Here is a 55,715-nt window from a genome sequence, read left to right on the forward strand (position 1 = left end):
GGCCTGGCCGAGCGTCCGGTCCGCCCCGAATACCTCGAACAGGTTGAACTCGAGGTCCCGCACATTGCTCTTGTAGTGGGTCATGCTCGCTGGCCCCGCTTCCGGACAGGTGTTACCGATCAGTAACTCCAGACTGTATTACTCGCCGGTAGGCAACGACAAGCGGATCTCGGAAGTGACAGCGATTACACACTTCCCGTTCATCCGTCGGCGGCGCCGACCTCCCAGCTCGGAACCGGGGCGGCGGTGGCGCTGCGCGGGCCGACGTACTCCATCAGGACCAGCGCGATGTCGTCGTCGAGCCGGCCGTGCACCCACTCGACAAGGGCGGTCTCCAGCGAGGCCAGCCCGTCGGCGACGGTGCCGTGACCGAGCAGCCGCCAGGCGCGGTCGGCGGTGGGGAAGAATTCGCCGTCCCGGCGCGCCTCGCCCAGCCCGTCGGTGAACAGCAGCAGCCGGTCACCCGGCTCCAGCCGCTCCACCCGGGGCCGGACCACGGGCATGAAGCCGAGCGGCGGCGCGGGCGCGGGCGGCTCCAGCGGGATCACCGCGCCCCGGCGCAGCAGCAACGGTGACGGGTGCCCGCAGTTGACGATGGTGAGCGTGCCGCCGCGCTCCTCGACCAGGGCCGCGGTGACGAAGTCCTCGTCGCCGACGTTGCGGGCCACCGCCCGGTCCAGGTCGGTGACCACCGCACGCAGGTCGGCCCGCTCGTACGCGACGTGCCGGTAGGAGCCGAGCACGATGCTGGCCAGGCGAACGGCGTCCAGCCCTTTGCCCCGTACGTCACCGATGATCATGCGGACGCCGTACGGGGTGTCCATCACCTCGTACAGGTCCCCGCCGATCTCGGCCGTAGCGGTGGAGGAGATGTACCGGGCGGCCACTGCCAGCGTGCCGACCTGCGGGCCGAGCGGTCGCAGCACCGCCTGCTGGGCGACCGAGGCGAGCCGGGACAGCTCGGCGATCCGGTCCACCTGACGCTGGCGCATCGCCGCCGTGGCCGCCGCGATCGCGGTGGCCACCCCGACCGCTGTCACGTTGACGACTGTCACCAGCGGGCTGCCCCGCTCCGCGACCGCGAAGCCGATGCCGAGGGCGATGGCCAGCCCGCCCACCGCGAGCACCACTCGCCAGGACGCCAGCGCCGCCGCGATGAACGGCGCGACCACCATCAGCGCGAGGTAGTGCGCCGGACGGCCGTCGGCCAGTTCCACGGCGACCACGATCGCGAGCAGCGCAAGGGCCGCGCCGAGGCCGGCGCGGGATCCGGGACTCAGCGGGCCTCGGCCCGGCTGGAAGGGTTGCGTGCGTACATCGGACAGCATGCCTGATGGACGTGAGCGGGAGAATGAACCTGGCCCGTCGGTCGTGGAAGTTCTGCCCGAGTGGCCGGTCAGCCGAGCACCTCGTACCGGACGTCGACGTGACCGAGGCTCGTGGCGGCGATGGTCGCGAACGCGGCGCGGGACAGGTCCAGGCACCGGCCCTCGATGAACGGGCCACGGTCGTTGATCCGCACCACCACCGACTTGCCGTTGGCCGGGTTGGTCACCCGGACCTTCGTGTTGAACGGCAGCGTCTTGTGCGCGGCGGTCAGCGCGTTCGGGTTGAACGTCTCGCCGTTCGCCGTCATCTGACCCTCGGCGTAGAAGGAGGCGCCGCAGGAGCCGCTGTCCACGACCTTCGGGCTGCTCGTCTTCTTCGCCGTCGGCGACGGGGAGGCGGTCCGGGCCTTGCTCCGGGAGGCCGCCTGCGTACGGCTCGCCTTCGGGCTCGCGGTGGCCTTCGGCGACGGGCTGGGGCTCGCGCTGGGCGAGGCCGACGCGCTCGGCGAGGGCGAGGCCGACGTGGGGGCGGGCGTGCTGGGCAGCGCCTCGACCACGGCCGGCTCGGCGGGCGGCTCGGCGGAGGTGAGCCGCACGGCGCCGACGGTACCGCCGACCGCGAGCGCCACACCGACCGCCGCGGTCGCGGCGATGGCGGCGGGCGAGGAGAACTTGCGGGTACGAAGGTGCCTAGCAGCCACCGGCCCGGTCCTTTCGTCAACTGACAAACCGGCCCGGACCGTAACGAGAGAAGCACTTCCGAAGTCAACGTGATCATGGTGCTATGCCCGCATTTACCCTGGTACGTGTAGCCGATCACGCCACCGTCGATCGGCCGAACGGCCCACCGATCCGCCAGGATGGAGACCGTGCTGAACCGTCGCCTGGTCGAGCTGTTCCGGTGGGTCGACCCCGGGCCGGGCAGCACCCACCTGGTCAGTGACATCTCCGGGTGGTGGCGCGACCCCGACGTGCTGGCCCAGGTCGGGCCGGCGCTGGCCGGGCTGTTTCCGGACGCCCGCCCGACCGTCGTGATCGCACCCGAGGTGACCGGGCTGCTGCTCGGCCCGCTCGTCGCGGTCGCCGCCGGAGCCGGTTTCCTGCCCGCGTACAAGGACGGTGGCGAGCGACGCCGGGTCGGGCCGACGCGCTGGGCCGACACACCCTCCGACTACCGGGGACGGCAACTGCGGGTCGGCGTGGACGGCCGGCGGCTGGGCCCCGGCGACCGGGTGCTGCTGGTCGACGACTGGGTCGACACCGGCGCGCAACTGGACGCGCTGTGCCAGGTCGTGGCGGACGCCGGGGCCGAACTGATCGGCGCCGCCGCCCTCGTCGCGACCTGCCCGCCCGAGGTCGCCGGGCGGCTGAGGCTGCGTGCCCTGCTCACCGGCGACCAGTTGCCGTGAGACGCCGGCAAACCGGATGAGCCACGGCGGTACGGTGCCGTAGCGTCGACGGCATGTGGCCCCGCATCGGTGGATTGCGCGCACTCGCCCTCGGCACGCCCGGCGAGCTGCGCACCCGGCTCAACACCCTCGTGCTCTCCGGCGTGAAGACCGCCACCGCCGGCCTCGTGCAGGAATACGACGAGGACGGCGAGGAACTGGAGTACGTCGGCGAGCGGCAGGTGCTCGTCGACGACAACGACCAGTTCCTCGCCGTGATCGAGGTGACGGGCGTCGAGGTGGTGCGCTTCGCCGACGTGCCGTGGGACTTCGCCCGCGCCGAGGGCGAGGGCGACCGGTCGATCGAGGAGTGGCGCGAGGGCCACGGCGCCTACTGGGCCCGGCAGGGCACCCCGGTCACCGACGACACCCGGATCGTCTGCCTCCGCTTCCGGCTGGTCTCCACCGAGGGCAGCGTCGGCACCTAGCCGGCCCGGCGCAGCTCCGGCAGCAGCGCCGCCGCCTCCACCAGCACCGCCTCGTCGCCGGCGTACCAGCTGCTGGCCCGGGGCCAGTGCGTCACCACGTCGGTGAAGCCCAGCCGGGCCGCCCGGGCCACCTGCTCGGCGAGAAAGTCGGCACTGGTCAGCGAGAACACCGGAGCCGAGTCGAGCGACAGGTAGCGGTCGAGCGTCGCCGGGTCACGGCCGGCCTGCTCCAGCGTCCGCGTCATCCGGTCGGACAGCTCCGCCACAGTGCCCCACCAGGCCTCGATGTCGTCGCCGCCGAGCCCGGTGGTGACCCAGCCCTGCCCGAACCGGGCGACCAGCCGCATCGAGCGGGGCCCGTTCGCGGCCACCACGAACGGCACCCGGGGCTGCTGGACGCACCCCGGGTTGTTGCGGGCGTCCACAGCGGTGAACCACTCCCCGCGCCAGGTCGTGCCGTCCTCCCGCAGGATCGCGTCGAGCAGCTCGGTGAACTCGGCGAACCGGTCGACGCGCTGCCGGGGCGGCAGCGTCTCGCCGCCGAGCACCGCCGAGTCGAAGCCGATGCCGCCCGCGCCCAGGCCGAGCAGCACCCGACCGTCGGACACGTCATCCAGCGCCGTCACCTGCCGGGCGAACGCCGCCGGGTGCCGGAAGTTCGGCGACGCGACGAGCGTGCCGAGCTTCACCCGGGAGGTCACGCCGGCCGCCGCGGTCAACGTCGTCCACGAGTCGAACCACGGCCCGTCGACCAGGTCACGCCAGCCCAGGTGGTCGTAGGTCCAGGCGTGGTCGAAGCCCCACTCGTCCACCTGCGCCCACCGCCGACGCGCTTCCGACCAGCGCTGGTCGGGCAGGATCACGATGCCGATTCGCATGATCGCCAGGGTACGACCCGGGTCGGACATGCCGACCCGGGTCGCGGGGATCACGCCGCCAGGTCGGCGACCACGCAGGCGATGTTGTCCGGCGCGCCGGCCGCGTACGCCAGCTCGACCAGGCGCTCGACGGCGCTCTCCGGGTCGTCCGCCTCCGCCAGCGCGGCGTGCAGCGCGCCCGGGTCCACCACGGCGGAGAGACCGTCGGAGCAGAGCAGGTAGCGGTCGCCGGGCAGCGCGGTCCGCAGCGCCAGGTCGGCCTCCACCTCCGCACCCGCGCCGAGCGCCCGGGCCAGCAGCGCCCGCTGCGGATGCGCCCCGGCCTCGGCCGGGGTGAGCCGTCCCTGGTCGACGAGCGTCTGCACGTACGTGTGGTCCTGCGTGAGCCGGGACAGCTCGCCGCCGCGCAGCAGGTACGCCCGGCTGTCCCCGACGTGCACGAGCGCGAGCCGGGTGCCGCGCCGTACGAGCGCGGTGAGCGTGGTGGCGGGCTGGTCGGCGTCGGTGGCGTGCGCGCGTACCGCCCGGTCGGCCCGGGTCGCCGCGTCGGCCAGCGCGGCGAGCAGATCGGCCTGCGGCGCGTCGGCCTGCTCCAACGGGTGCAGCGCGTCCACCGCGGCGGTGCTCGCGGCGGCACCGGCCGGACCGCGTACGCCGTCGGCGACCGCGAGCAGCGTGGCGCTCGCGTACGCGGTGTCCTCGTTGGAATCGCGGACCGTGCCGGTCTCGCAGCGCGTCGCGTACCGGAAGGTGGTCTCGGACATGGTGGTGCCCCTCTCGCTGAGCGTGTCGACGAGGAGCGCGACGGCCCGGCCGCGTGCTGCCGTGTCCGCGCTGACCCGCCGCCACCAGACGTCGAGCGCCTCGGCGGCGGCAGCGGACGGCAGGCCGCAGACGGTACGGATCTCGGCCAGCGGCATCCCGGCCCGGCGCAGCCCGGCGATCAGCCGCGCCCGGTCCGCCTGCTCCGGCGCGTAGTAGCGGTAGCCCGAGTGCGGGTCCACCGCGGCCGGGGGCAGCAGCCCGCAGTCGTCGTAGATGCGCAGCGCCTTGGCGCTCAGGCCGGTCGCGCGGGCGAACGCGCCGATGGTCAGCAGTCGCACCGTGCCTCCCTCGCGCTCCTCGTGCCGGTCACCGCGACCGGCACCGATCACGCTGGGCCTTGCCGCAGGGGACGGGTCAAGGCGTCGCTGCCGCCAGTTTGGTCAGCATCCGGCCCAGGTGCGGCTCGATCCTGCCGGCCGGCGCCTCGGTCACCTCGGCCGGCGTCCACCAGCGGATGCCGGCGAACTCCACCGGATCGGGCGTGAACCGCTGGTCGCGGTGGGCGGACAGCACGTACCAGAGGCTCACGTCGGTGTGCCGCAGCTCCGGCGGGCCGACCGTCTCGGTGACGGTCAGGAACGCCGGGCGCTCGCCGAACGGCGGCGCGAAGACCGCCGCCACGCCCAGTTCCTCCCGCAGCTCGCGGCGCACCGTGCCGGCCGGGTGCTCGCCCGGCTCGACGTGACCGCCGCTGGGCAGCCACATCCCGGCGAGGCGGTGGTCGACCAGCAGCACCGCGCCGTCGGCCGGGTCGCGGAGCAGGAAGTACGCGACCAGGTGCGGCGACGGCGTACGCGGCTTGGCCCGGCGGAAGATGTCCTCCGTGCCGGCCAGCCAGGCCAGTGCGGCCTCCCGGTGCCGCGCCTCCAGATCGTCCCCCGGTGGCAGTTCCTCGACCAGTGCCCGGATCTCGTCCCGCATCTCGCCGATGCTGCCATCCGGGTACGACGGGATCACTCCTCCGGCAGCGGGTTGGCGTCGGCAGCCGCGCGGACGAACTCGCGTACCCGGGACGTGGTGTTCCCGGCCGGCCACACCGGACCGCGACAGATCGGCGGCGCGTCGTGGATCGGCACGTAGGCCACGTCGGGGCGGGCGTAGAACCGGCGGGTCTGCTCGCCGACCGGCAGCACCCCGCGCCCCAGCGCGACGAGCGCCAGCATCTCGGAGAAGCTGCCGCCCACCGGCCCCTTCGGCACCGGCCGGCCCGCGGGCGTGCGGTCCGGCGTGCGGTCCTGCTTGAACGCGGTCGACGTCACCGCCGGGTACTGCACCACCGGATCGTCGCCCAGCACCTCCAGGGACACCGACTCCTCGGCCGCGAGCGGATGGCCCGCGGCCACCGCAAGCACCCGGCGCTCGCGCAGCAGCACCGGGCCGTTCGCCATGCCGTCGAAGGGGTACGAGGCGATCAGCACGTCGATGGTGCCGTCCACCAGGCTCGACCGGGTGCTGGCCAGCGGCGCCTCGTGCACGTGCACCTCGCAGTCCGGGTGACGCGCGGTGAACAGGGCCACCGCGCGCAGCAGCGCCGGGGCTGCCGACTCACCGACGTACGCCACCCGCAGCTCGCCGGTGAGCCCGCGACCGGCGTCGACGGCCCGCTGGACCGCCGCCTCGATGCCGGCGACCAGCGGGCGCATCTCCTCGGCCAGGCGGGCGCCGATCGGGGTGAGCCGGACGACCCGGCTGGTGCGCTCGAACAGCGGCGCGCCGATCCGGCGTTCCAGCTTGCGCACCACGTGGCTGACCCGCCCGGTGCTCACCCGCAGCCGCTCGGCGGTCCGCCCGAAGTGCAGCTCCTCGGCCAGGGTCAGGAACGTCTCGACCTCGTACCGCTCCAGCACCGGGCGCCTCCGTCGTTGCCTGCGGGTCAACGATCGTAGTCCGGATCGGGCTTGGTCCGGCTCACCCGGCGGACCAGGGTTGACGGCATGCAGAACCATCTCGTGACGGTGACCGGGTTCGACCACCTCGTGCTTTCGGTGAGCGACGTCGAGCGCTCCCTCGACTTCTACTGCGGCACGCTCGGCCTGGCCCCGGTGCGGGTCGACAGGTGGCGGGCCGGCGAGGTGCCCTTCCCGTCCGTACGTGTCGACGCCGGCACCATCATCGACCTTCTACGCGGCGGCTCGGACCAGTCCAACGTGGATCACTTCTGCCTCGTGGTGGAGCCGGTCGACTGGCAGCGGGTGATCGACTCCGGGGTGTTCACCGTGCTGACCGGCCCGGTACCGCGCTTCGGGGCGCGCGGCACAGCCACCTCGATCTACGTCAGCGACCCGGACGGCAACACAATCGAACTGCGCTGCTACCCGGCCGGCGCCTAGCCTGAGCCGATGCCGCAGCTGGAACGACTCGCCGCCCACCACGCGCCCGCCGTACTGCGGTTCGAGCGGGAGAACCGGGCCTACTTCGCCCGGTACGTCCCCGACCGGGGCGACGACTTCTTCACCGGGTACGCCGCCCGGCACGCGGCCCTGCTGGACGAGCAGGAACGCGGCACCTGCCACTTCCACGTGCTGGTCGGCGACCACGGCACCGTGCTCGGCCGGTTCAACCTGGTCGACGTCGCAGACGGCAGCGCCGAGCTGGGCTACCGGGTGGCCGAACGCGCCGCCGGGCGCGGGCTCGCGAGTGAAGGCGTACGGCGCGTCTGCGAACTGGCCCGCACCGAGTACGGGCTGCGCCGGCTGGTCGCCTCGGCGGCGCTGGCGAACCCGGCCTCCCTGGCGGTGCTCCGGCGTGCCGGATTCGTACCCGACGGTCCGGTGGTGCTGGCCGCGGAGCCCGGCCTGCGGCACGTGCTCGACCTCCGCGCGCCCTACGCGGCCGCGTCCCCGTAGGTGGGCGCGCCGACCGGCTCGTACGTCAGTTGCAGCGTGCCGTGGGCGTGGGTGACCGACTCGGTGAGCCGCAGCGCGGTCGGCACCGTGCCGTCGCCGAACAGCCGCTTGCCGGTGCCGAGCACCACCGGGTACAGCCACAGGTTGAGCCGGTCCACGAGACCGGCGCGCAGCAGCGACTGCGCCAGGTCGAGGCTGCCGATCACGTGCACCTCGTCGTGTCGGCCCTTCATCTCGGTGACGTGCTCGGCGAGGTCACCGGACACCAGCGACGAGTTCGCCCAGGCCAGCGGCTCGGTGAGGGTACGGCTGACCACGTACTTCGGTACGCCGTTGAGCAGGCCGGTGAAGGGGATGTCCGCGGGCGCCTTCGGCCAGTAGCCGGCGAAGATGTCGTACGTCTTGCGGCCGAGCAGCAGCGCGTCCATGCTGCTCGCCTGCTGGAACATCACCGCGCCGGACGCGTCGTCGAGCAGTGGCATCTGCCATCCGCCGTGGCTGAAGCCGCCCTCGCGGTCCTCGTCCGGCTCGCCGGGCGCCTGCGCCACGCCGTCAACGGTCAGGAACTCGGTCACGATCAGCTTGCCCATGGGTCTGCTCCTCCGGTTTCCGCTCTTTCCCCGTCAGACCCGTCAACGACCCGCAACTCATCGCCGAGGTGTACGTGATGGATTTCGTGGAACTGGTCATCGACGGGCAGATCGACATCGATCGCGACGACCTCGAAGATGCCCTCAACGAGGCTCTCGTCGGGCGCGGCGAGGTGACCGGTGCCGGAACAAGCGAGCACGGCTCGCACCTCGACGTCGACGTCCTTGTGACGGCGGACCGACGAGCCGTCCTGGACGCCGTCTTCGGGGTGCTCGCCGCCTTGAACCTGGGCGACTCGGTGCGGGTCCGGCCCGCCGACGGCCAGACCTGGATCCGCCTGAGCCAGTGGACCCGTTCTACTCGTCCCGGAACAACCTGAAGGGCGCACCCTCGATCTCCGTCACGTAACCGATCACCGCCACCGGGTTCCTCAGTCCAGGATCGCGTGCGCCAGCCGGCGGATCCGGTCCATGGAGGTGCCAGGTCGTTTGGCGGCCGTCGCGAGCAGGGTTATCGCTTCCTGCACGTAGCGCCAGGCGGTGGCCACGCCAATCTCGAAGCCGGCCGCGAGTCGGGTGTGGGGGTAGCCGTTGCGCAGGTGGGCGAGAGCCAGTAGCGCCTGTCGACCGGGGCGAGGCGCCGCCACCGGAATCGGCGCTGCTTGCGGTGTCCGCGGATGCGGCCGGCGAGTGGTTCAGGGTGGCTGGATAACGGAATCGTGACGGGGTAGGACAGCATGGCGAGGCTCCCGGTCGGAGCTTCGAGTCTTGGTCGACAGCTGTCCTACCGGGAGCCTCGCACCCATCGATCACCGGGGTCAGCCCTACTCCCCCCGAGCTGCAAGATCAGTTGGCGGCCCGGCGCAAGCCGAGGCGGGCCGCCGAGGGTGGCCGACCGGCTGCAGAAGCGAGCTAGAGCTCGCAGGTCACGGCTCGGGGTGCTTCTAAAGCGTTCCTTAAGTCTGGGAGGCGATTGCCCTGGTGTGTCCGTTTCGGATGGTAATGGGCGGGTGCGATGAGGCGCTCCTGTCCGGTCGGCCCACTACAGTGCTCAGAGTCCGGAGCACGCGAGATTGCGACCCCAGGTCAAGCTCATCGCGTGGACCCAGTTCCAGGCCCCGGACAACGTGCAGGGTCAACCGACACCGGCACATACGAAAGGCGGGCACCCGGGCGGCTACCCGGGCGCCCGCCGAAGCGCAACACCAATCGCCATCCGTGCGGAAAGGGTCAACGCATGAGGAGCAGGGTACGTCATGCTGCTGCACAGTTGCAGCAGTCGGAGCCGCAGGTTACGCCACGGGAGCGCTCAATTCCGCTCCGCACTCTCGGCTTCCTGGGCATCTCGGCCGCCGTCGGGGTCAGCGCGCAGTACCTTCCCGAGATGGCCACGCCGGTGAGTCTGGCCTTGGCCACGTTTCTCACCTTGGACCGGGTGAACCGGCAGATCCTCTGAGCCAGGACGGCCCTCGCGCCAGTGTCGGTCCGGGGGCCGTCCTGCAGGCCGAACCCACCCGCCGGGGTCAGCGTCGAACCGGTCGGCCATGTCGCTCGGCCGCTCCCGCGACACAGGCCCTATGGCCCGCTTCGGCTCCCTGACAACGCGGAAGCCCTGGTTGGGACTCTCGTCCTGACCAGGGCTTCCATGCGTGGAGCGGGTGACGGGAATCGAACCCGCACTGTCAGCTTGGGAAGCTGATGTTCTGCCATTGAACTACACCCGCAGGCGGCACCACTCTACCTGAAGCCCCCCACCCCCGTGCAGTCAGGTGCCCGCGCGCCACCTCGGCGAGGTGGCGGCATCGGGGGGCGGTTGCCCCCACCGCCTCCCCGAACTGGAGTGGATCAAGCACGCTCCGGAGCCGGCAGGCGCGAAGTTGCACGTCGGAAACGTATGGGCGTTCTCAAATGCGTCGATGGGATGTAACGTCTGCCACACGTTTCCGCACCGGCGTGACACACCCCCTGCCACGCCGTCAGAAAGAGGTGGGCCCATGGGACTTCGTCCCAACCTGCTGACCCGGCGTACCGCCGGTGTCGCGACGTCGACCCTCGCGCTGCTGCTCAGCACCGCCGCCGTCGGCGTCGTCCCCGCTGCTTCGGCCTTCTCGGCCGCCCCGGCCGACGTGTGTGCCGAGCCTGCTGACGCCCACGCCGACGAGCACTCGAACGCGCGCGTCGCCAAGGGTGGCAACGCCAAGCTCGACCCCAACCACCTGACCGCCAAGCAGGTCCAGGACCGGGAGGCCGACCTCGCCGCCGCGCAGCGCGAGCGCGCCAACTTCCGGACCGGCGCCGTCACCCCGCTGGCCACCGTGACGATCCCGGTCGTCGTGCACGTCATCCAGGAGAACAGCACCCGGGCCGGCGGCAACATCACCGACTCGATGATCAACCAGCAGATCACCGTGCTGAACCAGGCGTACGCGGGCTCGACCGGCGGCGCCGCCACCGCCTTCGGGTTCCAGCTCACGAAGATCAACCGGGTGACGAACCCGTCGTGGTACCCGATCGTGCAGGGCTCCTCCGCCGAGCGTTCAATGAAGACGTCGCTGCGTGTGGGCGGCAAGAACACGCTGAACATCTACCTCGGCGAGCTGAGCGACAGCCTGCTGGGCTGGGCGACGTTCCCGAAGCGCACGCTGGACAAGATGGACGGCGTGGTGGTGCTGAACGAGTCGCTGCCCGGCGGCACCGCGACCAACTACAACCAGGGTGACACCGGCACCCACGAGGTCGGCCACTGGCTGAACCTCTACCACACCTTCCAGGGCGGCTGCTCCGGCTCGGGCGACAGCGTCTCCGACACCCCGGCCGAGGCGTCGCCGGCGTACCAGTGCCCGACCGGCCGCGACACCTGCTCGACCGCCGGCAAGGACCCGATCACCAACTTCATGGACTACACGTACGACTCCTGCATGTACCAGTTCACCGCCGGCCAGGCGAGCCGCATGCTCACCGCGTGGAACGCCTACCGCGCAGCCTGACCGTCGTACCGCGTACCGGTGCCGGCCCTGTCCTCGGACGGGCCGGCACCGTTCGTCGTGGGCCGGGTCAGGCGGCCGGGCGGCGGGTGTCGAAGCCGTGCCGGCCCCGCCGGCCCTCGGCGGCGAGCGGGTCGCGCCGGGCCGGCGCGTCGCCGCGCGGGTCGAGCCACACCCGGACCTGCGGCGGGGCGGCGCCGGGCTGGGCCACCGGGTCGCGCCGGGTCAGCATCGCCACCTCGACCGTGAACTCGAACAGCCGCCAGTCGCCCCGCGGCGACGCGCGGGCGATCCGGGCCAGCCGCGTCACCGTGGCCGGGTCGGTCACCGGCCGCGCGCGCCCCGCGATGTACGCCTCGTCGTCGCTCTCCTCCGGCGGGAACGAGTGCAGCGCGTAGCGACCGTCGCGTTCGAGGTCGCGGCGCTTCGGTGAGTCGATGACGAAGCACCAGAGCCCGTCGGCGGTGATCACCGGAGAGACCGGATGGACTCGGGGGCCGCCGTCGGCGCGGACCGTGGCGAGGTAGCCGAAGCCCGGCCCGTACTGCTGCATCAGGAGGCGGATCTCGTCGGCGAGGCGGGGCTCGTCGGCGGCGAATTCGGACCAGGAAGCCATGTGGACACTCTATCGAACACGTGTACGAAGATGTAGTGCGACACGCAGGTCACCCATACCGGTCGCTATGGTGTTCCGATGCTGCTCTCCGACCGCGACCTGGTCTCCGAGATCAAGGCCGGCACGCTCGCACTGGAGCCCTTCGAGCCCACGCTGGTGCAGCCGTCGAGCATCGACGTACGCCTGGACCGGCTGTTCCGGGTCTTCAACAACCACCTCTACACGCACATCGACCCGTCGATCCAGCAGGACGACCTGACTTCGATGGTGGAGGTGCCGGAGGGGCAGCCGTTCGTGCTGCACCCGGGCGAGTTCGTGCTCGCCTCCACCCTCGAGGTGATCTCGCTCGGTGACCAGCTCGCCGGCCGGCTGGAGGGCAAGTCGAGCCTGGGGCGGCTGGGGCTGCTGACGCACTCGACCGCCGGCTTCATCGACCCGGGCTTCTCCGGCCACGTCACGCTGGAGCTGTCGAACGTGGCGAACCTGCCGATCACGCTCTGGCCGGGCATGAAGATCGGCCAGCTCTGCATCTTCCGGCTCTCCTCGCCGGCCGAGCACCCGTACGGTTCGGCCGTCTACGGCTCGCGTTACCAGGGGCAGCGCGGACCGACGCCGAGCCGGTCCTGGCAGAACTGGCGTACCTGGCCGACGCGCTGACGGCGCCCGAAGTTGTTAATAAGGGCCCCCTCCTCTACCGGAGGCGTTAAGAGGGGGCCCTTCCTTACACGCGGCCGAAGCTGTTGATGTCGCCGTCGTCGACGCGCTTCATCGTGATGGGCTTGCCGGACTGGGAGGCGTGCACCACCCAGCCGTCACCCACGTACATCGCCACGTGGTGCAGGTCGCTGTAGTAGAAGACGAGGTCACCGGCGCGCAGCTCGGCGCGGCTGATCCGCTTTGTCATCCCGTGCTGCTGGCGTGCGTTGTGCGGCAGCGAGACGCCGCCCTTGGCCCAGGCTGCCATGGTCAAGCCGGAGCAGTCGAAGTGGTCGGGCCCGGCCGCGCCCCAGACGTAGATCTTGCCGATCTGGGCGCAGGCGAACTTGACCGCCGCTCCGGCCGCGCCACCGGGGTAGCCGGCCGGGCAGGGCGCCGGGCGCAGCGGACCGCCGCCGCCCTTGCCGTACACCTTGAGCCGCAGCTTCTGCAGCCGGGCGATCTCGGCGTCGATCTGCTTCTTCTTCGCCGCGAGCTGGGCCTCGGTACGGGCCAGCCCGGCGATCATCTCGTCCAGCGGCTTCTTCTTCGCCGCCAGTTCGTCGCGCAGCGCGGCGACGGAGCGCACCTGCTCGTGCTGGCGGTGCGCGAAGCGGTCGAGCAGTTCCAGGCCGTTCACCAGGTCACCCGGTGAGCGGCTGCCCAGCAGCGCGTTGACGGTGGAGAGGTTGTCGCCCTTGTAGGCGTCGGCGGCGAGCCCGCCGACCTGGCCGAGGGCGGCGTCCACCCGGGCCTGGAGGGGTGCGATCTGCCGGCCGAGGGCGTCGGCCTGCTTGCGCCGCGCGGCGAGCTGCTCGCGTACGGCGTTCACCTGTTCGATGACCGGTTCGAGCTTGTTCCAGTCGCGGTCGATCTGGGCCTCGATCTCGGCGACCGAGGGTTCGGCGTGTGCCGCAGTCGCGCCGCCGGTCAGAACGACGGCGGTGCCGACCAGCGCGGCGAGGGCGGTGGTGAAGCGGGACCAGCGGGAACGCGGCGCGACGCTGGACCGGTCGGTGGACCGGTTCGACGACGGCCGCGGGGCATGGAGTGCCACCGGGCGTCCGTACTCCTTCTTCCGTACCGCCTACCGGGTTAGCTGACGGATTCGGGCGGGAAGGGAGCCGCCCTACCGCATCGCTGCGGATTCACCCCAGGTACCTGGTTCCCCGGCTCGCCCGTGGGCGACTCGGCGGTGTCGGACCGTCACCGACCGGGTTGGACGGTGAGACGTGCGGCCGACGATTCACCAGAGTAGGGACCACCGTTATCGATCCGCAACTTCCAGCGCGGTGACACTCCGTACGCGATGACGGGCCGCATCCCGGGCAGAGGTGAAGTTTTCTTTCAAAGCTGATTACTCAGTGGAAAGGTATTGACCCCTGCGGGTGTACGGAGTGAGGGTGGAGACGCAGTGACCCCCATCCCTGTCCAGGAGGTTCGATGCTCCTCTCCGCCCCGCCGTCGGGCAGACGGATACTGCTCGCCGCCGCCGTGGCGACAGCCACCGCGCTGGCGACGACCGGCCCGGTGACAGCCGCGCCGGACACGTCCGCGCCCGCGAGCGACAGGCAACAACAATACGCCGCCGCCGCGGCCGAGTACGGCGTACCGCAGAACGTGCTGCTCGGTGTCTCCTATCTGGAATCCCGCTGGGACACCCACCCGGGGCAGCCGAGCACCAGCGGCGGCTACGGCCCGATGCACCTGACCGACGCCGCCCACATCCTCGCCACACCGGGCAGCGCCCACGTCGACGAGGACGAGGACCCGCGCGGCGACGACGCCCGCCCACTGAAGCTCGACCCGGCCACCGCGGCCGCGCCGAAGCGGGAGACCCCGCTGCCGAACGCCTCGCTCCAGACGCTCGACGCGGCAGCCGCGCTCACCGGGCTCGACGCGCGCACGCTGCGGACCGACCCGGCCGCGAACATCCGCGGTGGCGCGGCGCTGCTGGCGTCGTACCAGAAGGCTCTGGGTGGGCCGGTCGGTGCCGGCACCGACCCGGCGGCCTGGTACGGCGCGGTGGCCCGGTACTCCGGCGCGGACACCTCCGACGCCGCGGCGGCCTTCGCCGACGAGGTGTACGACCAGCTCGGCCAGGGCGCGAGCCGGACCACGGACGACGGCCAGCGGGTGACGCTCGCCGCCACCGCCGCGACGCCGGACCGCTCCCGGCTGGCGCGTCTCGGCCTGCGCAACGCCGAACGGCCGGACGGACTGGAGTGCCCGGTCCGGCTCGCCTGCGAGTGGATTCCGGCGCCCTACGAGCAACTCAGCGACGACCCGGGTGACTACGGCAACCACGACCTGGCCGACCGGCCGAAGCAGCAGAAGATCGAGTACATCGTCATCCACGACACCGAGGGCTACTTCGGCCCGAGCGTCGACCTGGTCAAGCGCGCCGACTACCTGGGCTGGCACTACACGCTGCGCTCGGTGGACGGCTACATCGCCCAGCACATCAAGACCAAGGACGTCGGCTGGCACGCCGGCAACTGGTACGTCAACGCCAAGTCCATCGGCCTGGAGCACGAGGGCTTCGCCGGTCAGGGCACCTGGTACACCGAGGCGATGTACCGCACCTCCGCCAAGCTGGTGCGTCACCTGGCGCTGAAGTTCGGCATCCCGATGGACCGGCAGCACATCATCGGCCACGACAACGTGCCCGGCATCACCGCCGCCAACGTGGGCGGCATGCACTGGGACCCGGGACCGTACTGGGACTGGTCGCACTACTTCGACCTGATGAAGGCGCCGTTCCGCAACACCGGCACGCCCCGTACCGGCCTGGTCACCATCGACCCGGACTTCGCCACCAACCGGCCGACGTTCACCGGCTGCAACCAGCAGCCGCCCGGCGTCCCGACGCCCCGGCCGCCGGCGCAGCCGTGCCCGTCGCGCGGTTCCTCGTCGGTGATCCTGCGGACTGCGCCGAGCCCGGACGCCCCGCTGGTCAACGACCTCGGGCTGCGCCCGGACGGCACGCCGGACACGATGTACATCTCCGACCACGGCGCCCGCGCCTCCGCCGGCCAGACGTACGCGCTCGCCGGCCGGCAGGGCGACTGGACGGCGATCTGGTACCTCGGCCAGAAGGCCTGGTTCCTCAACCCGGCCTCCGCGCCGACCGCCAAGTGGGCCACCGGCTTCGTGGTGACGCCGCGGCCCGGCAAGGCCACCATCCCGGTGTACGGGCGGGCCTACCCGGAGCAGGCCGCCTACCCGGACACCATCCCGTACCAGACCATCTCGCCGCTGCAGTACACGTTCGCCGCCGGCCAGCGGTACGCGGTGGGCGGGGTGCTGCCCGGCGAGTACTACCGGGCGGTCTCGTTCGACGGTTCGGCACCGGGTGACCGGACCGTGGTCCGCGGCAAGAACAAGTACGTGCAGGTCCAGTTCGGCCACCGGATCATGTTCGTGAACCTGGACGACGTGCTGGTGCTGCCGTCCCCGGTCGGCACGCCGCGCTGACCTTTCCACGAGAACGCGAAGGCCCCCGGTCCCTGCGGACCGGGGGCCTTTCGGTGTGACCGCTGTCAGCTGACCCGGACGAAACCGGCCAGTGGCTGGGTGTTGATGCTCGACACCTGGACCGGTTTACCGGTACGTGGCGCGTGCACCATCACCCCGTTGCCGAGATAGAGCCCGACGTGATGCAGGTCGGAGCCGAAGAACACCAGGTCACCGGGGCGTGCCTCGGAACGGGAGACCCTGCGGCCCTCGTTCCACTGGGCGCCGGTGAAGTGGGTCAGCGAGATGCCGGCCGCCTTGTACGCGTACTGGGTGAGGCCGGAGCAGTCGAACGAGTTCGGGCCGGTGGCGCCCCACACGTACGGGTCGCCGACCTGGGCGCACGCCGTCTTGATGGCGGTCCGCGCGGCGCTGCTCACCACGCCGTCGATCTTGGGGCAGCCCGCCGGGCGGATCGAGGTCACCGGGAGCATGGCGGTCAGCCGCTTGATCTCCGAGTCGATCTGCTTCTTCTTCGCCGCGAGGTCGTTCTGCTGCTTGATCTCCAGCGCGATCAGCGCGTCGAGCTTTTCCTTCTGCTTGTTGTACTCGTCGCGCACCTTGAGCACACCGGCGATCTGGCGGCGCTGGTCGTCGGCGATCCGGTCCAGCATGACCAGCTGCTCGGCCAGCGTGCCCGGCTTGGTGTTCACCAGCAGCGCGCCCAGCTCCTGCGACGGGCCCTGGATGTAGTACCGGGCCGCGATGTCGCCGACCTTGTTCATGGCGAGCGTGGAGGCCAGCTCCAGCGGCACCATCTTGTCCTTCAGCGCCTTGGACTTCTTCTGGTTGGCGCGGAGCTGCGAGCGGACCTTGTTGAACTGCTCGATGGTGGGTTCGAGCTGCTCCCACTGCTTGTCGATCTGCGCGTCGATCTCGTCCACCGACGGCGCCGCGTGCGCCGGGGCCGTCAGCATGCCGGCGCCGACCGCGGCGGCCGCGACCAGGGTGACCAGACGGCGTACCACCCGTTGGAACCCGGCCCGCCGGCCGGGTGGAGCGCTCGGGGCGTGACGTTGAGGGGGCGTGGTTGCCACCGGCACGGACTCCTTTGCAACCGACCGCCGGGCGCCTCGCGAGAGGGAAGGTCGAGGCAGACGACCCACAGCGGTCGGTGCCCCACATTAGGGAAGGCGCCCGATGGAATCAAGGCGACCGTTTGTTCAATCACGTATCCGCAATCGGTTGCACACCAAGGGTATTCAATTCATCTTCCGACGATGGCTGTCAATACGTCGTCGAGCGTCACCACACCCATCGGCCGGCGTCCGTCGCTGACCAGCACCATGTGGCGGCGTTCGCGGCGCATCGCGAGCAGCAGATCGGCGAGCGTACGGTCCGGTGGCACCACCGCCAGCGGCCGGTAGATGTCGGCCGGCACCGGTGCCCGGCGGCTCGCCCCGGCGTACCCGAGCACGTCCTTCACGTGCACGAAACCGAGCACCCGGCGGGTGGCCCGCTGCACCACCGGGAAGCGGGACCGGCCGGTACGGGTCGCCAGCACCTCCAGCGACGCCGGTGAGACGTCCTCGGCCACCGTGGTCACCGTGGACCAGGGCTGCAGCGCGTCCGCCGCGGTACGGCTGTGCAGGGCCAGCGCGCCGGTGATCCGGGCGTGCTCCTCGGCGTCCAGCAACCCCTCGGTACGCGCCTGCGACACCAGGCCGGCCAGTTCCTCGGCCGTGAACACGGTCTTCACCGCGTCGGTCGCCTCCACCCGCCACCACCGCAGCACCTGCCGGGACGCCCACTTCATCGTCAGCAGCAGCGGTTTGGTGGCCAGGCAGAACGCCAGCATGGCCGGGCCGAGCCAGAGCGCCGACGGCTCCGGACCGGCCAGGGTGATGTTCTTCGGCACCATCTCGCCGACCACGGTGTGCAGGAACACCACCACCGCCAGCGCGATGACGAACGACACCGGGTGCACCGCCGAGGCGGGCAGCGCGATAGCGGCGAACGCCGGCTCCAGCAGGTGGGCGAGTGCCGGCTCGGCGATCGCGCCGAGGCCGAGTGAGCACACGGTGATGCCGAGCTGCGCCCCGGCGATCATCAGCGGGATCTGGTTCATCGCCGCCAGCGCCAGCCGGGCCCGCTTCGACGTCGCCGCCAGCGGTTCGATCACCGTACGCCGGGAGGCGATCAGCGCGAACTCGCTGCCCACGAAGAAGGCGTTGCCGAGCAGCAGAACCACTGCCAGGAGGAGTTCAGGCACCGTCGTCGGGCTCCTCGGGGCGCACCACCCGCACCTGCTCGATCCGGTGCCGGTCGACCTCCACCACAGTGAACTCGTAGCCGGCCTCGTCGACCGTCTCGCCCGGCAGCGGGATGTGGCCGAGCCGCGCCATGAGGAACCCGCCGAGCGTCTCGTACGGCCCGTCGGGCAGCCGGAACCCGGTCTGCTCGACCAGCTCGTCGGCGCGCAGCACACCTTCGGTCAGGACCGTTCGCTCGCCGCCGGGCACTGTGAGCTCCGCCGGCCCGAAGCCGTCCACCGCGTCCGGGTCGAACTCGTCGGCGATCTCCCCGACCAGCTCCTCCACGAGGTCTTCCACAGTTACTACGCCGTCGGTGCCGCCGTACTCGTCCACCACAATCGCCAGGTCCGCCCCGGCGGCCTTCAGCGCGGCCAGCACCCCGTTCAGGTTCAGGCTCTCCGGGACGTACACCGGTTCCCGGGCCACCGAGGCGACTGTGGTGGCGGCCCGGTGGGCCAGCGGCACCCCCAGCGCGTCGGGTACCCCGGCGACGCCGGTGACGAGGTCGAGCGTCTCCTCGTAGACCGGGAACCGGGTCCGGCCGGTCAGCCGGGACGCCTCCAGCAACTCCGCCACGGTCGCGGTGGCGCGCAGCGCGGTGACGTCCACCCGGGGCGTCATCGCCTCGGCCGCCCGCTTGTCGCCGAAACGGATGGTGCGGCGCAGCAGCATCGCGGTGTCCGGCGGCAGCGCGCCGGCCCGGGCCGAGATGGCGGCGAGCAACCCCAGCTCCTCCGGGGAACGGGCGCTCGCCAGCTCCTCCTGCGGCTCCACGCCGAGGCGGCGCACCAGCCGGTTCGCGGATTCGTTCAGCAGCCGGATCAGCCAGCCGAACGTGCGGGAGAAGGCCCGCATCGGCGCGGCGGTGGCGAGCGCCGCGGGCATCGGGCGGGCCAGCGCCAGGTTCTTCGGCACCAGCTCGCCGAACAGCATCGAGATGAGCGTGGCGAGAGCCAGCGCGAGCAGGCCGGAGAAGCGTTCCGCGCCGCCGAGCGGGCGCAGCAGCGGCGCGAAGATCCGGGCCAGGGCGGGCTCGGCCAGGTAGCCGGTGAGCAACGCGGTGAGCGTGATGCCGAGCTGCGCGCCGGAGAGCTGGAAGGACAGTTCCCGCAGCGCGCGGCGGACCGTGACGGCCCGGCCGTCGCCTTCGTCGGCCCGCCTGTCGATCTCCGCCCGGTCGACGGTGACCAGGGCGAACTCGGCCGCGACGAAGAAGGCGTTGCCGGCGGTCAGCAGCACGAAACCGACCAGTGGCAACAGCGTCAGAAGCAGAAGGCCGTCGATGCGCGTGATTGTGGCACGCGCGCGCCGATGGCGGGCCCCCCGTAGCGTGGGACGCATGGACGGCCTGCTGCTCACCGACGAACTGGTCCTGCTCGCCTACGACGACGACGGCGCGAACCGGCTCGGCAGTCCGCACCTCGGCTACGGCCTCGCCGGGGCGGTGCTGCTGGAACTGGCCCTGGCCGGCCGGGTGGAGGTGGTGGACAAGCGGCTCGTGGTCACCGATCCCGCGCCGACCGGCGTACCGCTGCTGGACGAGGCGCTGGCGACTGTGGGGTCCGGCCGCCCCCGCAAGCCGAAGGACTGGATCGGCAAGCTCGCCAGGGGCCTACCGGACCGGGTGCTCGGCGGGCTCGTCGACGCCGGAATCCTGCGCCGGGAGTCCGACCGGGTGCTGCTGGTCTTCCCGCGTACCCGCTATCCCTCGCCGACCGGCGCGGAGCCGGCGGTGGAGACCGCGGCCCGGGAGCGGATGGCGACGGCGCTCACCACCGACGGCCCGGTCGACGCCCGGACCGCCGCGCTGCTCACGCTGACCCGCGCGGTCGGCCTCGACCGCAAGATCTTCCGCGAGATGCCGAAGGAGCGGGTCAAGGCGCGCATCGAGGAGATCGCCGCCGGTGACTGGGCGTCGGCCGCCACCAGGAAGGCGATCGAGGAGATGCAGGCCGCGCTGATGGTCGCGATGACGGCCGGGACGAGCGCCGCCATCATGACCACCACGACCAGCTGAAGCGACGGCGGCGGCACCGCTCGGGTGCCGCCGCCGTCGTGGTCCGGCTTCCGCCGGGTGTACGCCTCAGCTCGCGGTCGGCGCGACCTCCGGCTCACCGGCCGGGGCCTCGGGCTTGACCGAGCGCAGCAGCACGCTCGCCACGTCGACCACCTCGACGTCCTCGCCGGCGCCCTTGCCGTTCACGCCGTCGTTGAGCATCGTCGAGCAGAACGGGCAGCCGACCGCGATGGTCTTCGCGCCGGTGGCCATGGCCTCCTCGACCCGGTCCACGTTGATCCGCTTGCCGATCTTCTCCTCCATCCACATCCGGGCACCGCCGGCGCCGCAGCAGAAGGAGCGCTCGCTGTTGCGCGGCATCTCGGTCAGCTCGCCCTGGATCGAATCGCCGAGCACCTCACGCGGAGCGGCGAAGATCCGGTTGTGACGGCCCAGGTAGCACGGGTCGTGGTAGGTCACGCCGCCGTCGACCGGCTGGACCGGGGTGAGCTTGCCGGCGCTGACCAGGTGGGCCAGCAGCTGGGTGTGGTGGACCACCTCGAACTCGCCGCCGAGCTGGCCGTACTCGTTGCCCAGGGTGTTGAAGCAGTGCGGGCAGGTGGCGACGATCTTGCGCTTGCTCTTCTCCCGGCCCTCGAACGCCTCGTTGAGCGTCTCGACGTTCTGCTGGGCGAGCATCTGGAAGACGAACTCGTTGCCGATCCGCCGGGCCGGGTCACCGGAGCAGGTCTCGCCCTCACCGAGGATGGCGAACTTGACGCCCGCCTCGTTGAGCAGCGTGGCGACCGCGCGGGTGGTCTTCTTGGCCCGGTCCTCGAACGCGCCGGCGCAGCCGACCCAGAACAGGTACTCGAAGTCGTCGACCTCGCCGACGCGCGGCACCTCGAACCCGAGGCCCTTGGTCCAGTCCTCGCGGGTGTTCTGCGGGGCACCCCACGGGTTGCCCTTGTTCTCGAGGTTGCGGAGCATGACGCCGGCCTCGGACGGGAAGCTCGACTCGATCAGCACCTGGTAGCGGCGCATGTCGACGATGTGGTCCACGTGCTCGATGTCGACCGGGCACTGCTCGACGCAGGCGCCGCAGGTGGTGCAGGACCAGAGCACGTCCGGGTCGATGACACCGCCCTCCTCGGCGGTGCCGATCAGCGGCCGGTCCGCCTCGGCCAGGGCCAGCACGTCCATGTGGGCGAGCTGCGCCTCGGTGGCCTTCTCCTCGCCGGTGAGGTCCTTGCCGCCACCGGCCAGCAGGTACGGCGCCTTGGCGTACGCGTGGTCGCGCAGGCTCAGCACCAGCAGCTTCGGCGACAGCGGCTTGCCGGTGTTCCAGGCGGGGCACTGCGACTGGCAGCGGCCGCACTCGGTGCAGGTGCTGAAGTCGAGCAGGCCCTTCCAGCTGAACTGCTCGACCTGGGCGACACCGAACTGGTCCTTCTCCGGGTCGGCCTCCTCGAAGTCGAGCGGCTTGCCCTCGCTGGTCATCGGGCGCAGCGGGCCGAGACCGGAGCCGGCCGCCTTCTCCGGGTCGCGCTTGAAGAAGATGTTCGGGAAGGCCAGGAAGCGGTGCCAGGCCACGCCCATGGTGACGTTCAGCGAGATCACGATGAGCCAGGTCATCGAGATGCAGATCTTGATGAGGGCGGCCACACTGACGCCGGCCTCCCAGTTCGGGAGCACCGAACCGACCGCATGGCTGAGCGGGGCGGCCCAGACCGGGTACTCGAAGTGGTCGGTGGCGACCTTGAAGCCCCGGATCACGAACCCGAAGATCAGGACCAGCAGGACGACCCACTCGACGAAGTAGCCCTGCCACATGGTCGAGCCGGTGAACCGGGACCGGTTCTCCGCGCGGCCCGGCCGGTTGCGCAGCCGGATCGCCATCAGCACCAGAATCCCGACCAGGCCGAGGATGCCGATCCACTCGGTGACCAGACCAAAGATCGTCCAGTGCCCGATGATCGGCAGGCCGCCGCCGGTGGAGACCACTTCGAAGTAGGCCTCCAGCACCAGCAGCGACAGCACGATGAAGCCGACCATCACGAACCAGTGGGCCGCGCCGACCACGCTCCACTTGAGCATGCGGGTGTGACCGGCGGTCTCCACCAGCATCTTCTTCGTACGCGCGCCCTTGTCGCCGAACCGTTCCGGCGCAGGTTGGCCGAGCCGGATGACGGCGGTCATCTGCATGACCGCGCGTACCGCGAGCCACACCGCAACGGCGGTGATGGCGGCCGCGAGGATCGTGGTGACGATCTGGACGCTGCCCATCGAGTTGGCCTCCCGGTCTGCTGCTTGTCCGTGCAGCCTACGCGCAAGGTTACCCAGCAGTAACGTGAGTCTTCTCGCACCAGGCCACGCCGCCCTGCGCACACCTTAGGTGGAGCGGCGTCGAAGCGCCGGGCAGGGGCGGCGTGGCGTGACCTACGCCGGGGTGGGGCAGCGCCGGATCAGCGCCAGCGGGAGAGCAGGATCAGCGACGAGACCATCGCGCCGAAGCCCACGGCGAGGTTCCAGTAACCCCAACTGGCGACCGGATACGCCTGCTCGGACAGGTAGTAGACCACCAGCCAGCCGATGCCCACCACGATCAACGAGACCGCCGTGAACGGCAGCCAGATCGGGCTAGGCTTGCGCGTCGACGCCGTCGCCGTCGGACGTACGTCCGTCGGCGGGGTGTACACCTTCTTCTTGCGGACCTGAGACTTGGGCACGACGCTCTCCAGAGGGGGGTACGACCTCGTCCGGCCTGACAACCGGGCGCGAGGGCGACGGTCCATGGCCAATAATGTTCGACAGCTAGCGTAGTCCCGACGGACCGTCCAGGCCATGAATGGGGCCAGGACGGTGCACTCAGTAACCGGAAAGAGCGGACTTTCCGGGTCGAGCAGGTCGGCTCGCACCGGCGCGGGCCGGAACGAGACGACGGGAAAGGGAACGCCCGGTGGAGTACACGTCCGGCGCCGCCTCCTGGCAGAAGGTCCTCCGCCGCGCGGCAGCCGCCCTGCTGCCCCGGCGCGCACGCCAGCGCCGCGCGGGCTGGTCCGTCGGCGTACCCCTGATCGCCGCCGCGGCCGGTCTGCTCTTCACCACGACCGCCACCACCGCTGGTGGCACCTCCCTGCGCGAGGACCGCCGGCCCCAGCTCACCCAGCTGATCGAGGACCGCCGTGAGGAGGTCGCCGCCAGCGAGGCGAAGGCCGCCCGGCTCCGCGCCGAGGTGGAGGAGCAGACCGCCGCGCTCGCCGGCGCCGACGGGCCGATCAAGACCGAACGGGACCGGGCCGCCGCGAGCCGGCAGGGCGCCGGATTCACCGCGCTGACCGGCAACGGCGTGACCGTCGAGCTGAACGACGCCGACCGCCGGCCCGACCAGCCGCTGCCGAAGGGCGCCAGCAACGACGACCTGGTGGTGCACCAGGGCGACGTGCAGGCGGTCGTCAACGCGCTCTGGGCCGGTGGCGCGGAGGCCATGTCAATCATGAACGTCCGCGTCCTGAGCACCAGCGCGGTACGCTGCGTCGGTAACACCCTGCTGCTGCACGGCCGGGTGTACTCCCCTCCTTTCAAGATCGTGGCAATCGGCGATCCCGCGGAACTCCAGCGGGCGCTCGCCGCCTCTGAGGGAGTGCGGGTGTTCAAGGAAGTGGCCGAGCACTACCAGCTCGGGTATGTCGAGCGCGTCTCCACAGTCACCGTGCCGGCGTTCGAGGACTCCACCGCGTTGCAGTCGGCGACGGTGCCCCGGTGACCGGCGGCGACCCCCGGGAACGCGCCGGCCACGACCGCCGGGAGGAGGAGCCGACCGCGTTCCTGTCCCGGGTCGAGCGCCCGGCCCCGGCGTCGCCACCCCCGCTCGACCTGCCCTGGCCCGACGCCGGTCCGGCACACACCGCCCCGGCCCGACGCGGCCCGGACACCCGGCCGCCCGTTCCACCGCCCTCCGCCCCGCCGCCCTCCGCCCCGCCACGGACCGGCACGCCGGTCGCTCCGCCGCCGCCGTGGCCGGGCAGTCAGGCGCACCAGCAGACGAGCGCCTCCCGCGCCGAGGCCGCCCCCCGGTTCCGCCCGCAGGCCGGCGAGCTTCCCCCCAGGGGTACGCCCCACCCGGCCGGCCCCGCGCACCAGGGGCCGGCGCACCAGGGGGCCGGGCACCACGGGCCGGCGCAGAACGGGCCGGCGCAGCACAGTCCCGCGCAGAACGGTCCCGCACAGCACAGTCCCGCGCGTCATCGGCCGGCGCAGAACGGTCCTACACCCCAAGGGCCGGCACCCCGGGGCGGCAGCGCCCCCGGGATGCGCCCGGCCGCGCCCGGCGACGTTCCGACCCTGCCGGGTGGCCGTCCGGCGGGACCGGGGCCCTACGGGCCGACGCCGCACAACGCCGTCCGCCACTTCACCGGTGGGGCGATCCCGCCCGAACGCGGTGACCGTGGTGGACAACCACCACAGGCAGGCGCCCGCCCGGGGGAGACCGGCGGACGCCCGCCGGAGGCCGGTCGCCGACCGGCGGGGGGTGCGGAACGGCCGCCCGGCGTACCCCGTTTCGGTGGACCGGCCGGCGCGGACCGGAATCCTCCGGTCGATCCCGGAGCCACCACGGTGCTGCCCGCCGTCACCCGGCCGCCGAGGGATCCCCACCTGGACGCCACCGGGCTGATGGGCGCGGTGCCCCCGCCGCCGGACGACGGTGGTGGTGACGGCGGTGGTGAGCCGCCCGCCGAGCCGCCTCGCCCCCGGCGCGGCGAGCGGGTGGTGCAACTGCGACCCGAGCAGACCGGCGACGGGTACCGCAGCGTCTACTCCGAGCTGACCCGCCCCACCGTCGGCTCCCGGCTGCGCACCGTCGTCCGCGGCACCGGTGAACTGCTGATCACGTTCGGCCTGGTGGTGCTCCTCTTCGCCGGGTACGAGATCTGGGGCAAGGCGGTCATCGTCGAGGCCCACCAGAACGACCTGAGCAGCCAGCTCGCCCAGGAGTGGGACGCGGCGGCGGACCCGACAGTCGGCCCGACCACCGGGCCGACGGTGAAGCCGAAGCCACCGGCCGAGGGCAGGCCGGTAGCCGGCCTCTACATCCCCAAGTTCGACAAACACTGGGTGGTGGTCGAGGGGGTCAGCCCGGACGACATCCGGTACGCGCCGGGCCGCTACCCGGACAGTGCCATGCCCGGCGAGGTGGGCAACTTCTCCGTCGCCGGCCACCGGATCCGCTCCACGTTCTGGCGGCTGGACGAGATGGCCACCGGCGACCCGATTGTGGTCGAGACCAAGACGGAGTGGCTCGTCTACCGGGTCTACCAGCAGCGGATCGTCAAGCCGTCCCAGGTGGAGGTGGTCGCGCCGGTGCCCGGCAAGCCGGGTCAGAAGCCCACCGAGAAGCTGCTCACGCTCACCACCTGCAATCCGAAGTTCGACAACTACCAGCGGCTGATCATCCACGCCCGGCTGGACCACACCCAGGCCAAGTCGGCGGGCCGCCCGGCCGAACTGGAGGCGTGAGCCGTGTACTCGTGGATCTGGCGCAAGCTGCCGTTCGGGCTGCCCGGCAAGCTGATCGGCTCGCTGGTGCTGGCCACCGCCACCGTCGCGCTGCTCTGGTTCGTGGTGTTCCCGTGGGCCGAGCCGCTGCTGCCCTTCGACGACGTGCAGGTCACCCAGGACTCCGGCGTACCCGGGGACGGTGGGATCACCGAACCGACCGGGCTGCCCGGCGAGGAGGAGCTGCCGTACAGCACCGAGACGAACAACGCCCCACCCCCCACCCCGAACAGGTGACAGCGATGCGCGTACTGGTGATCGACAACTACGACTCGTTCGTCTTCAACCTCGTGCAGTATCTCGGCCAGCTCGGGGCCGACTGCGAGGTGCGGCGCAACGACGAGATCGACGTCGCCGAGGTGGGCCGGGCCGGTGCCGCCGGTGTCCTGCTGTCGCCCGGTCCCGGCAGCCCGGACCGCGCCGGCATCTGCCTGGACGTGATCCGCGAGTATGCCGGCAAGCTCCCGATCTTCGGCGTCTGCCTCGGTCACCAGGCGATCGGCGAGGCGTTCGGCGCGACTGTGGCCCGCGCGCCGGAACTGCTGCACGGCAAGACCTCTGAGGTACGCCACGACGGTGTGGGCGTGCTCGCCGGCCTGCCCGACCCGTTCACCGCCACCCGCTACCACTCGCTGGCCGTCCTGCCCGAGACGCTGCCCGACGAGCTGGAGGTCACCGGCCGCACCGCTTCCGGCGTGGTGATGGCGATGCGGCACCGCACGCTGCCGATCGAGGGCGTGCAGTTCCACCCGGAGTCGGTGCTGACCGAGGGTGGTCACCTGATGCTGGCGAACTGGCTGGCCGCCTGCGGCTACCCCGCGGCGCTGGAGCGGGCCCCGGAGCTGGCCGCCGAGGTCGACGCCCGCCGCCAGGCCGCCTTCTCCCCGGCCTGACCCACCGCACCCCGCGCCTCCCCGCCCCGTTGCTCCGTCGATCATGAAGTTGACGGGGACAAATCGGACGCCGAATGCCGTCAACTTCATGATCGACGGGGAAATGGGGGCGGCGGAATGGGGGCCGCGAGAATGGGTGCGGCGGCGGCCCCGGGATCGGGGACGCCGCCGCGTCGTGCGTCAGGTGGTGGTCAGCGGTCGGTACGCGTCGGCGCCACGGGTGGGAACGGGAAGCCGCTGCCGCCGCCGTTGCCGCCACCGTTGCCCGGCGTGCTCGGCGACGTGCTAGGGCTGCCGCTCGGCGTCGGGCTGGTCGGCTCCTCCTCCTCGCGCGGCACGTCGACCTCGATGGTCACCCGCTCGCCCTTGGCCAGGCTGGTCCCGGCGGACGGCGACTGGCTGCTCACCTTGCCCGCCTGGGACGGCTCGACCTCGTTGCCCTCCCGGACCCGGACCTCGTAGCCGGCCTCCTTGAGCCGCTGCCTCGCCTGCTCCTCGGTGTAACCGCGGACGTTCGGCACCTCGCTGACGTTGCCCCGGGAGACCTTGAGCGTCACCTTGCTGCCCTCGGCGACCGCACTGCCCTCCTTCGGCGAGACGTCGACGACCTGGCCCTTCTGCGCGCTGCTGTTGACGTCCTCGCGCACCGGGATCAGCTCGAGTTCGGTCAGACGGTCACTCGCGGCGTCGTACGTGCCACCCGTCAGGTTGGTGGGGATGGTCACCTGGCCGGGGCCGGTGCAGACGTTGACGGTGACCTCGGTGTCCTTCTCGACCCGCTGGCCGAACGACGGGCTCTGGTCGACCACCGAGCCCTTCTGACAGTCGGTGTTCTGCACCGGGTCACCCGTGGCGAACCGCAGCCCGGCCTGGGTGAGCGCCGCCTGCGCCTCGGCCTGCGTGCGGCCCACCACCTGCGGCACCGACACCTTCTCGTTGCCGACCTGATTGAGCCAGAGCGCGGTGCCGAGCGCGATCACCGCCAGCACGCCGAGCGCGGCGAACGCGGCGATGACCCAGGACGAGCTCTTGCGCTTGCCCGGGTCACCGACCCGCGCCACCGGCTGCTGGCGGGTCTGCGGGCCCATCATCTGGGTCTGCTGCGCCTGGTGGTAGCCACCACCCGCGGCGGCGCCCATCGGCATGGTCTCGTCGGCCGGCATCACCGGGGTGGCGAGCACCGGCCGCCCGGCGGCGGCGCGGAGCAGATCGGCCCGCATCTCGCCGGCGCTCTGGTAGCGGTTGAGCGGGTTCTTCGACAGCGCCTTGAGCACGATGGCGTCGACAGCCGGGTTGACGTCCGGGTTGATCGTGCTCGGCGTCGGCGGCTGTTCCCGCACGTGCTGGTACGCGACGCTGACCGGGCTGTCCCCGACGAACGGCGGGTGGCCGCAGAGCAGCTCGAACAGCACGCAGCCGGCCGCGTAGACGTCGGAGCGGGCGTCGACCGCCTCGCCGCGCGCCTGCTCCGGAGACAGGTACTGCGCGGTGCCGATGACCGCGCTGGTCTGCGTCATCGTGGTGGCGCCGCTGGCCAGCGCCCGGGCGATGCCGAAGTCCATCACCTTGACCTGGCCGGTCTGGGTGAGCATCACGTTTCCGGGCTTGATGTCCCGGTGGATGATCCCGTGCCGGTGGCTGAACTCCAGCGCCGCGCACATGTCGGCGCAGATCTCCAGCGCCCGGCGCGGCTGGAGCCGCCCCTCGACGCCCAGGACCTCCTTGAGGGTCCGGCCGTTGACGAACTCCATCACGATGAACGGCAGGGTCTCGCCCGTGGGGCCGGTTTCCTCACCGGTGTCGTAGACGGCGACGATGGCCGGGTGGTTGAGGGAGGCGGCGTTCTGCGCCTCACGGCGGAACCGCATCTGGAAGGTGGCATCCCGGGCCAGATCGGCACGGAGCATCTTGATCGCGACATCCCGCCCGAGCCGGAGGTCACGGCCGCGGTGCACCTCGGCCATGCCGCCGTAGCCCAGCAGCTCGCCGACCTGATACCTGCCACCGAGCAGGCGGGCCTGCGCTGTCATCGCGTCTCTCGTCCTTCGCTCGTCGTCGTACCGCCGCCGGCCGGCAGGAGGCGTACCTCACGACGGTACGACGTGCGGACCGGATAGTCGCCTCCGTACGCCCGCACCGCGCCGGAGGTCACGCTCACACTCGCCGGGGCGGCTGCGGTATCACCGTATTTCCGGTACAGGAACGAAATCACGCCCGAACAGAGGATGACCAGCACGGCCACCACGATCGCTGTCGTCCACAGCCCGGACCGGGAGCGCCGGGGCGGTGCGGCGACGGGCGGCCGGGCGTACCCCATGGGGTTGTGCGGCGGCACCGGGCGTGGCTGCGGGACGGGGGCCGCGCCGCGCGGCGCCACCGGCGGACGTGGGGCGGGGTGTGCGACCACGGCCGGGTGCGGCATGACAGGCGGGCGCGCCGGGGACACGGGCGGCCGGGGCTGCGGGCGCGGGGCGGCGGCCGGCGGTTGCGGACGCGGCACGGCGGTCGGCACCTGCGCCCGCGCGACGGGCGCGGCCGGCGAGGCGGGTACGCCGGAGATCGGGTGCCCGGAGCGGGCCGCCTGGGAGAGCGCGAGCTTGGCCTGCCGGGCGATGCTCGCCAGCGCGGCGGCGCTGGGCCAGCGCGCGGCCGGGTCCTTCGCCATGGCCCGCTCCACGATCGCCCGGACCTGGGGCGGGATGTCGGCCGGAAGCGCCCGCGGAGTGTCCCGCACGTGCTTCATGGCGATCTCGAGCGGGTTGTCCCCTTCGAACGGGCGACGGCCGGCCAGGCACTGGTACGCCACGACACCCAGCGCGTAGACGTCCGAGGCGGGGGTGGCGACCGCGCCGGTGGCCTGCTCCGGCGAGATGTACGAGGCGGTGCCGAGCACCGAGCCGGCCGCGGTGAGCTGGCCGACCAGCTCCGAGCGGGCGATGCCGAAGTCGGTGAGCACGAGCGTGCCGTTCGGCCGGACCAGCAGGTTGCCGGGCTTCACGTCGCGGTGCACGATGCCCTTCTCGTGCGCCGCGTGCAACGCGTCGGCGGCCTGGGCCATCAGTGCCATCGTGCGGGCCGGGGTGAGCCGGCCGACCCGGCTGAGCGTGGCGGAGAGCGCGTCGCCCTCGACGTACTCCATCACCAGGAACGCGATGTGCTGGTCGCTGCCGAAGTCGTAGACGTCGACCACGCCCGGGTGGTTGATGGTGGCCATGGTCCGCGCCTCGCCGCGGAACCGCTCGGCGAAGCCGGGTTCGTCCAGCAGCGCCGGGAGCAGGCTCTTGACCGCGACGGTACGGCCCAGCACCTGGTCGGTGCCGCGCCACACGTCGCCCATGCCACCGCTGGCGATCCGCTCGTCGAGGCGGTAGCGGTTGCCGAGCTTCACTCCCGGACCGAGCACGTCAGCGCCTCCCGGAGTCGGCGATCGCCGCCGCCATGATCCGGCCGGCGATACGGGCCGCCTCGGCGCTGCCGCCGTTGCCCGCCTGCTCCAGCTCGACGCAGACCGCGGAGAGCGGCGTGCCGTCCTTGTCCAGCGCGAAGCCGATGAACCAGCCGTGGTCCGGGGTGTTCGGGCCGGACTGGGCGGTACCGGTCTTGCCGCCGACGACGTAGCCGTCGATGGCGGCCCGGCGACCGGTGCCCTCCTTCACCACGTTCTGCATCATGTCGCGCAGGTCGGCGGCGACCTGACCGCTGATCGGGCGGCGCAGCTCGCGCGGCTGGGCGGCGTCGTAGACGGTGGTGCGGTCCGGCCCGAGCAGCTGCTTGACCAGGTAGGGACGCATCTGCTTGCCGTCCTTGTTGGCCACCGCGGCGGCGATCATCGCGCCCTGCAACGGGGTCATCCGCACGTTGTTCTGGCCGATCGAGGACTGCGCCAGCGCGGCCTGGTCGGTGCTGCCGTCCGGGTTCTGCATGTCGCCGGTGCGGCTGGCCGCCACCGACAGGCCGCCCTCGCCGAGCTGGCCGACGTTGAGGTCCTCCTGCTCGAAGCCGAACTGCTTCGCCTTCTCCTTGACCTTGTCGGCGCCGAGGCGGACGCCGAGCTGGGCGAAGCCGGTGTTGCAGGACTCGGTCACCGCCTCCCGCAGCGTGACCTGCGACTCGGGGCAGATCGACGGCGCGGCGTTGCGGATCGGCTGGCCCGCGCCGGGTGCGGTGTAGCTGGAACCGGCCGGGATGCGGGTCTGCTGCCCGACGCCGTTCTCCAGCGCCGCCGCGGCCATGATGATCTTGAAGGTGGAGCCCGGGGGCAGCGTCTCGGACAGTGCCCGGTTCGCCAGCGGCCGGTCCTTGTCCTTCTCCAGCGTGTTGTACGCCCGGTCCGCCTCGGTGCTGTTGTGGCTGGCCAGCGGGTTCGGGTCGAAGCTCGGCATGGAGACGAGCGCCTGCACCGCGCCGGTACGCGGGTCGATCGCGATGGCCGCGCCCTTGGTCGCGCCGACCTGGTTGTCGTTCAGCTGCTTGAACGCCGTCTCCTGGGCCCGCTTGGAGAGCGTCAGCAGCACGTTGCCGCCACCGGTCTCGTCACCGGTGAACATGTCCTTGATCCGGCTGGCGATGAGCGCGTCGCTGGTGCCGGCCAGGAAGTCGTTCTCCACCCGCTCGATGCCGCTCGCGCTGCCGTTGACCGGCTTCCAGCCGAGCACGTGCGCGTACATCGCCCCGCCCGGGTAGGTGCGCTGGTACTTCAGCTCACCGCCGGTCTCCTTGCTGACCGCGTACGCGGTGCCGCCGACCTCGATGTTGCCGCGCTTGCGGTCGTACTCGGCGACCTGGACCCGGCCGTTGTAGTCGCTGTTGCGGTACTCGTCGGCCTTGTAGGCCTGGATCCAGTTCAGGTTCGCGAACAGCAGCCCGAACAGGACCATCACGACCACGCCGACGCGGCGCAGGGGGGCGTTCACGGCCGGATCACCTCCGTCTGGGCGCCGTGCAACTGCTCGGGCGGACCGCCGGCGGGCCGGGCGGCCGGACCACGGCCGCCGGTCACCGGGCGGCGGGCGCCGTCGGAGACCCGCAGCAGCACCGCGATGAGCAGCCAGTTCGCCATCAGCGAGGAGCCACCGGCGGACAGGAACGGGGTGGTCTGACCGGTCAGCGGGATGAGCTTGCTGATGCCGCCGACGATGACGAAGACCTGCAGGCCCAGCGTGAACGCCAGACCACCGGCGAGCAGCTTGCCGAACGAGTCCCGCACCGCCAGCGCGGCCCGCAGGCCCCGCTCCACGATCAGCAGGTAGATCACGAGCAGCGCGGAGAGACCGAACAGGCCGATCTCCTCACCGATGCCGGCGAAGATGAAGTCGGTCTGCACCTCGGGCAGCAGCGCCGGCTGGCCGCCGCCCGGCCCGGCCCCGAACAGGCCGCCGGTGCCGAGCGTGAGCAGCCCCTGCACCAGCTGGTAACCCCTGTCGTACGGCTCGGCGAACGGGTCCAGCCAGATCTGCGCCCGGTCGTAGAAGTTCGCGAACGGGCCGCCCACGGTGCTGCCCAGCACGTACGCCAGGTAGGCGCCGCCGAAGAACAGGATCAGACCGATGAGCAGCCAGCTCACCCGCTCGGTGGCGATGTAGAGCGTCACCACGAACATGCCGAAGTAGAGCAGCGACGTGCCCAGGTCCTTCTCGAAGATCAGGACCAGGAGGCTGACCAGCCACACCACGAGCACCGGGCCGAGGTCGCGCCCCCGCGGGAAGTCGATGCCCAGCACCCGCCGGCTCGCGAGCGAGAGCACCTCGCGCTTGCGCACCAGGTAGTAGGCGAAGAACGTCAGCAGGGTCAGCTTGGCGAACTCACCCGGCTGGATCTGCCCCAGGCCGGGCACGATGATCCAGAGCTTGGCGCCGTTGATCTCGGAGAACCGCGACGGCAGCAACGCCGGGATCATCACCAGCACGATGCCGGCCAGGCCCAGGGTGTACGCGTACCGGGACAGCGAACGGTGGTCGCGCAGGATCGCCAGCAGCCCGGCCGCCAGCACCACGGCTGCCAGCGTCCAGGCGAGCTGCCGGCCACCGGTGCCGGCGAAGATGGCCAGGTCCTCCCGCTCTGCGGGCGTGGCCTTGGCCAGGTCGTACCGGCGCAGGAAGCCGACCCCGATGCCGTTGAGCAGCGCCACCGCCGGCAGCAGCGCCGGATCGGCGTACGGCGCCAGCCAGCGGATCACCAGGTGCAGGCCGAGGAAGACCAGCCCCAGCGCGGCGGCCGGGATCCAGAAGTCGGGCGTGATCGTGTCCAGCGCCTTCGCCTCGACCATCGCCGCGTACGCCGCCACGAGCACCATGGCGAGCAGGAGCAGGGACAGCTCGGCGTTACGCCGGGACCGGGCCAGGCGTACGCCGGACTGCTCGCCCGTCGAAGCGGGCGAGGCGGCCGGTACGGCGGCTGCGGTCACGGATACGTCCTCGGGATCGAGCCGGCACTCACTCCGGCGACCGGCAACCCGCCGGGTCGGCCGGCGGAACGGTGTCGGAGGGTACGGCGTCGGGCGTGATGGGCGACGTCGGCGACGGGGCGCCGGGGGTCGGTGAACCGGCGACCGGCGGCGACGGTACGGCGCTGCCGCCCGCCGACGGGGTCGGCGCACCCGCCGTCGCCACCGGAGTCGGGCTGGTGGACAGGCCGGGCGACGGGTCGGGCGGGCAGAGCGGCTTGAGGTTCGGGTTCGCCGGGTCGTCGCTGGTCAGCTCCGCCAGCCGGCGCTCCGCGTCCGGCTCGTTGCGGGCCTGGATGCCCTGCTTCACCCGCTCCTGGGCGGCCAGGGTGAGGTCGTCGAGCCGGGCGCCGCTGCGCGCGTGCACGTTCGACAGGTCCAACCCGGCCACCTGGCCGGGCACCCCGCGGAAGACCGCGAGCTGGCCGTCGTCGGTGGCGCCGACGTAGTACTGCCGCTGGGTGTACGTCCAGCCGCCGAACACGCCACCGCCGACGATCACCGCGAGCGCCAGCACCATGGCGACGGTACGCAGCGGCCGGCGGCGACGCCCCTCGGGCTCGTCGTCGCGGTTGTCCACCGGCTCCTCCGGCGCGGGCGGCCGGGGGGCGGACAGCGCCGAGGCGCGGGCCGCCGGGGTGGAGTCGTCGGCCGAGGTCGCCATGCCCCGGTCGCGGGCGGCGGCGCCGCCGACGATCGGGGACGCCTCGACGATGTCCTGGTCGGTGGCGTCGGCGATGATCACGGTGATGTTGTCCGGGCCGCCGCCGCGCAGCGCGAGCTGCACCAGGCGTTCCACGCACCGCTGCGGGTCGGGGTACTCCCGCATGGTGTCCGCGATGGTCTCCGCGCTCACCACGCCGGAGAGCCCGTCGGAGCAGATCAGGTAGCGGTCGCCGGGCAACACCTGGCGGACGCTGTACTCCGGGTCGATGTCGCGGCCGTCCAGCGCCCGGGTGAGCAGCGAGCGCTGGGGGTGGCTGCTCGCCTCCTCCGCGCTGATCCGGCCCTCGTCGACGAGCATCTGGACGTACGTATCGTCCTTGGTGATCTGCGCGAACTCGCCGTTGCGCAGGAGATAGGCCCGCGAGTCACCGATGTGGACCATCCCGAGCTTGCTGCCGGAGAAGAGGGTCGCGGTGAGCGTGGTGCCCATCCCCTCCAGCTGCGGGTTGGCGTCCACGGTGTCGCGGAGCTGCTGGTTGGCGGTGCCCACGGCGGAGCGGAGCGCGTCGACCAGGGCGTCACCGGGGACGTCCTCGTCGAGGGGCGCCATGGCACCGATGACGATGTTGCTGGCGACGTCACCGGCGGCCATGCCGCCCATGCCGTCGGCCACGGCGAGCAGCCGCGGTCCGGCGTAGACGGAATCCTGATTGCCGTCTCGGATCAGACCGCGGTCGCTGTGGGCCGCGTAGCGCAGGGTCAGAGTCATGGCCGTAATTCGAGGGAAGTGCGGCCGATCCGGATCGGCACGCCGAGGGGGACGGGGGTTGGTCCGGTGACCTTAGCGCGATCGAGATAGGTGCCGTTAGTCGATCCGAGGTCCTCGACGTACCACTGCCCTTCGCGGGGCACCAGCCGGGCGTGTCGCGCCGAGGCGTAGTCGTCGGTGATCACCAGGGTCGAGTCCTCCGCCCGACCGATGGTGATCTGGGCCTCTCCGAGCGTGATCCGGGTGCCGGCGAGCTGACCGGCGGTGACCACCAACTGGTGGGCGGCCCGGCCGCGCTTGGCCTTCGCCGGCTTCCCCGGCTGCCCGGTCGACGCGCCGATCCCCCGCGGCGCGGCCACCAGCTTGCCCGACCGGGCACCGGCGAAGAGGTCCCGGCGGATCACGCCGACCACCGTGAACACGAAGATCCACAGCAGGATCAGGAACCCGAACCGCGCGACGGTGATGACCAGTTCCGGCAACGCGGGTCAGCCGTCCACGCGGAAGGTCAGCGTCGTGGTGCCGAGCTGGATCATGTCGCCGGGGTTGAGGGCGACCGCCGAGACCCGCTGGCCGTTGACCATCGTGCCGTTGGTGGAGCCCAGGTCGGTCAGCACCACCTGGCCGCCGTCGAAGTCCAGCCGGGCGTGGCGCCGGGAGATGCCGACGTCGGGCAGGCGCAGGTTGGCCTGGTCACCGCGGCCGATCACGGTCGAGCCCATCTGGAGCGGGTAGGTGCGGCCGTCGCCGGAGACCAGGCGGACGTTGCGGCCACCGCCGTGACCGGGCGGAGGGCCGTAGCCGCCACCCTGGTCGTACGCCGGGTACGCCGGGCCGGCGTCGTAGCCGCCGGGCGCGGAGACCGGGGCGACGTCCCCGCCGGTGTAGACCTCGGCGGTGACCCGGAACATGCCGGTGTCCAGGCCCTCACCGCGTTCGACCTCGACGATCACGTCGCCGTAGACCGTCCAGGCCTGCTCGCCGATGAACTCGGCCTGCGACTGGGCCAGCTCCTGGGCCAGCGCGGCGGCGTACGGCGCCAGACGACTGTGGTCGTAGGGCGAGAGATCGATCACGTAGCGGTTGGGCACAAGGGTGCGCCCACCGGCCAGGATCGCCTTGTGCGCCTCGGCCTCCCGCTGCATGGCGTTGAGGATCTCCACGGGGTGGACCACCCCTTTGAAGACCTTGGCGAAGGCCCCCTCGACCAGGCCTTCCAGACGCTTCTCGAAGCGTTGCAGCACGCTCACCGGCTCCTCCTCGGGTCCCGAGGCAATGATGGTATCCGGACACCGCCTCCGCAGCTCACACGCCGCTCGGCCGGCTGCCGTCGGCCCGTTCGTGACCAGGCCCGCGGACGTGCTAAAGTTTCGCCCGCCACGAGCGGTGATCGCTCGTGGCGTGACCAGTGGACAGCGTAATATGTCCCGGCACCCGCCGCAGATGGCGGGCGCGGGATGCGATATGGTGTTCCGGGTCGTGCCACGGGGATGTGGCGGAATGGCAGACGCGCACGGTTCAGGTCCGTGTGTCCGAAAGGACGTGGGGGTTCAACTCCCCCCATCCCCACCAGGACAAGGGCTCCGCACTTAGCGGGGCCCTTGCTTCGTATCGGGGCGTTCCGGACGTCACGCTATGCTCCGATGGTTTCCCTGCCTCCCATGGACCAGGAGTGGCGTGTGACTGTCGCGTTGGTGACCGGTTCCGGCGGTCTGATCGGCTCCGAGGCGGCCCGGCACTTCGCCGGACTCGGTCTCGACGTGGTCGGCATCGACAACGACATGCGGCGGTACTTCTTCGGCGAGGACGGCTCGACCGCCTGGAGCCTCGACCGGCTCGCCGCCGACCTCGGCTCCGCGTACACCCACCACGCCGTCGACATCCGCGACCGGGACGGCCTGGAGCAGGTCTTCAAGCGGTACGGCAAGGACATCGCCGTGGTGATCCACAGCGCCGCCCAGCCGAGCCACGACTGGGCCGCCAAGGAGCCGTTCACCGACTTCGACGTGAACGCCGGCGGCACGCTCAACGTGCTGGAGAACACCCGGCGGCACGCGATCGACGCGCCGTTCATCCACTGTTCCACGAACAAGGTGTACGGCGACCGGCCGAACTCGCTCCCGCTGATCGAGCTGGAGACCCGGTACGAACTGCCCGAGGACCACCGCTGGTACGACGGCATCACCGAGGACATGTCGATCGACGAGTCGCTGCACTCGATCTTCGGCGCCTCGAAGGTCGCCGCCGACGTGATGGTCCAGGAGTACGGCCGCTACTTCGACATGAGGACCGCCTGCTTCCGGGGCGGCACGCTGACCGGCCCGGCGCACTCCGCCGCCGAACTGCACGGGTTCCTGGCGTACCTGATGCGGTGCGTGATGGAGGGCCGGACGTACAACCTCTTCGGCTACAAGGGAAAGATGGTCCGGGACGCGATCCACTCGCACGACGTGCTGACCGCGTTCGAGGCGTTCTTCCGTGAGCCGCGCTCGGCCCAGGTCTACAACCTCGGCGGCGGCCGGCACTCGAACACCTCGCACATCGAGGCGTTCCGGATCGCCCAGGAGATCACCGGCCGCGAGGCCCGGATCAACTACGTCGAGCAGGCCCGCACCGGCGACCACCAGTGGTACGTCAGCAGCATGGCCCGGTTCGAGGAGCACTACCCGTCCTGGAAGATCACGTACGACGTGCCGATGATCCTCCGCGAGATCTACGAGGCCAACGCCGACAAGTGGGTGCCGAAGGCATGAGCGCCGGGACCAAGCGCAACGTGCTCGGCGTCGGGGTCGACGCCACCGACTACGCCCGGGCCACCGAGGCCGTGGTGGCGGCCGCGCACGAGCGCCGCCCGCTGGCGCTCACCGCGCTGGCGGTGCACGGCGTGATGACCGGCGTGCTCGACCCGGCGCACAACGCCCGGCTCAACTCGTTCGACGTGGTCACCCCCGACGGGCAGCCGGTGCGCTGGGCGCTCAACCTGCTGCACGGCGCCGGGCTCACCGACCGCGTCTACGGCCCGGAGCTGACCCTGCGGGTGCTCGCCCGGTTCGCCGAGGAAGGGCTGCCGGTCTACCTCTACGGCTCCACCGAGGAGACGCTGTCCCGGCTCGTCCCGGCGCTGGAGAGCAAGTTCCCCGCGCTGAAGATCGCCGGGGTCGAGCCGTCCAAGTTCCGCGCCGTCACGCCGGGCGAGGACGCCGAGATCGCCGACCGGATCCGGGCCAGCGGCGCCCGCCTCGTCCTGGTCGGGCTCGGCTGCCCGCGCCAGGAGGTCTTCGCGTACGCCATGCGCCCGCTGCTGGACATGCCGCTGATGGCTGTCGGCGCGGCCTTCGACTACCACGCCGGCCTGCTCCGCAACCCACCACCGTGGATGCAGCGCGCCGGACTGGAGTGGTTCTGGCGGCTCGGCCTGGAGCCCAAGCGCCTGTGGCGCCGGTACGTCATCCTCAACCCGGCCTACCTGGCCCGGCTCGCGGCCCAGAAGACCGGCCTGTGGAAGGCCACTCCGCCGGCGCCGGCCACCGGACGTCCCGCCACGTTCGACGTCTGAGCCCGCACCACCCCTACGGGCACAGGTACGGGACGAACCGGGGTGCCGTCCCGGATTCGGCGGGCGTCGAAACGGGCAAGGCTAGGGGGCATGGATGACCGTCTCGCCCTGCTGCTCCCCGTCGCCGCCGTCTGGCTCGCCGCCGGACTCGTCGCGGAGGGCCTGCCCGGGCTGGACCGTGCCCGCGCGCTGCGCCGGCGTACCGGATGGTTGTCCGCCCTGGTGCTGACCGGCCTCGCGCTCACCGCGGCGGTCCTCGCCGCGGGCCTGCAGAGCGCCGGTGACACCACCGTGGACCGGGCCGCCGCCGCGCTCGGTCTCGCGGCGGCGCCGGCAGCAGTGGTGGCGGTCTGCACGGTACGGCGGGTCCGGCGGCTGCGGTCCGGCGCGGGCGCGTTCGCGGCGGCGCCGGGAACGCCCGCACCGCACGGGCTGCGGGCTGCGGCGGCGCACCCGCTGATCGCGCTGCCGCTCCAGGCGACGGCGATCGCCGTGCTCGTGGCGGTGCTGCCGGCGTTCGGGGTCGACCTGTTCGCCGCGCCGGGCGTCGCCGGCCCGGCGATCACCGTCGGGGTGCTCGGGGTGTGCGCGATCGGGGTACGCCACGCGCTGCGGCACAACCGGCTCGCCGAGCGGGCGATGCCGGCCGCCGAGACGGTGTCAGCGCGACCGGCTCGCGCCCTGCACGTATAGCAGTTCCAGGATCGCGCGGGTCGCCTCGAACCAGCGGTCCAGCCAGCCGGGCGGGGGCACGCTGCCCTTCGGGGGCAACTCCATCAGCAGGCCGCGCAGCAGCGGGTGATCCACCAGGGACTCCTGCTGCTCGACCGGCCAGCCGCTCGGCGGGAAGGACGGCTCGGTCAGCGGGTTGGGGTCCAGCGACGGCAGGGACAGCGGCGCCGCGGCCTGCTCGGGAACACCACCCTCGCGGGCGTCGTCGCCGTCACCGGAGACCACCTCGGTGAGGACGGTGTCCCGGCGGGCACCCCGGTACTTGCCACCGAACCGCTCGGGCTTGCCCGGGCCGCTGGTGAGGTTCTCTGAACCGATCGTCGTCATCCGTCTCGCCTGCCTTGTTCGGTTGCCGATCCGTGCGGTTCAACGAGGCGGATCGGAACTGGCGACGGGTGCCGCCGCCGCACGGGCACCGGACGCGAAAGGTCCCGCCCGGCGGCACTGCCGGGCGGGACCACACTTCGGTGCCGGTCAGCTCCGGCCGAACACGCCGTTTCGGGCGCGGGCGACGAAGGCGTGCCAGTCACCCGGAGCGAAGACCAGGGCCGGGCCGGTCTTGTCCTTCGAGTCCCGCACTCCGACCGCCCCGGTCACGTACGCGACCTCGACGCAGTTGTCGCAGTTCGGCCCGCTCTTCGAGCTCTTGAACCACGTCGCCTGCGTCAGGTCCACGGGGAACTCCTTGGTCGCCATTTCCACAGTGGCTCCTCTGCCAGTTTCGCGATGTGTGCGACGGACTCCTCCGGGCGCATGGCCGCTGCTCGAATGTGATCGAAGATGAAGCTGTACTTCTGCAGTTCGTCACTCTTCTCCAGGAAGAGCCCACCCGTGGCGTTCTCCGCGTACACGACATCGGGATCACTCGGCTCCGGGAAGCTGAGAATCGTGAAGGTCCCGTCCATGCCGGCGTGCGCTCCCACCTCGAAGGGCAGGACCTGCACTGTCACGTTCGGCAGTTCGGCCACCTCCACCAACCGGTTGAGCTGACCACGCATCACCGCGTCGCCGCCAACCGGCCGGCTCAGCACCGCTTCATCGAGCACCACCCACAGATCGACCGGATCGTCCTGCGTCAACAACGACTGACGGCCCAGACGGACACGCACCCGTTGGTCGACCTGATCGTCGGTGAAGTCCGGCCGGGCCGCCCGGATCATCGCGCCGGCGTACTCCTCGGTCTCCAGCAGGCCAGGTACGACCTGCTGCTCGTACGCCCGGATGGAGCTGGCCGCGGCCTCCAGGCCGACGTAGGCACCGACCAGCACCGTGCTGTACGGATGCCACCAGCCCTTCTGCCGGGCCTCCCGGGCGATCTGCACCAGCTCGTCGCTCTCCGCGCCGACCACCCCGTAGATACGGAGCATGTCGCGTACGTCGCGCGGGGTCGCTGTGGTGTGGCCGGTCTCGATCCGGGAGATCTTGGACGCCGAGCACTCCAGCTGCTCGGCGACGACTTCGATGGTGATGCCCGCCGCCTCCCGCTGCCGGCGGAGTTCCGCCCCCAGCCGGCGCCGCCGGATGGTGGGGCTGCGCCGTTCGCTCACGACGCCACCTCAGTTCGCGACTGCGGGGCTCGCAGAACCGGCTCACTCCTCGCGCTCACGACGCCACCTCAGTTCGCGACTGCGGGGCTCGCAGAACCGGCTCACTCCTCGCGCTCACGGCGCCGTCCATCGGCTTGCGGGACCACGCTTCACAGTCACCCGGCTACCTCCGGTCGGTCGCGCCCCGGCCTGGCTCCCACCGCTGGCGCGACCAGCGGGCGGCGGGTGTTCGTTCGCGGCAGGGGTGGTGCCGGTCGTCGACCGGCCGCGACGGGCGAAACCGGCGTCCAGTGTGCCGCTCCGATACCTGACGCTTCAAGTTTCGGCGTTTGCGTGTCCGACTCACCTATCAGCAAAACTCGACGTGCAACTTGCATGTCGCACGTCCCTGATGCAGTCTGTCCGTATGGCACGGGTTACTCACCGTCTTCGCTTGATCTCCGGGCGTGGTGGCACCACGGTCCGCGGGACGGCCGGAGGGGAGCCGTCCCGCGCCGAGCGACCTGCCCCGGAATGAAGACCCCGTCGCTGCATGCCAGCTTGGCTGCGGCGGCGGGAGCGGTAACCGGGAGCAGCCGGGTGATGGTCGGGTGGCGGTCCGCCACCGCGGGTACGGCCCGACCAGCACCGACCCACCGACCGCCGGTCCACGAGGCAGACCCCCCGTCACCGGACCAGCAACGACCCCCGTTCAGCGCCGGTCCCACCGGCCGACCCTCCCAGGAGCCCATGTGCTTCCCCGCTCCGGTGACGTACTGCACGTGACGCGCGCGGCGAGTGTCCAGTTCCTCCGACCGATCATGTTCCGGGTGATCCGGGTGCTCGACTGGCCGACCTATGACGGTTGGCTCTGGCTCGACGGCTACGAGTTGAACGCGGCGGGGGACGCGGTCAACCGGAGGTCGATCTTCGTACTCCAGGAGGGGTTGCGGCAGCTCCAGGCCGCGCCGGCTCCCCGACAGCACACGGTGCGGACGGCCCGCCGCCCGGTGGTCCGGACTCCGGTCCGGGTCGGCTGACCTGACGAATCCCGGTCGGGAGGGCGTGCCGTCGCCATAGAATCGGTACGCCCACCCCGGCACGTTCCACCCCGCGCGCCACGGACCCTGAACCTGGGATGGTCATGGTCAATCTGCCCGCCGCGCGGCGGCACCACCGGTCCCGTATCGGCTATGCCCTCGGGCTCTTCCTCTTCCTCGTCACCGCGACGGTGCTCGCGCTCGCGGTACGGCATCCCGCCTTCTCCGCCACCCACCAGCTCGCCGAACCCGTCCCGGCCCCGGAGATCACCGTGGCCGGCGAGGACGGCCGGTCCGAGTCCGACGCGGCCGGTTCCGATGACGCCGACTCGGACGCTGCCGATTCGGACGCGAGGGACGACGAGGACGACTGGGCCGACGCCGATCCGGTGGAGGACGCGGACGATCCGGCGGGCACCGGAGGTGGGCAGGGCACCGCGAGCGGCGCGGACGCGCTCGCCGAGCGGCCGACCGGCGCCACCGACAACCTCAGCCGGTCGCTGTTCTACTCCGGGCTGCTCGGGCTCGCCATCTCGCTGGCCGGGCTGGGCCTGGTCGGCACGCGCCGACGCCAGTGGTGACCGTCAGGGCGTCGCGGTCGTCGCCGGGGCGGAGCCGGGGGTGGTCGGGCCGCTCGTCGGCGGAGCGGGTACGGCCACCACGATCGTGACCCGGTCGTCCTCGCCCACCGGGTAGCCGGCCTCGGGATCGGTGGAGATCACCGTGCCGGCCGGGCGGTCCGACGCCCGCCGCTGCACCCGGTACTCCAGGTCCAGCCGGTCGAGCGCCGCCCGGGCGGCGGCCTCCGGCAGCCCCACCAGCGGCGGCATCGGCACCTCGACCGGCTCGGTCGAGGGCGGCGGCGTACTCGGCGGTGAACTGCTCGGCGTCGTCGGCGCGGCGGTCGTCGGGGCGGCGCTCGTCTGCGCCGAGATGCTCGGCACCGGCGGGCCCGGATCGGAGTCCCGGTCGGCGGCGCGCAGCGCCAGCCACACCCCCACCCCGATCAGCCCGAGCAGGAGCAGCGCCAGGACGCCGAGCAGGATCGGCATCCACCAGCGGCGTCCGGCCTGCTCGTCGCCGTACCAATCGCTCCCCGGCTCGGGATAGCCCGCCGGTCGAGGTGGCGGCACGCCGGCCCGGCCGGACCAGGCACCCACCGGCGCCTGCGGGGTGGTCGCGTCGAGCGGACGGCCCGGCCCGCCCGGTTCCGCCGGTCCGCCGGGCAGCGGACGGGTGGCGTCACCCGCGTCCCGCGGCATCGCGCGGGTCGCCTCCACGTCCTCCTCGGCTGCGTTCCTCGGCATCGCGCGGGTGGCGTCGGCGTCCGGATCCGGAGGCAGCGCCCGGGTCGCGTCCGCGTCACCGGCGGGTGGTTCCTGACGGTCGTCGCTCATGGCACGTCCTTTCCCCACCGGGACGGGGGCGCACGGCCCTCGATCGTCCACCGTAGCGGTCCCCGGCCACGGCGGCCGGGATCAGCGCGCCCGCGCTCGTCAGGGAGTCGGCGAGGGGGAGCCCGTCGGCGGCGTGGACGCCTGGCCGCCACAGGTGATCGTCACCTGGTCGTTCCACCAGGCGGTGCTTCCGGCCACCGGCGCCTGTGCCGTGACCGGACCCTGTCGGCCGGTGGCGTACCGGGGATAGAGCCCCGCCTCCACCAGATCGTCCGCGGCGTCGGAGCAGGAATGCGAGCCCACGTCGGGCACGCTGACGGCCGGCGCCGGCCCGGAGACCCACACGGTGACAGTGGTGCCGCGCTTCACCGGGGTGCCGGGGGACGGGGAGGCGCGCTCCACTGTGCGTCCGATGCCCGTACCGAACACCAGTCGCCAGCCGAGCCGGCGCTCGCGCAGGTCCCGGCGGGCCTGCTCGAAGTCGACGCCGACCACCTCGGGCACCGTGAGCCCCGCCGGGGCGCTGGTGCGCGTACCCGTCGGCGGGGCGGCGGTGGTCGGCGGCGCCGTGCTCGCGGAGGCCGATGTGGACGCGGCGTCGGCCGGTGCGGAGGCGCCCGGCACGGCGGGGCGCTCCGGGTCACCGGCCAGGATCCACCCGACGCTGGCGCCGATCACCGCCAGCAGGATCACGGCCAGACCACCGCCGAGGAACAGCCTGGCCCGCCCTGCTCCGGTGTCGTCGCCCGCCGGTTGCCGCTCGTCCGTCATGCTCCCCGCCCCGATCATCGACGACCGTGTCCATTGCTGCCGTACGGTCACGGCCCGTCGCTACGACTCGCCGCGCCGACCTCGGGACGTTACGCTCCCCCGCATGGTCAGACGGGGCTGGGGAGGATCGACAGCCGCCGCGCTCGGCGTCGCCGCCGGCGCGGGCGCCGCGCAGCTCGGTTTCGGGTACGGGCTGGGCATCATCGACTGGTCGCCGGCCGGTGCGGTACGGGACGAGGCCGCCTGGGTGGCGAGCCTCGCCTGGGCCACCTGGATCGCGGCGACCTCGGTCATCGTCGGGGCGGTCTGCGCCCAGCGCCTGCGCGGCCACGACGACGAGCCGCAGGGCGCGCTGCCCCGGCTCGGCCTGGCGCTCGCCGCCGGTGCCGGCGCGCTCGTCACCGTCCTGCTGGTGGCGGTTCCGGCGCGGGCCGCCCGGGTACCGGACGTCTCCGCGCCGCAGGCCGTCGCCGCCGCGTACGCGGGCGCGGGGCTGCTGCTCGGCGTGCTGCTGGCCGTCTGGGCGCTGCACACCCGTGCCGCCGCCACCAACCTGATCGCCACCACCGGCTGGCTCTGGCTGCTCGCCGTGGTGTCGGTGGTCGACGGGGTGGTCGCCGGCCGTGGCCTGACCACCGCCCAGCTCGGCATCTGGCAGATCAGCGCGGACCGTGGCGCGTTCTGGATCCGCGACTACTTCTACTGGCCCGGGGCGCTGCTGTCGGTGCTCTCCGCTCTGGTGATCGGCCTGGTGGCGGCCCGGCGAGCCGCCCGCGCACCGGAGATCCGGGTCGGCGCGGCGGCCTCCGGTGCGGCCGGACCGCTGCTCGTCGCGCTGGCGTACCTGCTCGCCGTGCCGCGCCTGGCCGGGATCGCCGCGGAACAGTTGTCGGCCCACCTGATCGCCCCGTACGCGGTGATCGCCGGCGTCGGCGGCTCGATGGTGGTGGCCGCACTGGCCCAGCGCGCCGAGCGTCGCGGCGTCGAGCGGGTGAAAGTGCCCCGTCAGCGCACCGGCGAGCCGGACGCCGTGGACAGGGAGCCTGCGTCGAGCGGCGAGAACACGGCCGAGCCGGGCGGAGAGCCGCCCCCGGACGACGTGACCCGGCCGATCGGGTCGGCGTCGGCGATCTCGGGCACGTCGGCGTCCGGCAGGTCGTCCAGGTCGGCGCCGGGCCGGTCGACGTCGGACTCTTCGGATCTCGCGACCGGTACGGAGAAGGCGCCGGACCCGTTGTCCGGTTCGTCACGGAACGGGGTGACGGAGGGCGAACCAGGCGCGGCATCGGGTCGGACGGAGACGGAGCGGGGTCGAGCCACGCGGTCCACCACCGGCCGCCGTGGACGCGCCGTGCCACCGCAGCGACAGCCCGACGCATCCGAGCAGGCCGTCCCCGCAGGCCCGCGCGACAAGGGCACGAACGCCGACGAGACGAGCCCACGGAGCACGACGCCGGGCGACTCCGCATCCCCGGCCGGCGCGCCCGACCAGGCCGACCCACCCTCGACCGAGAGCACCCCTCGCCGACGCCGCTGAGCCGACCCGCACCGCCCTGGCTCGGCTCGTCGATCTTGCAGTTATGGTCCCTCGGATGTCCTAAAAGGGAGGTTTGCGGGGGCCACAAGTGCAAGATCGACGGGGCGAGGCGGGCGGGGCGCGGGGCGGGAACGCGAGGGCTCAGTCGATGGGCCAGGTGTGGACCGGCTCGTTGGCGCGCTGCAACTCGGCGTACCGCTGGACCATGTGGCGCAGTGCTGCCTCCCGGTCCAGGCCCCGGTGCCGCTCGGCCGACCAGACCGTCTCCGTCTGCCAGACCGCACCGTTGCGGCCGGTACGGCAGCGGCCCTCGATCACGCCGAGCAGGCGGTCCCGCTCGGCCGGGGCGACACCGAACCGGTCCAGGCCCTCCGCGGCCACCGGCAGCAGCGTGTCCAGCACGAGCGTGGTCACCGGCACGTCACCGAGCCGGGGCCAGTGCAGGACCGCCTCGATGCCGCGCCGGGCGGCGGCGTGGAAGTTCTCCTCCGCCGAGCTGAACGTCAGCTGGCTCCAGATCGGACGGTCCGACTCGGCGAGACCCCGGGCCAGCCCGAAGTAGAACGCGGCGTTGGCGAGCATGTCCACCACTGTCGGGCCGGCGGGCAGCACCCGGTTCTCCACCCGCAGGTGCGGGCGGTCGTTCATGATGTCGTAGACGGGCCGGTTCCAGCGGTAGACGGTGCCGTTGTGCAGCCGCAGCTCACCGAGCCGGGGCACGCCACCGGCGTGCAGCACCTCGACCGGGTCCTCCTCCTCGCAGATGGGCAGCAGCGGCGGGAAGTAGCGGACGTTCTCCTCGAACAGGTCGAAGATCGAGGTGATCCAGCGTTCGCCGAACCACACCCGGGGGCGTACGCCCTGGGCCTTCAGCTCGTCCGGACGCGTGTCGGTGGCCTGCTGGAACAGCGCGATCCGGGTCTCCGCCCAGAGCTGCCGGCCGTAGAGGAACGGCGAGTTGGCGCCGACGGCGACCTGCACGCCGGCGATCGCCTGGGAGGCGTTCCAGTAGTCGGCGAAGCTGTCCGGCGCGACCTGGAGGTGGAACTGGAGGCTGGTGCAGGCGGCCTCCGGCGCGATCGAGTCGGTGTGCGTCCGCAGCCGCTCGACGCCGTTGATGTCCAGCTCGATGTCCTCGCCGCGGGCACCGACGATCTGGTCGTTGAGGACGCGGTACCGCTCGTTCGTGGAGAGGTTGTCGGCGACCAGGTGGCGCTCGGTGAGCGTGGGCAGGATGCCGACCATCATGATCGTCGCGTCGGACTTGGCGGCCCGCTCGTCGGCACGGCTGAGGCTGCTGCGGAGGTCCTGCTCGTAGTCGGCGAAGCCGCTGCCCTCGATCAGCCGGGGCGAGGCGTTCAGTTCGAGGTTGAACTGTCCCAGCTCGGTCTGGAACAGCGGGTCGGCGATGTCGGCCAGGATCTGGTCGTTGCGCATGGCCGGTTGGGCGACGGCGTCGATCAGGTTCAGCTCGATCTCCAGCCCGGTCATCGGGCGGTCGGCGTCGAAGCCGAAGTCGTCGAGCATCAGCGCGAAGACGTCCAGACATCGCCGGACCTTCTGCCGGTAGCGGACCCGATCCTCGCGGGAGAAGGCGCCCTGCTCGACGTCTCTGCCCATGTGTCCTCCCGGCGCTGGTGCGACGGAACCGTACCGTTCCGCAACGCATTGTGAACCATTCGCGTGGTGGGCGTAAGTGCGCCCGTCCCGCCACCCGCCTGGACGGGCGACAGGTCTGCACCTGTACCCCGTCGCCGCCCCCACCAGCGCTTCCGTACCGGAGAACTTCACGTGACGAGGCGCACCGCCGGGGCGTACGCGAGAAGGGCCCGCACCGTCGGCGGACGGTGCGGGCCCTGCGGGCCGGTGCCGGGCTCAGCCCTGGCGGATGCCCTCACCCTCGATCTCAATCTTGACCTTGCGGCCGACCAGGACGCCGCCGGTCTCCAGCGCCACGTTCCAGGTCAGACCGAAGTCCTCCCGGTCGATCTCGGTGGAGGCGGAGAAGCCGAAGATGTCCTGCCCGAACGGGCTGCGGCCGACGCCCTCGAACTCCACCTCGAGCTCGACCTGACGGGTCACGCCCTTGATGGTCAGCTCGCCGACGAGCACGAACTCGTTGCCGTCGCGGGACTTCACCTCGGTGCTGCGGAACTCCAGCGTCGGGAACTGCTCGGCGTCGAGGAACTCCGGGCTGCGCAGGTGCGCGTCGCGGTCGGCCTGAGCGGTGTTGATGCTGGCCGTTTGGATGCTGGCGGTGACCGAGGACTGCATCGGGTCGTCGGCGACGGTGATGGTGGCGGTGGCCTCAGCGAACTCACCGCGTACCTTGCTGACCATCATGTGCCGCGCGACGAAACCGACACGCTTGTGCGCGGCGTCCAGCACGTAGGTGCCGGGGGCGGGGATGGTGAGACCCTCCCAGTCGCGGGTAGTCGCCTCGGTGCTGCTGGTCATGATGTTCTCCTCCGGAGAAGAATGTTTAGGTGCCCAACGACTGACTGAGCAACTATAGCTACGACAATATTCCCCGTGTCAAGTGTTGCTAGGATGGTGGCGTGGACCAGAACGTGTTCGACGACCCCCGGATCACTGCCGTCGGCCTGCTCGTCGAGGCGCACGCCGGGCTCGCCGCCCGGTTCGCCGCCCAGTTCGAGGAGCACGGCCTCTCCCCGGTCGAGTTCGAGGTGCTGACCCGGCTCGCCCGCTCACCCAACAACCAGCTGCGGATGACCGACCTCGCCGCGCAGACCTCGCTCTCCACCAGCGGTGTGACACGCGTGGTGGACCGGATGGAACGGGACGGGCTGATCTGCCGGCGCGCCTGCCCGTCCGACCGGCGCAGTTCCTTCGCCGTGGTGACCACCGCCGGCCTGAGCCGCCTGGACGACGTCCTTCCCGGCCATCTGCGGATCATCGAGCAGTGGTTCACCAGCCAGCTCGACCCGGCGCAGCTCGCCGGGCTGCTGGACGGACTGCGCCGGGTCCGCGACGCGGTACATCCGGGCGCCACCGCCGGCAGCACCGAGCCGGCCGAGGACGCCGCCTGACGGCTCGACCCGCCGTCCGCTACCCGCCGGTCACCGGCAGAATGACCGGCAGAACCGCCAAACCGACCGGACAAAGTCGTCCGCATATGCCTGAATCGGTCGTCGCGCCTCGGTAGTCTTCCGGCAGCGGGGGGCACCGGGGGGTGCTGGCGCGAGCGTGGAGCGAGGGGCAGCACCAGGGGGCTACTTCGCTCGCGCCACCCCCGCGCCCTCCGCCTCCATGGAAGATCGCTCATCGCCCGCGCCGGGCCGACAGCGAGAACAACAGCTCCTCCTCCGGCGGCAGCAGGCTGACGCCGGTGACGCGCCGGGCCGCGTCCAGCCGGTCCAGCACCGCCGGGTCCCCGGTGCTGACCGCCAGCCCCACGAGCGCCTCGACCAGATCCCGTCGGTCGGCGACACCCTCCGCCGCGTCGGCCGCCGCGGCGAACCACTCCGCCGCCAGATCCCGGTCGCCCCGGTGCAGCGCCACGTGCCCCTCGATCAACCCGCGCAGCGCGTCCTCGGTGCGGGCGTCCCCACCGGCGCCGGGTGGGTCGAGCCGCTCCGCCGCCGGTGGCCGCCGCCGGCCCGGCACCGCGCCCGACGGCCACAGTCCGGCTGCGGTGGCCATCGCCTCGTCGGTTCGCCCAGCGTGCGCGAGCGCCAACCCGACCGCGCCGATCGTGCGGCGCCGCCGCCCGGGATCGCCCAGCTCCGCGAGCGCGGCCGCGACCCGGCGCCCCTGCTCGACCGCCTCGGCGTACCGGCCCTCCAGGCGGGTCAGCTCGGCCTGATCGGCCCGCGCCAGCACCCGCAGGCGCTGGTCACCGCACTGCGCGGCCAGGCGGTCGACGGTGGCCAGCCGCCGCCGGGCGCCGGCCAGCCGACCCTCGCGTACGTCGTGCCAGATGAGATGGGCCTGCGCGACGGCCATCTCGCGTACCCGGTGTTGCCGGGTGGCCGACGCCAGCGCCGCCTCGGCCTGCCCGCGTGCCTCGTCGTGCTCGCCGAGCGCGCGCAACAGCGTGCAGAGAACGGACCGGGCGGACAGCTCCCCGGTCACGTCACCCGCCTCGGAGAAGGTGACCAGGGCGGCCCGGGCCGTCGGCAGCTCCTCCGCCCCCGCGCCGTGTTCGGCCGCCAGCCGGGCCGCACCGAGCATGGCCCAGGCCCGCAGCGTGGGCCGGGCACCCGCGACACGCGGATCGGCGAGCAACCGCCGCAGCAGGCGCCGCCCGGAGACGTCGCGCCCACGCAGCCGCCACCATCGGGGCAGCGAGGCGGCGAGCAGCAGCGCCGTCTCCGGCGCGTGCTCGGCGGCGTACGCCAGCGCGGCGGTGATGTCGCTCGTCGCCTCGTCGAGCACGTGCACCGCGCCGGACATCTGAGCACCCACCAGCCCCGGTGCGGCGCGGTGGACCAGACCGGCGATCACCGACGCGTGCCGCAACCGGATCCGGGCGGTCTCGCCCTCGACGTCGGCCTGCTCGGCGGCGAAGTCACGGACCGCGTCCAGCAGACGGAACCGGAACGGCGCGGTGCCCCGGACGCTGAGCAGGCCCAGCTCGCGCAGCCGGTCCAGCATCGGCGCGGCGTCCCACCGCCGGCCGCCGTCGGCGAGCAGTTCCTCGGCCAGCTCCACGGACCAGCGGTTACGGAACGCGGACAGCCGCCGCAGCGCCGCGCGGTCGGCGGGAGCGAGCAGGTGATAGCTGGTCGCCACCGCCTCGCGCAACGTCACCGTGCCGGCGGACGGGTCGGCGGGTTCCCAGCCGGGGCGTACGCCGGTCAGGTCCAGGACCCGGTCGCCGTAGCGGTCGAGCAGCTCGGTCACGTCGAGGATGCGTCCCCGAGCCGCCATCAGCTCGATGGCCAGCGGCAGTCCGCCGAGCCGGCGCACCAGCGCGGCGAGCGCCGGCAACTCGGCTGCGGTGGGTGGTTCCCGGCGGGCCTGGGCGAGCCGGGCGGCGAACAGCGCGGCCGCGGGCCAGCGGTCCAGGTCGGCCGGGTCGGCGGGTTCGGCGCCGGCCGGCGGTACGTCGAGCGGCGCGACCGGCCGGACCAGTTCCCCGGGCAGCCCGACCGGGCGGCGGCCGGTCACCAGCACCCGCAGCGTCGGGGCGGCGTCGGTCAGAACGCGGAGCGCCTCGGCCACCGGCTCGGGTGCCCGGTCGACGGCGTCGACGAGCAGCAACGCCTGCCGGTCGCCGATCCGGCAGGTCAGGTCGGCAAGACGGTTCACGCCGAACATCGACGCCGACGCGGCGAGCACGTCGGCGGTGTCCGAGCCCTCGCCCACGAGCACCCCGGCCACGCCCGCCGGGTGGCGGGCCGCCACCGCGTGCGCGACTGTGACGGCAAGCGCCGTCTTGCCCACCCCGGCGAGCCCCACCAGGCTCACCACCGGGTACGCGTCGAGCAGGCCGGACACCTCCGCCACGTCCCGCTCCCGGCCGAGCAGCGGTACGGGCTGGGGCAACGCGATCGGCGGACCGTCGGCGGCACCGGTGGCGGGAGGGCGGGGTGCCGCGGGGCGGGCGGTGCCGACGAACTCCCGCCGCTCCTCACCGCTCAGGCCGAGCGCGTCGGCCAGCAGGTCGACAGTGGTGCGCTGGGGCCGGGTGGCTCGCCCTCGTTCCAGATCGCGGACCGTCCGTACGCCCACGCCGGCCCGGCCCGCCAGCTCGGCCTGGGTCAGGCCGACGGCGAGCCGGTGCCCGCGCAGCAGCTCGGACAGACCGGTACGACCGCCTGGGCCCCGCGCACGGTCATGATCCGGAGTCATGGGCACGAAGATTACGGATGGACTCCGACGCTCCACAGCCCATCGTCAACCACCCGACCGTCCACTGCCGATATCCGACAGGGCGCCGTCTGGGGCGTTCTCACATGCCGAGGTCGCGTGCGATGATCATGCGCTGCACCTCGCTGGTGCCCTCGCCGATCTCGAGGATCTTGGAGTCGCGCCAGAAGCGGGCCACCGGGTACTCGTTCATGAAGCCGTACCCGCCGTGGATCTGCGTCGCCTCCCGGGCGTTGTCCACCGCGACGGTGCTGGCGTGCAGCTTGGCGATCGCTGCCTGGCGCTTGAACGGCTCACCGGCGAGCATCCGCGCGGCCGCGTCGTAGTACGCCAGCCGGGCCGTGTGCGCCTTCATCTCCATGTCCGCGATCTTGAACTGGATGGCCTGGTAGTTGCCGATCGGCTGACCGAACGCCTGGCGCTCCTTGGCGTACTTGATCGACTCGTCCACGCAGCCCTGCGCCAGGCCGACGGCGAGCGCCGCGATGGCGATCCGGCCCTCGTCCAGGATGCGCAGGAACTGGGCGAAGCCCCGGCCGCGCTCGCCGAGCAGGTTGGCCGCCGGCACCCGGCAGTCGTCGAACGTCAGCTCGTGCGTGTCCGACGCGGTCCAGCCGACCTTCGAGTAGCCGGGCGCGACGGTGAAGCCGGGCGTACCCGACGGCACGATGATCGTGGACAGTTCCTTGCCGCCGTCCGGCCGCGTACCGGTGACGGCGGTGACGGTGACCAGCGCGGTGATGTCGGTGCCGGAGTTGGTGATGAACGCCTTCGAGCCGTTGATCACCCACTCGTCGCCGTCGAGGACCGCGCGCGTCCGGGTGCCGCCCGCGTCCGACCCGGTGCCCGGCTCGGTGAGCCCGAACCCGGCCAGCGCCTCACCGCTGAGCAGCTTCGGCAGCCACTGCGCCTTCTGCTCCTCGGTGCCGAAGCGGTAGATCGGCATCGCGCCGAGCGACACCGCCGCCTCCAGCGTGATCGCCACGCTGGAGTCGACCCGGGCCAGCTCCTCCAGCGCCAGGCACAGCGCGAAGTAGTTGCCGCCCATGCCGCCGTGCTCCTCCGCGAAGGGCAGCCCGAACAGGCCCATCTTGCCCATCTGACGGACGATCTCGTACGGGAAGGTGTGCTGCTCGTAGTGCTCGGCGATGGTGGGCGCGACCACCTCGCGGGCGAATTCCCGGACGCTCTCCCGCAGCGCCTGCTGCTCCTCGTCGAGCCGGAAGTCCATGTCGATCCTCCTGGAAAGGGCGGGCCGCCGGGCGCTCGTGACGCCGGGAGCGGCTGAAGCGTTAGGAGGGGCCCCTTTACATGCACCAGGCGTTAAGAGGGGGCCCTTCCTTACCGGGTCAGACGGGGGTGACGCCGTGCCGGCGCCGGGAGAAGTGCCGTTCCTTGCCGCGCGCGGCGGCGAACCTGCGTACCAGCTCGGCGCGCAGTTCGTGCGGCTCGACGATCGCGTCCACCACCAGCTCGCTGGCGAGGCGCACCACGTCGATGTCGCGCTCGTACTCCTCGCGCTTCGCGGCCACGAACGCGGCCCGCTCGGCCTCGTCGGAGATGGCGGCGATCTTGTTGGCGTAGACCGCGTTGACGGCGGCCTCCGCGCCCATCACCGCGATCTTCGCGGTGGGCAGCGCGATCGTGGCGTCCGGTTCGAAGCCGGGACCGGCCATCGCGTAGAGACCGGCGCCGTACGCCTTGCGGACCACCACACAGATCTTGGGTACGGTCGCCTCGGAGATCGCCGTGATCATCTTGGCGCCGTGCCGGATGATGCCCTGCCTTTCCACCGCGCTGCCGACCATGAACCCGGGTACGTCGCTGAGGAACAGCAGCGGCACGTTGAACGCGTCGCAGAGCTGCACGAACCGGGTCGCCTTGTCGGCCGAGTCGACGAAGAGCACGCCGCCCTTGAACATCGAGTTGTTGCCGACCACGCCGACGACCTCGCCGTTCAGCCGGCCGAACCCGATGGTCAGCTCCTTGGCCCACAGCGCCTGGATCTCGAAGAAGCTGCCGGAGTCGAGCAGACCCTTGACGTACCGGCGCATGTCGAACGCCTGCCGCTCGCTGGCCGGGACCAGCGCGGCCAGGTCGGCCTTCTCCGGCGCGGCCACCGCCTCGGCGGCCGGTGGGTCCTGCTTCCAGTTCGACGGCAGGTAGGACAGGTAGGTCCGCACCACGTCGAGCGCGTCGTTCTCGGTCTTGCAGAGGAAGTGACCCACGCCGGACTCGGCGCAGTGCACCTTCGCGCCGCCCATCGCCTCCAGCGTGGTCTTCTCGCCGGTGACCATCTCGACCATGCGGTCGGAGCCGAGGTACATGCTGGCGTTGCCGTCCACCATGGCGACCACGTCGCAGAACGCCGGGATGTACGCCCCACCCGCCGCGCTCGGCCCGAACAGCGCGCAGACCTGCGGGATCGAGCCGGAGGCGCGGACCTGGTTCCAGAAGATCTTGCCTGCGCCGCGGCGGCCCGGGAACAGGTCGACCTGGTCGGTGATCCGGGCGCCGGCCGAGTCGACCAGGTAGACCATCGGCACGCCGGTCGCGTACGCCCGCTCGATGATCCGGATGATCTTCTCGACGGTACGCGCGCCCCAGCTGCCGGCCTTGACCGTGGAGTCGTTCGCCATCAGGCAGACCTGGCGGCCGTCGATGGTCGCGGTGCCGGTGACCACGCCGTCGGCGGGCAGCCCGTCGGCCATGGCGTTTGCGTAGAGCCCGTCCTCGACGAAGGAGCCCTCGTCGACCAGGTACGCCACCCGCTCGCGGGCGAACAGCTTCCCCTTCGCCGCGTTGGCCGCGTGGTACTTGTCCGCACCACCGGCGCGGGCGCGCTTGCGCAGCTGCTCCAGTGCCTCACCGTCGAGCGTCACGCCGACTCCCGTTGCCACCGCCCGCGCAGGGCGCCACCGACCTGAACGATCGTTAGGCTACCCCACCCGCACCACCTCCGGCACCCCGCCGCACCCCCGCACTCCATTCACCCCCGCTCATTTCGTTGATCAAGGAGATCGTGTCCCCATTCGGGCGCCCGGAGGACACAAACTCCTTGATCAACGGGGCGGGCAAGGGACGGGGGTCAGGACGGGAGGGGGGTCAGGCGGGAGCGCGGCCCGGCCCGGAGGACTCCGGACGGGAGCTTCTTGCCCACCAGGGACTCGGCCAGCTCGGCGGCAGCGATCAGGGCGTCCAGGTCGATGCCGGTGTCGATGCCCATGTCGTGCAGCATGTGCACCGCCTCCTCGGTGGCCAGGTTGCCGCTGGCACCCGGGGCGTACGGGCAGCCGCCGAGGCCGCCGACGCTGGCGTCGAACTCGGTGACGCCCAGTTCCATCGCGGTGAGCATGTTCGCCAGGGCGGTACCCCGGGTGTTGTGGAAGTGCAGCAGCACCGGCAGGTGGGCGTTGCGGTCCCGGACCGCCGTCACCAGTTCGCGGACGCGCCGGGGCGTACCCATGCCGGTGGTGTCGCCGAAGGCGACGCGGTCCGCGCCGTCGCGGGCGACCCGGTCGACGATCGCGGCCACCCGGCGGGGGTCCACGTCGCCCTCGTAGGGGCAGCCGAAGCTGGTCGCCACGATCACCTCGGCGGTCGCGCCCGCGCCGTGCAGCAGGTCGATCAGCTCGGCGATGTCGTCGAGCGACTCGTCGGTGGAGCGGTTGACGTTGCGGCGGTTGTGCGTGTCGCTGGCCGAGACCACCACCTCGATCTCGGTGAAGCCCGCCGCCAGCGCCCGCTGCGCGCCACGGGTGTTCGGCACCAGGGCCGAATAGCGCACCCCGCCGACCTTCTCCGCCCGCTGCCACACCTCGTCGGCGTCGGCCATCTGCGGGATCGCCTTCGGGTGGACGAAGGAGACGGCCTCGATGCGCCGCACCCCGGTGCGGGACAACGCGTCGAGCAGCCGCACCTTGGCGTCGGTGGGGATGGGCTCCTCGTTCTGGAGCCCGTCCCGTGGACCGACCTCACGGATGCTCACGGAGTCCGGGAGTTCCGCCATCAGATTCACCTCACTGGGTCGAAGGTCAGCGCATCCGGGAGACGATGCCGGTGTCGTAGTCGCCGGAGAGGAACTCCGGGTTCTCCAGCAGCTCGGCGAAGAACGGCAGGTTGCACTTGGGGCCGGCGATCTCGAACTGGGCCACCGCCGCCCGCGCCCGCCCGACCGCCTCCTCGCGGGTGTCCCCGGTGAGGATCAGCTTGGCCATCAGGCTGTCGTAGAACGGTGTGACGGTGTTGCCGGCGACGTAGCCGGAGTCGACGCGTACGCCGGTGCCGGACGGCTCGTTCCAGGTGGTGATCGCGCCCGGGCCGGGCAGGAAACGCTTCGGGTCCTCGGCGTTGATCCGCAGCTCGATGGCGTGCCCGCGCGGGGTCAGCGCGTCCGGGTCGAACGTCGGCGCCAGGCCGGCCGCCACCCGCAGCTGCTCCTCGACCAGGTCGACGCCGTAGACGTACTCGGTGACCGGGTGCTCGACCTGCAGCCGCGTGTTCATCTCCAGGAAGAAGAACTCCTGCGTGGACGGGTCGAGCAGACATTCCACGGTGCCGGCGTTGCGGTAGTTCACCGCCTCGCCCGC

Annotated in this window: 54 protein-coding genes, 2 tRNA genes, 2 pseudogenes and 1 riboswitch (2 of these 59 cut by a window edge); of the genes and pseudogenes, 22 read left to right on the forward strand and 36 right to left on the reverse strand. The window is 72.0% G+C overall.

Annotated features, from left to right (window positions below; genetic code table 11):
* The 3 genes from O7607_RS12020 to O7607_RS12030 form a co-directional block, all read right to left on the reverse strand.
* On the reverse strand, positions 1–84 hold the 5' portion of the coding sequence (locus tag O7607_RS12020) for an acyl-CoA dehydrogenase (protein ID WP_269703177.1). Its footprint begins 1,773 nt before the window's first position; the window shows 84 of its 1,857 coding nt (coding positions 1–84); it begins with the start codon at positions 82–84; the stop codon falls past the left edge of the window.
* Positions 85–200: 116 nt separating this feature from the next.
* The gene (locus O7607_RS12025) at positions 201–1,328 is read right to left on the reverse strand and encodes a PP2C family protein-serine/threonine phosphatase (protein WP_269703178.1); all 1,128 of its coding nucleotides are present in this window, start codon (positions 1,326–1,328) and stop codon (positions 201–203) included.
* Positions 1,329–1,396: 68 nt separating this feature from the next.
* Complete coding sequence (locus O7607_RS12030) at positions 1,397–2,029, reverse strand: septal ring lytic transglycosylase RlpA family protein (protein ID WP_269703179.1); 633 nt, start codon at positions 2,027–2,029, stop codon at positions 1,397–1,399.
* 159 nt (positions 2,030–2,188) lie between these two features.
* Between O7607_RS12030 and O7607_RS12035 the strand changes: the two genes are divergently transcribed.
* Positions 2,189–2,737 carry a phosphoribosyltransferase family protein gene (locus O7607_RS12035; RefSeq protein ID WP_269703180.1) on the forward strand — a complete coding sequence of 183 codons (549 nt, stop codon included), beginning with the start codon at positions 2,189–2,191 and terminating at the stop codon, positions 2,735–2,737.
* A 53-nt stretch (positions 2,738–2,790) separates the two neighbouring features.
* Entirely contained in the window at positions 2,791–3,204 is a 414-nt protein-coding gene (locus tag O7607_RS12040; RefSeq protein ID WP_269703181.1) for an ASCH domain-containing protein, read from the forward strand.
* Here the strand turns inward: O7607_RS12040 and O7607_RS12045 are convergent.
* From O7607_RS12045 to O7607_RS12060, 4 genes are all read right to left on the reverse strand, one after another.
* On the reverse strand, positions 3,201–4,112 hold the full coding sequence (locus O7607_RS12045; RefSeq protein ID WP_269706953.1) for an LLM class flavin-dependent oxidoreductase: 912 nt from the start codon (positions 4,110–4,112) through the stop codon (positions 3,201–3,203). The two genes, O7607_RS12040 and O7607_RS12045, sit on opposite strands and share 4 nt — an antisense overlap.
* 20 nt (positions 4,113–4,132) lie before the next feature.
* Positions 4,133–5,185, reverse strand: coding sequence for a MerR family transcriptional regulator (locus O7607_RS12050; protein WP_269703182.1), 1,053 nt, complete (start codon positions 5,183–5,185; stop codon positions 4,133–4,135).
* A gap of 76 nt (positions 5,186–5,261) precedes the next feature.
* Positions 5,262–5,828 (reverse strand): NUDIX hydrolase, encoded by a 567-nt coding sequence (locus O7607_RS12055; RefSeq protein WP_269703183.1) that lies wholly within the window; start codon positions 5,826–5,828, stop codon positions 5,262–5,264.
* A gap of 32 nt (positions 5,829–5,860) precedes the next feature.
* Positions 5,861–6,754, reverse strand: a complete 894-nt coding sequence (locus O7607_RS12060; RefSeq protein WP_269703184.1) for a LysR family transcriptional regulator — start codon at positions 6,752–6,754, stop codon at positions 5,861–5,863.
* A gap of 87 nt (positions 6,755–6,841) precedes the next feature.
* Between O7607_RS12060 and O7607_RS12065 the strand changes: the two genes are divergently transcribed.
* Positions 6,842–7,237: a VOC family protein gene (locus O7607_RS12065; protein ID WP_269703186.1), complete on the forward strand. Its 396-nt coding sequence runs from the start codon at positions 6,842–6,844 to the stop codon at positions 7,235–7,237.
* Positions 7,238–7,246: 9 nt separating this feature from the next.
* Positions 7,247–7,753 (forward strand): GNAT family N-acetyltransferase, encoded by a 507-nt coding sequence (locus O7607_RS12070; protein ID WP_269703187.1) that lies wholly within the window; start codon positions 7,247–7,249, stop codon positions 7,751–7,753.
* Here O7607_RS12070 and O7607_RS12075 read toward each other — a convergent pair.
* Positions 7,732–8,343, reverse strand: coding sequence for a dihydrofolate reductase family protein (locus tag O7607_RS12075; protein WP_269703188.1), 612 nt, complete (start codon positions 8,341–8,343; stop codon positions 7,732–7,734). The genes O7607_RS12070 and O7607_RS12075 overlap by 22 nt on opposite strands.
* Positions 8,344–8,420: 77 nt before the next feature.
* Between O7607_RS12075 and O7607_RS12080 the strand changes: the two genes are divergently transcribed.
* Positions 8,421–8,723, forward strand: a complete 303-nt coding sequence (locus tag O7607_RS12080; RefSeq protein ID WP_269703189.1) for a hypothetical protein — start codon at positions 8,421–8,423, stop codon at positions 8,721–8,723.
* A 54-nt stretch (positions 8,724–8,777) separates the two neighbouring features.
* Here O7607_RS12080 and O7607_RS12085 read toward each other — a convergent pair.
* Positions 8,778–9,082, reverse strand: a pseudogene (locus O7607_RS12085) (helix-turn-helix domain-containing protein); the annotation flags it as partial.
* Positions 9,083–9,580: 498 nt separating this feature from the next.
* On the opposite strand from O7607_RS12085, the gene O7607_RS12090 reads away from it, so the two are divergent.
* Positions 9,581–9,799 (forward strand): hypothetical protein, encoded by a 219-nt coding sequence (locus O7607_RS12090; protein ID WP_269703190.1) that lies wholly within the window; start codon positions 9,581–9,583, stop codon positions 9,797–9,799.
* Between the two features lie 194 nt (positions 9,800–9,993).
* Here the strand turns inward: O7607_RS12090 and O7607_RS12095 are convergent.
* A tRNA-Gly gene (locus O7607_RS12095) sits at positions 9,994–10,067 on the reverse strand.
* Positions 10,068–10,337: 270 nt separating this feature from the next.
* Here O7607_RS12095 and O7607_RS12100 point away from each other — a divergent pair.
* Complete coding sequence (locus tag O7607_RS12100) at positions 10,338–11,330, forward strand: zinc metalloprotease (RefSeq protein WP_269703191.1); 993 nt, start codon at positions 10,338–10,340, stop codon at positions 11,328–11,330.
* Between the two features lie 67 nt (positions 11,331–11,397).
* Here the strand turns inward: O7607_RS12100 and O7607_RS12105 are convergent, their stop codons facing one another.
* Positions 11,398–11,943 carry a pyridoxamine 5'-phosphate oxidase family protein gene (locus tag O7607_RS12105; RefSeq protein WP_269703192.1) on the reverse strand — a complete coding sequence of 182 codons (546 nt, stop codon included), beginning with the start codon at positions 11,941–11,943 and terminating at the stop codon, positions 11,398–11,400.
* A 78-nt stretch (positions 11,944–12,021) separates the two neighbouring features.
* Here O7607_RS12105 and dcd point away from each other — a divergent pair, with 78 nt between their 5' ends.
* The gene (gene dcd / locus O7607_RS12110) at positions 12,022–12,600 is read left to right on the forward strand and encodes a dCTP deaminase (protein ID WP_269703193.1); all 579 of its coding nucleotides are present in this window, start codon (positions 12,022–12,024) and stop codon (positions 12,598–12,600) included.
* A 64-nt stretch (positions 12,601–12,664) separates the two neighbouring features.
* Here the strand turns inward: dcd and O7607_RS12115 are convergent, their stop codons facing one another.
* The gene (locus O7607_RS12115) at positions 12,665–13,696 is read right to left on the reverse strand and encodes a C40 family peptidase (protein ID WP_269703194.1); all 1,032 of its coding nucleotides are present in this window, start codon (positions 13,694–13,696) and stop codon (positions 12,665–12,667) included.
* A gap of 13 nt (positions 13,697–13,709) precedes the next feature.
* Positions 13,710–13,844: riboswitch (cyclic di-AMP (ydaO/yuaA leader) on the reverse strand.
* Positions 13,845–14,082: 238 nt separating this feature from the next.
* Between O7607_RS12115 and O7607_RS12120 the strand changes: the two genes are divergently transcribed.
* Positions 14,083–16,116 (forward strand): N-acetylmuramoyl-L-alanine amidase, encoded by a 2,034-nt coding sequence (locus O7607_RS12120; RefSeq protein WP_269703195.1) that lies wholly within the window; start codon positions 14,083–14,085, stop codon positions 16,114–16,116.
* A gap of 65 nt (positions 16,117–16,181) precedes the next feature.
* On the opposite strand, the gene O7607_RS12125 is transcribed toward O7607_RS12120, so the two are convergent.
* The 3 genes from O7607_RS12125 to O7607_RS12135 form a co-directional block, all read right to left on the reverse strand.
* Positions 16,182–17,192 carry a C40 family peptidase gene (locus O7607_RS12125; RefSeq protein ID WP_269703197.1) on the reverse strand — a complete coding sequence of 337 codons (1,011 nt, stop codon included), beginning with the start codon at positions 17,190–17,192 and terminating at the stop codon, positions 16,182–16,184.
* A gap of 170 nt (positions 17,193–17,362) precedes the next feature.
* Positions 17,363–18,367 (reverse strand): hemolysin family protein, encoded by a 1,005-nt coding sequence (locus tag O7607_RS12130; RefSeq protein WP_269703199.1) that lies wholly within the window; start codon positions 18,365–18,367, stop codon positions 17,363–17,365.
* Entirely contained in the window at positions 18,360–19,667 is a 1,308-nt protein-coding gene (locus tag O7607_RS12135; protein WP_269703201.1) for a hemolysin family protein, read from the reverse strand. Before O7607_RS12135 ends, O7607_RS12130 begins: the two co-directional genes overlap by 8 nt.
* Before the next feature lie 82 nt (positions 19,668–19,749).
* Between O7607_RS12135 and O7607_RS12140 the strand changes: the two genes are divergently transcribed.
* Positions 19,750–20,427, forward strand: coding sequence for a GOLPH3/VPS74 family protein (locus tag O7607_RS12140; protein WP_269703203.1), 678 nt, complete (start codon positions 19,750–19,752; stop codon positions 20,425–20,427).
* Positions 20,428–20,493: 66 nt separating this feature from the next.
* Here the strand turns inward: O7607_RS12140 and O7607_RS12145 are convergent, their stop codons facing one another.
* Both O7607_RS12145 and O7607_RS12150 read right to left on the reverse strand, forming a co-directional pair.
* Entirely contained in the window at positions 20,494–22,692 is a 2,199-nt protein-coding gene (locus O7607_RS12145; protein WP_269703205.1) for a (Fe-S)-binding protein, read from the reverse strand.
* Between the two features lie 179 nt (positions 22,693–22,871).
* A complete protein-coding gene (locus O7607_RS12150) occupies positions 22,872–23,135 on the reverse strand; it encodes a cell division protein CrgA (protein ID WP_269703207.1) in 264 nt (87 codons plus the stop codon).
* Positions 23,136–23,365: 230 nt separating this feature from the next.
* Between O7607_RS12150 and O7607_RS12155 the strand changes: the two genes are divergently transcribed.
* The 4 genes from O7607_RS12155 (at position 23,366) to O7607_RS12170 (ending at position 26,855) form a co-directional block, all read left to right on the forward strand.
* Positions 23,366–24,172 (forward strand): DUF881 domain-containing protein, encoded by an 807-nt coding sequence (locus tag O7607_RS12155; RefSeq protein WP_269703208.1) that lies wholly within the window; start codon positions 23,366–23,368, stop codon positions 24,170–24,172.
* Between the two features lie 851 nt (positions 24,173–25,023).
* Positions 25,024–25,923 (forward strand): class E sortase, encoded by a 900-nt coding sequence (locus tag O7607_RS30565; protein ID WP_442929478.1) that lies wholly within the window; start codon positions 25,024–25,026, stop codon positions 25,921–25,923.
* A 3-nt stretch (positions 25,924–25,926) separates the two neighbouring features.
* The gene (locus tag O7607_RS12165) at positions 25,927–26,199 is read left to right on the forward strand and encodes a hypothetical protein (RefSeq protein ID WP_269703211.1); all 273 of its coding nucleotides are present in this window, start codon (positions 25,927–25,929) and stop codon (positions 26,197–26,199) included.
* A gap of 5 nt (positions 26,200–26,204) precedes the next feature.
* Positions 26,205–26,855, forward strand: a complete 651-nt coding sequence (locus O7607_RS12170; protein ID WP_269703212.1) for an aminodeoxychorismate/anthranilate synthase component II — start codon at positions 26,205–26,207, stop codon at positions 26,853–26,855.
* 191 nt (positions 26,856–27,046) lie between these two features.
* Here O7607_RS12170 and pknB read toward each other — a convergent pair whose 3' ends face one another.
* The 7 genes from pknB to O7607_RS12205 are packed head-to-tail and all read right to left on the reverse strand — an operon-like array spanning position 27,047 to position 36,009.
* A complete protein-coding gene (pknB, locus tag O7607_RS12175; RefSeq protein ID WP_269703213.1) occupies positions 27,047–28,885 on the reverse strand; it encodes a Stk1 family PASTA domain-containing Ser/Thr kinase in 1,839 nt (612 codons plus the stop codon).
* Positions 28,882–30,258 carry a serine/threonine-protein kinase gene (locus O7607_RS12180; RefSeq protein ID WP_269703214.1) on the reverse strand — a complete coding sequence of 459 codons (1,377 nt, stop codon included), beginning with the start codon at positions 30,256–30,258 and terminating at the stop codon, positions 28,882–28,884. The genes pknB and O7607_RS12180 overlap by 4 nt, the downstream gene beginning before the upstream one ends.
* A gap of 1 nt (position 30,259) precedes the next feature.
* Positions 30,260–31,768, reverse strand: a complete 1,509-nt coding sequence (locus O7607_RS12185) for a peptidoglycan D,D-transpeptidase FtsI family protein (RefSeq protein ID WP_269703216.1) — start codon at positions 31,766–31,768, stop codon at positions 30,260–30,262.
* Complete coding sequence (locus O7607_RS12190; RefSeq protein WP_433494641.1) at positions 31,765–33,258, reverse strand: FtsW/RodA/SpoVE family cell cycle protein; 1,494 nt, start codon at positions 33,256–33,258, stop codon at positions 31,765–31,767. Before O7607_RS12190 ends, O7607_RS12185 begins: the two co-directional genes overlap by 4 nt.
* 28 nt (positions 33,259–33,286) lie before the next feature.
* Positions 33,287–34,732, reverse strand: a complete 1,446-nt coding sequence (locus O7607_RS12195) for a PP2C family protein-serine/threonine phosphatase (protein ID WP_269703218.1) — start codon at positions 34,730–34,732, stop codon at positions 33,287–33,289.
* Positions 34,729–35,214, reverse strand: a complete 486-nt coding sequence (locus O7607_RS12200; RefSeq protein ID WP_269703220.1) for an FHA domain-containing protein FhaB/FipA — start codon at positions 35,212–35,214, stop codon at positions 34,729–34,731. The genes O7607_RS12195 and O7607_RS12200 overlap by 4 nt, the downstream gene beginning before the upstream one ends.
* A 6-nt stretch (positions 35,215–35,220) precedes the next feature.
* Positions 35,221–36,009, reverse strand: a complete 789-nt coding sequence (locus O7607_RS12205; RefSeq protein WP_026267912.1) for an FhaA domain-containing protein — start codon at positions 36,007–36,009, stop codon at positions 35,221–35,223.
* 209 nt (positions 36,010–36,218) lie between these two features.
* Between O7607_RS12205 and O7607_RS12210 the strand changes: the two genes are divergently transcribed.
* From O7607_RS12210 to O7607_RS12225, 4 genes are all read left to right on the forward strand, one after another.
* Positions 36,219–36,304 (forward strand) — tRNA-Leu (locus O7607_RS12210).
* A 71-nt stretch (positions 36,305–36,375) separates the two neighbouring features.
* The gene (locus O7607_RS12215; RefSeq protein WP_269703222.1) at positions 36,376–37,485 is read left to right on the forward strand and encodes an NAD-dependent epimerase/dehydratase family protein; all 1,110 of its coding nucleotides are present in this window, start codon (positions 36,376–36,378) and stop codon (positions 37,483–37,485) included.
* Positions 37,482–38,288, forward strand: coding sequence for a WecB/TagA/CpsF family glycosyltransferase (locus O7607_RS12220; protein WP_269703223.1), 807 nt, complete (start codon positions 37,482–37,484; stop codon positions 38,286–38,288). The genes O7607_RS12215 and O7607_RS12220 overlap by 4 nt, the downstream gene beginning before the upstream one ends.
* Positions 38,289–38,378: 90 nt before the next feature.
* A complete protein-coding gene (locus O7607_RS12225; RefSeq protein WP_269703224.1) occupies positions 38,379–38,981 on the forward strand; it encodes a hypothetical protein in 603 nt (200 codons plus the stop codon).
* On the opposite strand, the gene O7607_RS12230 is transcribed toward O7607_RS12225, so the two are convergent.
* The 3 genes from O7607_RS12230 to O7607_RS12240 all read right to left on the reverse strand — a co-directional run bounded on the left by O7607_RS12230 (position 38,949) and on the right by O7607_RS12240 (position 40,567).
* Complete coding sequence (locus O7607_RS12230) at positions 38,949–39,347, reverse strand: hypothetical protein (RefSeq protein ID WP_262012857.1); 399 nt, start codon at positions 39,345–39,347, stop codon at positions 38,949–38,951. The genes O7607_RS12225 and O7607_RS12230 overlap by 33 nt on opposite strands.
* Positions 39,348–39,494: 147 nt before the next feature.
* Entirely contained in the window at positions 39,495–39,716 is a 222-nt protein-coding gene (locus tag O7607_RS12235) for a DUF397 domain-containing protein (protein WP_013283299.1), read from the reverse strand.
* Positions 39,686–40,567: a helix-turn-helix domain-containing protein gene (locus O7607_RS12240; RefSeq protein ID WP_269703227.1), complete on the reverse strand. Its 882-nt coding sequence runs from the start codon at positions 40,565–40,567 to the stop codon at positions 39,686–39,688. The genes O7607_RS12235 and O7607_RS12240 overlap by 31 nt, the downstream gene beginning before the upstream one ends.
* 731 nt (positions 40,568–41,298) lie before the next feature.
* On the opposite strand from O7607_RS12240, the gene O7607_RS12245 reads away from it, so the two are divergent.
* Complete coding sequence (locus O7607_RS12245; protein WP_018785581.1) at positions 41,299–41,586, forward strand: hypothetical protein; 288 nt, start codon at positions 41,299–41,301, stop codon at positions 41,584–41,586.
* A 98-nt stretch (positions 41,587–41,684) separates the two neighbouring features.
* A complete protein-coding gene (locus O7607_RS12250; protein ID WP_269703229.1) occupies positions 41,685–42,167 on the forward strand; it encodes a hypothetical protein in 483 nt (160 codons plus the stop codon).
* Positions 42,168–42,170: 3 nt separating this feature from the next.
* Here the strand turns inward: O7607_RS12250 and O7607_RS12255 are convergent, their stop codons facing one another.
* Together O7607_RS12255 and O7607_RS12260 are read right to left on the reverse strand one after the other, a co-directional pair.
* Complete coding sequence (locus O7607_RS12255) at positions 42,171–42,983, reverse strand: PASTA domain-containing protein (protein ID WP_269703231.1); 813 nt, start codon at positions 42,981–42,983, stop codon at positions 42,171–42,173.
* A 99-nt stretch (positions 42,984–43,082) separates the two neighbouring features.
* Complete coding sequence (locus tag O7607_RS12260) at positions 43,083–43,754, reverse strand: PASTA domain-containing protein (protein WP_269703233.1); 672 nt, start codon at positions 43,752–43,754, stop codon at positions 43,083–43,085.
* Between the two features lie 103 nt (positions 43,755–43,857).
* On the opposite strand from O7607_RS12260, the pseudogene O7607_RS30470 reads away from it, so the two are divergent.
* Positions 43,858–45,087: pseudogene (locus O7607_RS30470) on the forward strand (hypothetical protein); the annotation flags it as partial.
* Between the two features lie 345 nt (positions 45,088–45,432).
* Here the strand turns inward: O7607_RS30470 and O7607_RS12270 are convergent.
* On the reverse strand, positions 45,433–46,911 hold the full coding sequence (locus O7607_RS12270; protein ID WP_269703235.1) for a glutamate--cysteine ligase: 1,479 nt from the start codon (positions 46,909–46,911) through the stop codon (positions 45,433–45,435).
* Between the two features lie 255 nt (positions 46,912–47,166).
* Positions 47,167–47,748 (reverse strand): YceI family protein, encoded by a 582-nt coding sequence (locus O7607_RS12275; RefSeq protein WP_269703236.1) that lies wholly within the window; start codon positions 47,746–47,748, stop codon positions 47,167–47,169.
* 101 nt (positions 47,749–47,849) lie between these two features.
* Here O7607_RS12275 and O7607_RS12280 point away from each other — a divergent pair, with 101 nt between their 5' ends.
* The gene (locus tag O7607_RS12280; RefSeq protein WP_269703237.1) at positions 47,850–48,341 is read left to right on the forward strand and encodes a MarR family winged helix-turn-helix transcriptional regulator; all 492 of its coding nucleotides are present in this window, start codon (positions 47,850–47,852) and stop codon (positions 48,339–48,341) included.
* A 232-nt stretch (positions 48,342–48,573) separates the two neighbouring features.
* Here O7607_RS12280 and O7607_RS12285 read toward each other — a convergent pair whose 3' ends face one another.
* The 5 genes from O7607_RS12285 to O7607_RS12305 all read right to left on the reverse strand — a co-directional run.
* A complete protein-coding gene (locus tag O7607_RS12285) occupies positions 48,574–51,108 on the reverse strand; it encodes an ATP-binding protein (RefSeq protein WP_269703239.1) in 2,535 nt (844 codons plus the stop codon).
* Positions 51,109–51,208: 100 nt separating this feature from the next.
* Positions 51,209–52,357 carry an acyl-CoA dehydrogenase family protein gene (locus tag O7607_RS12290; protein ID WP_269703241.1) on the reverse strand — a complete coding sequence of 383 codons (1,149 nt, stop codon included), beginning with the start codon at positions 52,355–52,357 and terminating at the stop codon, positions 51,209–51,211.
* 118 nt (positions 52,358–52,475) lie between these two features.
* On the reverse strand, positions 52,476–54,008 hold the full coding sequence (locus tag O7607_RS12295; protein WP_269703242.1) for an acyl-CoA carboxylase subunit beta: 1,533 nt from the start codon (positions 54,006–54,008) through the stop codon (positions 52,476–52,478).
* A 206-nt stretch (positions 54,009–54,214) separates the two neighbouring features.
* The gene (locus O7607_RS12300; RefSeq protein ID WP_269703245.1) at positions 54,215–55,135 is read right to left on the reverse strand and encodes a hydroxymethylglutaryl-CoA lyase; all 921 of its coding nucleotides are present in this window, start codon (positions 55,133–55,135) and stop codon (positions 54,215–54,217) included.
* A gap of 25 nt (positions 55,136–55,160) precedes the next feature.
* Positions 55,161–55,715, reverse strand: partial view of an acetyl-CoA carboxylase biotin carboxylase subunit gene (locus O7607_RS12305; protein ID WP_269706955.1) — the 3' portion only. Its footprint extends 783 nt past the window's final position; only the last 555 of its 1,338 coding nucleotides appear in the window; the start codon falls outside the window, past its right edge — the gene reads right to left on this strand; it ends in the stop codon at positions 55,161–55,163.

The organism is Micromonospora sp. WMMA1949, from assembly GCF_027460145.1.
Classification (GTDB): Bacteria; Actinomycetota; Actinomycetes; order Mycobacteriales; family Micromonosporaceae; genus Micromonospora.

Bases quoted from the DNA above. Each gene is read 5' to 3' on its own strand.
- O7607_RS12025 (WP_269703178.1), bottom strand. From the start codon at position 1,328: ATGCTGTCCGATGTACGCACGCAACCCTTCCAGCCGGGCCGAGGCCCG.
- O7607_RS12035 (WP_269703180.1), top strand. From the start codon at position 2,189: ATGGAGACCGTGCTGAACCGTCGCCTGGTCGAGCTGTTCCGGTGGGTC.
- O7607_RS12040 (WP_269703181.1), top strand. From the start codon at position 2,791: ATGTGGCCCCGCATCGGTGGATTGCGCGCACTCGCCCTCGGCACGCCC.
- O7607_RS12045 (WP_269706953.1), bottom strand. From the start codon at position 4,112: ATGTCCGACCCGGGTCGTACCCTGGCGATCATGCGAATCGGCATCGTG.
- O7607_RS12055 (WP_269703183.1), bottom strand. From the start codon at position 5,828: ATGCGGGACGAGATCCGGGCACTGGTCGAGGAACTGCCACCGGGGGAC.
- O7607_RS12065 (WP_269703186.1), top strand. From the start codon at position 6,842: ATGCAGAACCATCTCGTGACGGTGACCGGGTTCGACCACCTCGTGCTT.
- O7607_RS12070 (WP_269703187.1), top strand. From the start codon at position 7,247: ATGCCGCAGCTGGAACGACTCGCCGCCCACCACGCGCCCGCCGTACTG.
- O7607_RS12075 (WP_269703188.1), bottom strand. From the start codon at position 8,343: ATGGGCAAGCTGATCGTGACCGAGTTCCTGACCGTTGACGGCGTGGCG.
- O7607_RS12080 (WP_269703189.1), top strand. From the start codon at position 8,421: ATGGATTTCGTGGAACTGGTCATCGACGGGCAGATCGACATCGATCGC.
- O7607_RS12090 (WP_269703190.1), top strand. From the start codon at position 9,581: ATGAGGAGCAGGGTACGTCATGCTGCTGCACAGTTGCAGCAGTCGGAG.
- O7607_RS12100 (WP_269703191.1), top strand. From the start codon at position 10,338: ATGGGACTTCGTCCCAACCTGCTGACCCGGCGTACCGCCGGTGTCGCG.
- O7607_RS12105 (WP_269703192.1), bottom strand. From the start codon at position 11,943: ATGGCTTCCTGGTCCGAATTCGCCGCCGACGAGCCCCGCCTCGCCGAC.
- dcd (WP_269703193.1), top strand. From the start codon at position 12,022: ATGCTGCTCTCCGACCGCGACCTGGTCTCCGAGATCAAGGCCGGCACG.
- O7607_RS12120 (WP_269703195.1), top strand. From the start codon at position 14,083: ATGCTCCTCTCCGCCCCGCCGTCGGGCAGACGGATACTGCTCGCCGCC.
- O7607_RS12140 (WP_269703203.1), top strand. From the start codon at position 19,750: ATGGACGGCCTGCTGCTCACCGACGAACTGGTCCTGCTCGCCTACGAC.
- O7607_RS12145 (WP_269703205.1), bottom strand. From the start codon at position 22,692: ATGGGCAGCGTCCAGATCGTCACCACGATCCTCGCGGCCGCCATCACC.
- O7607_RS12170 (WP_269703212.1), top strand. From the start codon at position 26,205: ATGCGCGTACTGGTGATCGACAACTACGACTCGTTCGTCTTCAACCTC.
- pknB (WP_269703213.1), bottom strand. From the start codon at position 28,885: ATGACAGCGCAGGCCCGCCTGCTCGGTGGCAGGTATCAGGTCGGCGAG.
- O7607_RS12195 (WP_269703218.1), bottom strand. From the start codon at position 34,732: ATGACTCTGACCCTGCGCTACGCGGCCCACAGCGACCGCGGTCTGATC.
- O7607_RS12215 (WP_269703222.1), top strand. From the start codon at position 36,376: ATGGTTTCCCTGCCTCCCATGGACCAGGAGTGGCGTGTGACTGTCGCG.
- O7607_RS12220 (WP_269703223.1), top strand. From the start codon at position 37,482: ATGAGCGCCGGGACCAAGCGCAACGTGCTCGGCGTCGGGGTCGACGCC.
- O7607_RS12225 (WP_269703224.1), top strand. From the start codon at position 38,379: ATGGATGACCGTCTCGCCCTGCTGCTCCCCGTCGCCGCCGTCTGGCTC.
- O7607_RS12230 (WP_262012857.1), bottom strand. From the start codon at position 39,347: ATGACGACGATCGGTTCAGAGAACCTCACCAGCGGCCCGGGCAAGCCC.
- O7607_RS12235 (WP_013283299.1), bottom strand. From the start codon at position 39,716: ATGGCGACCAAGGAGTTCCCCGTGGACCTGACGCAGGCGACGTGGTTC.
- O7607_RS12250 (WP_269703229.1), top strand. From the start codon at position 41,685: ATGGTCATGGTCAATCTGCCCGCCGCGCGGCGGCACCACCGGTCCCGT.
- O7607_RS12255 (WP_269703231.1), bottom strand. From the start codon at position 42,983: ATGAGCGACGACCGTCAGGAACCACCCGCCGGTGACGCGGACGCGACC.
- O7607_RS12260 (WP_269703233.1), bottom strand. From the start codon at position 43,754: ATGACGGACGAGCGGCAACCGGCGGGCGACGACACCGGAGCAGGGCGG.
- O7607_RS12270 (WP_269703235.1), bottom strand. From the start codon at position 46,911: ATGGGCAGAGACGTCGAGCAGGGCGCCTTCTCCCGCGAGGATCGGGTC.
- O7607_RS12275 (WP_269703236.1), bottom strand. From the start codon at position 47,748: ATGACCAGCAGCACCGAGGCGACTACCCGCGACTGGGAGGGTCTCACC.
- O7607_RS12285 (WP_269703239.1), bottom strand. From the start codon at position 51,108: ATGACTCCGGATCATGACCGTGCGCGGGGCCCAGGCGGTCGTACCGGT.
- O7607_RS12290 (WP_269703241.1), bottom strand. From the start codon at position 52,357: ATGGACTTCCGGCTCGACGAGGAGCAGCAGGCGCTGCGGGAGAGCGTC.
- O7607_RS12300 (WP_269703245.1), bottom strand. From the start codon at position 55,135: ATGGCGGAACTCCCGGACTCCGTGAGCATCCGTGAGGTCGGTCCACGG.